Genomic DNA, 57,671 nt, shown 5'->3' on the forward strand with positions numbered 1-57,671 from the left:
GAAGTAGCCACACAGGCAAGTAAAAAGCTCTCAAAATTGATTAAAAGTCAACTCCAACAATGGATCGCCGGTTTGCCCAGTTATCTTAAGGCTTACTTGCCCATTTCAAGCTGCGAAGTTTGAGTTCATTATACTTGAACTACATTAAAGCCAGATGAAATTTAACTACCGAAATTAATAAAATTTGTTAGTAGTGCTGGATTATCATAAATAGCTCCTTCTTCCACTACCATGCCCCCGTTATCATTTCTGGTCACTCTTATCGATGGGGACAATTATCTCTTCTTCTGGCGAGTTCATTGCGATAAGACTCTTCGTCAGAATCAAGGTTCTATTATCCTTCCAAAACTTAATATAGTAATCATATTTATCTTCAGGTTTTTGCTCGATTACTATTGTTTTCTGACCCGTAAGCAAATCAAGGACAACGACATCGGAACAATTGTCGCTTTCTAACGTAAGGTCATACTTGGCTTTATTGTGTTTGTCAGTTATTTCTATCCCTACTATCTTGGTACCGTCAGGTGAGAACTTTAACCGTGCATAATTGTGCATATCGTACTTCTTCATGCCGACTTTATCCCAAACAAGGATGGTACTAGTACGAGAAGGTGACGTTCCTGTGTCGATGTAGAGTTTCTGGGCGTCTGATGACCAAGCGAGTTGACCTACCATATCGTACTCCATGAAGGTCTCTTCTTTAGAAGTTACCCCATTTAGGATCGTCACGCCTTGGTTGTTCTTATAGTAAGCTAATTTTAGACCGTTGCTTGAGATAGCGTATACGTCACTCTGAGTATTGATAATCCTCATGCGATCATCTATGGTTTCCTGCGCATTTTCTTTTATGTTTAGGATGTAATCCTTCGTTACTGGCTTTCCAAGGTTTACATTCTCCCCATCTTTATAATTAGGTTGGTAGAGTTTTAACGAATCTTCTTCAACGAGAATATCGTACTCTAAGGATGCTACTTCTCCAGTGTCCGAAGTTATTGAAAGAGGGATGCTGTATGAGTAGTAAGGCTTCCCCCCTATGATCGGGTGTGGAGCATCAACGGCTAATTTGGGGGTGCCCATCTTAAAGTGAGCATCTTTGAGCTTTTCTTGGGCTAACTTAGTAAACTGTTCGAGCAAAGACTTCCTGACTTCTAACTCGGGCTTGGACATTTTAATGTCAGTAGACTTAAAGCCGGGAGTTACAAAAGTTGCAGAAGTTGCAGGAGTCGCAGACGGTTCAGGATTTGGAGAAGGAGTACCATCAAGCTTAGAGCTTGATGGGGACTGTGTGACTATCGGAGTCAGCTGAACCGTTGGAACAGCAGGTTTCGACTCACAAGCCGCTAAAGCAAATAAGGACATACATACTAGCAGCTTTTTCAAAGTGAACTCTCCCCCTCAGTTTTCAATAAATATATTTAAGTCCCATAAATCACATTCATTCTCAATACGTTGCCAAACACTTTTAATTTAACTATCTATGAGGAGCAATTATCTAAATATCTTTGAGCTTGACGGAAAAATTCTAAACTTTCTCCCTCACTACCAAATGATCTCTTTGGTATGATATACGCCATAATCGAATCAACAAAAATAAAAATATACTTCTCATCTTGTTCTACACTTCTGACTCCGCTCCATTTATAACTGCTTTGGCTTACTGAATTTAGTTGATGTATGCCTATTTCGTTTATTTCAACTGTACGCTCTCCTAGTATTCCTTCTTTACTATCTGGATAGCTCATCACTCTTTTTTTCATATTTAAATAGGAGAATACACATGCAAGCCCTCCTCCAAAGATCCCCCAGCATAAAGAGAAAACGAATGGAAGTTTAAATAACAACAATAGAATAGTTAGGACGACTGGTACCGATATATTGCTTATCATAAATCTGTTTCTTAGTTTAGGTATATTGAATAAAGCGTACTTGTTATAATCCCAGTAATCAGACCTCGTAATGTTTGTTGTAATCTTCATTTGACCTTGTCCTCCTACTATTTTCGTTACTTCAATTAAAAGTTATTCTTTGACTTAACCACAAATGGATTTATATAATTTGGTACATTATACCATTAAATTCAAATAAAAACTCCAGACAAAAAAACCGAAACCCCAGGGAGTCCCGGTCTTTTCATTATCTACGTTAGAATCAAACAATCATTTCTTCGAATACCACTCGTTCACCGCATCCATCGCGGCCTTGCCGCCCTTAGCATCAAACTCCTGTGTGAATTTGTCGAACTCAGACAAATCTCGTTTACCCATAATAAATTTCATCGAGGTTTCTTCAACGTAATTACGTAATTCCGCGAACTTGGAACCGTACGCTTCAATGGATGGCGCGAAATTCGTTTCCTCACGCGATTTTTTGAATGCCAGATGAGGCTCGTAATAAGGCAACAAACTTTTGGCTTTAAGTCTTGCATTAATACCAAAATCGGTATCGCCTAAACCATACATCGAACGCCAGCTAATTTTATCGCTCTGCTCCTTGGTCTGCGTATATGCCCCATTCACTTCTGTGTAATCTTCGCCCTTAATGCCATAGTTGATCAGAATATCGGTTTCTGGCTTGTACAAAAAGTTCAGATATTGGGCTGCACCCAGCTTGTTTTTAGCTTGCTTGGGAATAATTACGTATTTCGTTGAAATCGAAGCATCCTGAATCCCCGATTGCCCATTTTTCCCAACAGGTGGCGCGATAAACTGCACATTACCGCCATTTTTCTTTTCCTGCAAAGCCTTATCAACGTCAATCGGTGCAGAACTGCTGGTTAGATTTTATCCTGGTTGCCTTCCCAGGTAACACGTGTTTCTTGAGCTTTCAAGGCGCAACCTGCTCCACACGGAGCGTGCTAGTTTTCGTCGACAAATCGATCATACCGAGGCGCTCCTTTTTTGACAAAGGCTATTTCTTAGCCCTAACAGCATATTTAGCTGAATGAACAAAAAAGAGATGCGCGAGGCAAACTCCTTCACTATCGTTTTCTTTTATACTAACGCATAGATAATCGATGCATAGAGATTCAACGCCTGAAGAATTGCTCTAAAATTATATAACTAATTGGATAATAATGAATTATTTGTAATTGCCAGTGACAGTTGATAACGAAAATCGGCCCATTCGCATGTTTACGAATGAACCGAATATTCAAATTCAACGGGATGAAAACTCGGTTATCATAGCGATTGATACAGATTTCCATCCACTGTATTTAATTACCTTTTTGAGTATTTTCTTTATCTACAGGTGCAGATATTTCCTTGATGTTAGTTTTATCAACATTAAAAATTGAAGCTTTTAAATCATTTTTTTCTATTGTGTATTCTTCTGTTGATACTAAAATTTCTTTACCACCAACAACTTCGAACATCTCTTTTTTAATAGGAAGATCGGTGTTAGCATCAATACTAACTTTAGTAATTTTACTTCCTTCTACAGATTTAATCTTTTTAGTATTTTGATCATTAATAAATTGGCCACTATCATCAATCCATTTTTTAAATGATAGTTCAGCTTTTATCTCTTTAAGTAATGATTTGCTGATTAATTCTTTGTTCTCATTTGCTATGTTCTCTGGAAGTAACCATGTGAACGATTCTAATTTCCCATTATTATTTCCAATCGATATGACTCTTTTTCCTGATTCAGTTACGATTACTTTGTTTTCTAATGTACCATCAGGCTTATAATTTTCAGACTTTTCTTCTAAATTAACCGTATCCCTATAGAAGTGTGCAACTTTATTATTCTCAGAGGTTATTTTAACATGTTCAATACCTACACCAAGAACTGCATTTGATGCATTTACAGAATCCCTAGCAATTTCATTAGCATTTGCTTTGGCTGAAGGCAGGGTTTGCCAAGTAATTGCCCCTAATATTAAAGCACTCAAAGGAATCAAAATTAATTTTTTATTCATCATTTCACCCTCCTGATAATTTCCTAGTATGAATTTAAATGCCATCCGTTAAGTGGGTACCCGTACGAAGCGTCATACGGATGCTCCGGGTCTCCCATACGCCATGCATTAACGTTACACATTTGCGCTTCAACACCACCATCTGAAATCCAATCTGCACGGTCTCCTGGAATGCTAGTTCCATTTGGCCAATGTGCTTGATTTGGCCCTGAAAATGATGGGCAGGTACTGCTATATGCTCTTGGTGTACCACCACTCTTTTGGACGACTCCCCCGAAAGCATGGTTTAAATAACTAACCATCGAGCCACTCGTACCATCAGCTTCAGCAATCCACCCAACTGCGCTTGTTGAATATTGTCCTATGCTTGAAACTGGATAGTAGGCCTTCAACATGTCGTATCGTGGACTGTTCTGAGTAACTCTACAATCTGCTGGGGACCCATAGTTACAATACTCAATTACATCAGCTCCTTTACTTATGGTAGCAATTGTAGAATAAGTAGTTCCAGGGCCTATTCTAACGCTTAGACTATTAGCTGTTACATCATAAACCGATAATGTGGTACTACTTGCTAATGCAGCACTGGGTATGAATGTAACTAGTAAAACAAATAAAACAGATAGAGTACAAATGAATTTTTTATACATTTTTTACCTTCAATGAGAATATTTTATTTAAATATAAAACAATATAACATTTTACTTTATTTGTAAATATTTTTTGTAACCATCTTTTAAAGTGTATATACTCATTAGACGAAGGAAATAGTAAAAAGTTTCCATTTTATTCTGTAATTTGTTGTCTGTGATGGCTAATTTCTTAGCTACTCTTTTTAGTCTTCCATCTTAAATTAAAATCGAAATTCATTGGTAGCCCTGGAAGAATTGGGGTTTCAGGTGTATTCAGGCACCAAAGCGGGGCAAAAACCTTTACCGCCGGGAAGAACTTCTCAAGCTCTATCTTTACTGTTATATGAACGGCATCCGTTCATCTCGCAAGATGGAAACCGAGACGAAAAGAAATAATGAACTGATGTGGTTAATTGGTAGGCTTCAGCCGGACCACGGCACTTTGTCTGCTTTCATGAAGAGTAACCACACGGCCATAAAATAGCTTTTTAAAGAATCTGTCGTATAGATAAGCAGCATTCTGTTGCTCGCATCCAGCGGCTGGTCATCCAGTGATGCCACTGACATTGTTCCTTTCGGCAGACTTGCACTCATCGTAACAGGCCCAAGCTCATAGCTGTTGTTATTCAAAGTCCCTGTTGCAGCCACCACTTAGGGTGTGTTAATAAAATACGTATTCAAATTAAGGTCAAAGAGGAGTTCTTCCGTGTCGGAAACCAATTTATTCTCATTCAAATTCGCAAGCATACTGGTTTTCAGGCCGCTATCATCGATGGCATTGATAAACGTCTCCGCCACTTGCTTCAACTTCATACTGTTCGTATTTTTTATTGGCAGCAGGGATATCCCCGCTTGCAATCTGCGCATCTGTGAGGTCCGGTGTAATCTTATAGATGGCGTAAGGCTCTCCCGGCTTATCAGCATAGACCGTTACCATCTTGAACAAATGCGCGATGTACGTGCGATTTTGCCTTACGGATTACGCTTGATTTCCCAACTGCAATCACCTTAAAGCGCTCTTAAAAATGTCGCCACCTATGTGGACTACACATCACTCCCTGCATCCAAATGAATAGCTGCATGTAAAGGCATTCTTACTTCCTACTGAACCTTTACGCTATTTCAGCCTAATATACGGGATCCCCTACGGAAGCAGCAATGATATTATGTCTTATATTTTCGTGATTTTATAAACAGGCTGAGGCAAGCCCAAGCCCCTAACGAACTCTATACCTTTTATTCGATCAAAATCGCTCATTCTGAAAATCTATTGAACTTCAGATGCGCTATTTCAAGTAAATGATCACCATTCGACCAATAAAGTGCCGGATAGCGCCAACTCCGTTCATTAAATCTCCAAAGTAGCCATTTTCCGGTCTATAAGCATCATACCGTTCATTAGCTGCCCTTTGAGACCGAAAACCGCCGTAGCAAAGAAAGCTGCGGTGGACGCCAATAAGGGGTAAGCTTCGCTCACCCAAATAGTTTCCTCCTTTCACACGAGGCAGCTAAAGTAAAAAGACCTAGCCTGCTGCCGCGGCTAGGTTCTCTACAATTGTGTGCTGGGAGATACATAAGCAAGCTAAATAAGCTTATTTCCGCCCACTTTCAGCAGATATCTTCTTAAACACCTCATAGCTGCGTTTGGCGCAATCCGAAATAGCTATGGGATGGAATCCTCTCACTTCTGCGTATAGTTTATCATTAAGCGGCTCGACCCATTGAGCCGGAAGCTTATCTGCACCTAGCTTCGCCCCCATTATCGATCCAACCGTAGCTCCGTTGCAATCTGTATCCCAACCGCCTAAAACCGCTGTCGTAACAGCCAGCTCAAAATCGTCCTTCGCAAAGATGAGCGAAGCCGCAACTAATGCTGCGTTATTGTTCGTATGGACAGAATGATATTGCTTGAACGCTTCCCATATACGATCAACAAGATCCAATTGATCTACAGCATCGCGTGCAATTTCTACAGCTTTTCGAATATCGTGAGCCAGTCGGCTGTCTCTAGGGATTTCACTAAGCCCGATTTCCACAATACGTTCATTATCGGTTTCATTAAAAGCAGCTGCAATCATTGCTGCCACAAACATTTCCCCATAAATACCGTTCTTTACATGCGAAAAGGAAGCATCCCGCCAAGCTAATTCTGCCGCCAGCTCTGGATTCCCCGCTGCGCCGTAAGCAAAGCTATCCGCTCTGATTTGTGCGCCAATCCACTCGCGATACGGGTTAAACCATGTTCGCACCCATTCAATCTTCTGCGCCCAGTCCTCCGGTTTGCTATCATTCATATGTGATGTCACCTGAGCAAAATTCAAATATGATTGTGTTTCTGCTGTACATACTTGCTGGTAGCTGAGGTGCATATGCCACAATTTGCCAATATCCCAAGAATCAAAATCCAATCCTTTTTCCTCTAAAAGAATCAAGCCTAACACGGTATAACGTATATCATCGTCTGATTCCATAAACTGAATGTTTTCCTTGAAGCTTTTATGACACCAGTGACTTAGTTCCAATCCATACTCAGCAGACGCCCGTGAACTCCCTGGGGTATATCCACTAATTGGCCAAGCATCTGCTCCTTTAAACCACAGCTCAATATTCTTCCAGCCAGCTCTCCCGCCGCTTCCCCCCATAAATTGTCCCTGCTCAAGCGGTTTACCCAATGCACATCCAATACTTCGGCCGAGCCACGCACCCTGAAATTGATTTAGCCATTCTGCCTCTGACTTGTCCACAGTTATTCTTCTAGGTCCTTCCGGGCGCATAGCAAGAATACCAGGCAAATCAGATGGCTCAATAAACTTAAAATCCGCACCAATCTCAAGTTCCATCAACTGCTGATAAACGGCCATCAACTTCGCTTCGTCATCTCCAGCCTTAATCCACTTCGCTTGAAATCCACTTACATCACAGCCTTCTTCTCCCCTTTGAACGATTTCTAAATTGACAAGTTCCTTTAATTTTTCCCAGCCAGCCATCGTGATTCCACCTTTTTTGAAAGAATTTAAGCTCATTATAATGGTTTGGCCTCTTCCAATCCTCTCAATTTCCTTCCGACTTCTCAAAATAATTGATTAACGCCAAATTGTTTGCGATATTCTTGAGGCGACATTCCGACGACCAAACTAAATGCTCGATAGAAGGACGCCAAGCTCTGAAACCCGCTGGAAAAACTAATGTCCGCGATACTATCAAGGTTAGTGACAAGTTGTTTCCTGGCTTCGCTAATGCGCAGCTGTGTCATATAATTCAAAAAGCTGCTCCCTGTATGCTCCTTGAACAAGCGGCTTGTCCGCGCACTGCTCCAGCCTAGATGAGCGGCAACATCTGTAAGCTGTAGGGGCTCCAGATACTTTTCTTTGACAAATAGCATCATCTCTTTGATCTCACGCTGGGATTTGGACATTTTTAGCCATTGCTCTTTGCTGAAAGTATTCCTGTAATGGCGAAGCAGTGTAACACCCAGCTCCAGCAATTTGCAGCGAGAAATCGTAAGATAACCCTCATCTTTCGTGTTTAGCTCCTCATAAATCTGCTGAATTAATGCTCCTATCTTCTGTGCAAGCGCTGTCCCAGCTGCTATATGATTCTCAAATCTCTCAGACCGATAAGCAAATGGCAGCAATAATCTTTCATCTTCTTCCAGGAAGAGACTAGGGTCGAAATTAACAAAAATATATCGGCTTGGATCATGCTGAGCGGATTGTGCTATATGCAGTTCCGTATTATTGACAATAAATACATCACCTTTGCTAACCTCATACTGCTTATTTTCAAAAACAAATTGCCCTTTGCCTTCCAAGCAATAGCCCATTTCCAAACTTGAATGAAAATGAAGAGGCTGCAGATACGGTTTAGGACACCAAAGATAAGCATTAATTGGAATGAGATTGTCATATTCTATCTTCATCTTCATTTCGTTTCAGTCCACCTTCGAAATTATGATAGCTATATTTTACCATCAGCAAAAAAGTAATGAAATTGAAAAGTGAGTATAAAACAGCAAAAACCCCTGTTAAAGCAATAGCTTCAACAGGGGCTCATTTCATTCTTAGTGAGCTCATAACCGATTACTACAAATAACACTAACACCAAGAAAACAAGATTCACGCCAATTTCTTGATACTCTTTACGCTTGGCATGGAATACGGCTCCCAGAAGTACAATTGTGGCCAGCCCGATTGCGGCAATCGGCGTCAGAGCAGGTGAAATATTCGTCGCTTGAGGCAAAATTAATCCAAGCACCCCGAGCAATTCGGCTATTCCAATAAAGAAAACCAACCCTCGCGAAACTTCCTTCGCCCATGGCCAGGACGCTTGTGCTTTCTCATACTGGAACGCCTTCATCCATCCAGAAAAAATAAATACGATTGCTAAAATCCCTTGCACAATCCATAACGCGATGTTTATGAAACGTTTGCCCCCTGTTTGTGCATCTTCAACGCCTAGGTATATAATATTTTGCAGGGTAACTACTTGGGAAGTAGGCACTTAAAATAAACATAGTATATAAAAATAAACCTTAGGAAGTTAAAGGAACGGGGGCGAATTTAATGACTACTTATTGTAAATTTGAAACAGCGCTAGATATCCTTGTTGGGAAATGGAAGCCTGTTATCCTGCTTCGCCTTTTTTCAAATGGCACAATGAGATTTAGCGAACTGCAAAAAGCGATCCCGGACATCACAAAAAAAATGCTCACTCAACAATTAAGAGAATTAGAGTATCACGATATTATACATCGCGAGGTCTATCAGCAAATCCCCCCCAAAGTTGAATATTCCATTACGGCCTACGGCCAACAAATGGCCCCTTTATTGCAGGCTATGAATGATTGGGGAGTGGCTCATATGGCTCATTTGGACGAGCTATATGGGGAAGACAAGCCAGCGGAACCCTTGGAACGCAAATGATCGTGGTAAACGGCTACCACGTATAAAAAACCGACTCCCCCCCTTAGGAGATGAGCCTTTTCCAAGCGACAAAGCCTAGCAAGGGAACTCAAGTACGCTAATTAGGCAAATAGCAGGGATGCGAGGGTCATAGCGGAACTACAGGGCCTTATTTCCACCAAATGCGCTGAATTTCCCAGGAAACGGCGAAATAGCGAACTGTAGTTCCCTTTCGCTCGCGATAATGCCACTTTTTTCTAGAATAACGCACTGTAGTTCCCTCCCGCACGAGTCGGCGGAACCCTTGGAACGCAAACGATCGTGGTAACGGCTACCACGTACAAAAAGACCCCAATCGGGGTCTATTTTTCACTTTGTAGGCTCGAGAATAAGCCCCAATTCCTCATCAAGTCCCAACATGATGTTCATGCATTGAATTGCTGCTCCAGAGGAACCCTTTCCGAGATTATCCAGTCTGCAAGCGACAAGAACTTGTTCGTCATTCCCTAGGACAAGAATCTCAGAATTATTGGTTCCGTTGCTCAGTGTCGGATCAAGAGCATACTGGGAAATTTCCTTGGTATCATCAAGCGGGATGACGCTTACGAACCTTTCTTCTTGATAATAATTTGTGAGGGCAGCATGAATTTCCTGGAGGCTAGGTTGATTAATAAGCAAACGAGTAGCCAAAGGAACCGTCACCACCATACCATTGTAATAATCGCAAACAGTCGGAAGAAATGCAGGCTGGAACTCAAGATCTGTAAATTTCTTCATTTCAGGCAAATGCTTATGGTCCAGCGTTAAACTATAGTGCTGTGGATGACTTCGATTATCGCTTATGTCACTAAAACGACCTGTCTCATATTGTTCAATGAATGCCTTGCCCCCACCACTATAACCCGTTAATGAGTGGCAACTAACCGGATAATCACGTGGAAGGATTCCCCTTTGGACAAGTGGATTAATCGCCAGCACAAAGGCAGTAGCATGGCAACCTGGCACTGACACACGAGCTGCATTGGCAATCTTGCCTCTTTGTAAAGCCGATAATTCTGGCAAGCCATAGGTCCACGCATCATGGGTACGAAAAGCACTGCTGCTATCAATAACCCGGGTATTAGGATTAATAATTAGTTTTAGGGCCTCACGAGCAGCCTGGTCTGGCAGGCACAAGAATACAATATCCGCTTCATTCATTAACTTTATTCGGATCTCTGAATCCTTCTTTTGCTCCTCTGGAATCGATAGAACTTCCACGTCGTTTCGTTGGTTAAGTCTTTCGTGTATTTTTAGTCCCGTCGTCCCGTACTGGCCATCTACAAATACTTTCATCGCAACTACCTCCGCACAGATAATGAATAATTATACGTTTAAAAGAATTTATATGCAATCCATTTATTATCAATAACGGAAACTTTCTATGCTCAAAAGCCTGATTTGCGGCTGTGTTCTCTTTCATATTGAGCTCGAAGATAAATAGGCTCACTTGAAGTGCTTATTGCTGTTAAATTTGCGATTTTTCATAAGAAAAGACCACCAAACGGGCTTATTCGCTGAAATCCCTTGTCTTCCAGACGTATGTACGACCAATAAGCACTCCTGCCTTGCTTATGCCTCCCTCACAGCAGCCATTCAACAAATAAGCACTTACGGTTACCTTTTCTTCTATAAAAAAGCCACTCCCCGGTTAGGAGTTACTTTATTTTTATGCACTAATATAAATTTAGCGGTTAAGCTTTTAAAGTACATTTTGTTAATTCTACAGATGCTATCATCGGCGTCGCCTTCTTACTGATATGACCAGCAAGATAAACAAAGTTAGAGAGATTACAAGAAATAGAACGATCATGACAGACCGATTATCTGCTTGAGGGATTGTTATGTTAGAGGGTTCATATCCTCCTCCTAATGCTTTAAGTTCTTCATCTGCAGATGCAAGAGTCATAGTTCCTTCACATAGTCCTGTTTCAAGTCGCTCTGGATCACCGGAAGCAAAAACGATATACTCTTCATTTACTTCGAATCCCTCATATCCACAACTTGCCGAACTCAATGCTGTGTAAACAGTCGTTTGAGAACTTAATTCTCCTTTCCATACCGTTTTCACTTCGAATTGAGCTTTTACAGGATCTGCGGAAGACCAAATCTTCCCTATAACAGGTTTGGTTAAACTCAATACTTTGCCCTTAAAAATTGCGGTTTTTTGATTCAACTGATCTTTTATGTTTGGCGGTTCAGCGCAAGAGCATGCATGGACAGTCAAAGGCTCAACCACGAACCATGTACCGAACACGAACAAATAAATCAGTATGACCCTTCTTGCTCTTGTCCACATGTTTATCACCTCATCGGAATGGAAGAAATCCCCACATCATTAGACGAAATTAGCCAAATAATGTTGCGAAATCCTGCCCGTTCGTAACGACAAAAAGAGCAGCTGCCGCGGCAATCTGCTCCCTGATTTAAACTAATGACCGTTTAGTTGTTGATATAACGTTCGAATATGTATCCAAAATCCTTAATCTTCAACTCAGAATGCTTGCCCTTCAACCAATTGTAGACTGATTCGTTAATGGCATCGAATTGGGCTACTGGGGAAGTAGTTTGCGTTGTGATTCGACCTGTCGCTTCCTTCGCAATAACTACGCTTTGCTTCGCGTAATCATACAAGTGCTCATTATGTGCTACCGTCTCGGAAATATTAATTAAGGCTTTATACAAGTCTTTGATTTGCTCAATTTGTTTCTTGTCCACATCGATCGAGAAGTTGACTTCACCGATTATGAACTTGATCTCGACGTCAAGATCGATCGTTCCAGCCGTTTCCATATACACTTTGGAAATTGCATTTGTGTGGTAACTGAAACGCTTAAGCACACGCTTGCTGCTAATAGCACTATCTCCATCAAGGTGGATGAGGGCAAGGTTGGTAAAGCAGTATTCGTCCTTCTTCGACTTGATAATGAAGAAAATTTTCTCGCCATCCTCATGCATGACATAATCATCTGAATCTACCTTATCAAAATCACTAGGGCTAATTACTTTCCCGATATCACTTAAACCTAATGCATCTGCCGCAAACTTCTTGAACAATGGAATCATCCTCTCAATTGGGGTGCTCTGAAAAACCAATCCTTGGTTTAACCCTATTATACATGACTCGAAGAATCACCGATCGAAAGATTTCCCTTGACTTTCAACAATTCTTAAATTAAGATTTCAACTCATATAACTCCAATTGTTCAAGCTCCTACACACGAGGTGAAATCAGCATGGCGAATGTGACATTTATGAATGTGAACAAAACGTTTGTGTCCAAGGAAAGCACTGTCCAAGCACTGCGCAATGTGAATTTGGAATTACAACAGGATGAGTTTGTAGCCATCATTGGTCCAAGCGGCTGTGGCAAAAGCACTATGTTGAAAATTGCCGCTGGACTGGACGTCAAATATGAAGGCTCTGTCCTCCTAGACGGTCAACCCGTCACCAAGCCAAGCATCGAAAAAGGATTCATCTTCCAAGAACACCGGCTGTTCCCCTGGTTAACGGTTGAGAAAAATATAGCAGCCAATTTATCTTTAAAAGATCCTGCCGTCCGGCAGCAAGTAAATAAAGTCATTGAATTAGTCAAGTTGACCGGCTTCGAGAAGGCTTTCCCCAAACAGCTTTCAGGCGGAATGTCCCAACGGGTGGCGATCGCGCGCGCACTCATGCATCAGCCCCAGCTTCTTCTACTGGATGAGCCCTTTGGAGCTCTCGATGCCTTTACCCGAAACCATATGCAGGAAGCTCTGCTGGACATTTGGCGCGAGCACCGGATGACGATGCTGCTCGTCACTCACGATATCGATGAAGCCATCTTTTTGGCTGATCGCATTGTCGTCATGGAAGCCAAACCTGGAACCATTAAGGAAATTATTCCGATTGAGCTCCAGCATCCTCGTACTCGCGTGTCCACCTCTTTCATGGACTATCGCAAACGCGTGCTGTATGCACTAGGCGGACATGAAGAGATGGAACCCGCTTACTCCATTTAAGACCCTACCGATTCGCCCTTGAGGCGGATCTTTTTTTATTTTTCGAGCGAATGGATTTCGGTTAATAAATATTTCAAAAATACTTGGTGCGTTCGCGGGAAATTCTGCTTCTTGGATCGCGCGCAGCCAAAAGTTACGATATTGCTCTCATCACTCACTAGAGGAATGGCTACAATCTCACCACTTGTTATAAGCGGATCCTTCTTAATACTAAATTCAATAAAAATGCCTATGGCTGCCCCCTCGGCGATCGTTCGCTTCAGCACCTCTTGATTGTTGGATGTGAAAATAATGTTGACCGGGCCATATTTCTCTTTGAATTGCTCCATGTAACGCTTTGAAAAGCTGCCGTTTATGCTAACAAACGGTTGTGTAATCAAATCTTTTCGGGTAACGCTGCTTTTGGAAGCGAGCCATGAATGTTTGCTTACGCATACGACAACCCTCGATTCGAACATCTTCGTCAACCACAGATCTTCCGTAACTTTAGGCTCGTGATTCAAATAAATCAAACCCATGTCCGTTTTGTTTTGCTTAATGTCCTCGATAATATCTATGGAATCTTTCTCCGTTATTTCTAAGCGAACATAGGGATAGTAATTTTTGAAAGAAACGATAGACTTCGGTAATACCGCCATGAAATTCGGGCTCACAGACAGACGGACTTCACCATCGATGTGATCATTCTGCATAAGCACGGCATCCCTGACATCTTGGATTTTCAGCAGAGCCTCATTCGCTTTCTCAATGATGATTCTCCCTCGGTCAGTAGGAATCGTTCCTATTCGCGTGCGTTCAAATAGCTCAAAACCAATTTCGCTCTCCAGCCTTGCTAAGGATTTACTAATCCCAGCCTGAGATACATGCATGATTTCAGCGGTTGCAGATATCGAGCCTGTCCTTGCAATATTAACAATATATTCTAGTTGCTCAATATTCATATCTAAACCCCTTTTAGCTATAACCTGAAGTTATACCATCATAACACATAGTTAATATACTTGTTTACTCGGATATAGTAAGCTTTAACTACTTCAAGATTAGAAAGGGAGATTCCTTATGAAATTATCAAAAATTACCGTTCCTGCTTTGACACTAAGTTTATTACTTGTTTTGTCCGCATGCGGCAGCAAGACAAGCCCTGCTGCATCCAGCAGCTCTGCGCCAAGCCCTAGTAGTTCAAGCTCACCTGCTTCGCAAAAAGAAGTTGTCGTGAACATCGGTGTTCAGCACGCCGTGGCCCCGCTAGTTCTAGCACAGCAAAAGAAATGGTTCGAAGAGGAGTTTGCCAAACATAACGCCAAAGTGAACTGGCTCGAGGTGCAAGGCGGACCGCCCCAATTTGATGCCATCCTTACGAATCGCCTTGATTTGGCTGTAACGGGCAATACGCCTGTTATTACTGCGCAAATGGCAGACATCCCATTCAAAGAAATCGCCGTTGCCAGCACAGGTTCCAAAAATAATGCCTTGCTCGTTCAAAAAGGCAGCCCGATTAAAAGCGTTGAACAATTAAAAGGCAAAAAAATTGCCGTTGCCAAAGCAACCAGCGGCTACGATATGTTGTTCCGATTGATCAATAAAGCGGGCTTGAAGCCTGGAGATATTCAAACCATTCAGCTTACTGCCGACGATGCGAAAGCGGCTTTCATCAGCGGTTCCGTTGATGCTTGGGCCATTGGAGAGCCTTACCTGTCTACTTCCGTGGTCAACGACGGCGCGACTGTACTTGCTGACGGCTCTAACATTAACTACATTAGCCCAGCTTTCCATGTGGCCCGCACCAAATTCGCTGAAGAGCATCCCGACCTAGTTACAGCCTACTTAAAAGTACTTGAGAAAACGTTGCAGTGGCAAAATAAGAACTTCGATGAAGCTGTGAAAATTTACTCCGAAGGCACTAAGCTTAATGCAGACGTTGTGAAATCTGTCATCAAAAATGTCAGCTTCGCGACTCTACCGGTTTCTGATGATTTCGTAAAAGGCCAGCAAGAACTCGCCCAATTCCTGCTCAATGAAAAAGCGATCAACAAACTGGTCGACCCATCCAAAGTCGTTGATAACACTTATATGAAACAAGCATTGGAAGATATCAAAAACAACAAATAATCCATAAGGCAGGGTGACCCTACATCATGAATACCGTAACTCTTCCTATTCAGGAGCTGAGAGAGCTTGGCAGACAAGTCCTCCTTAAACACGGAGCCACGAAGCGTGAAGCTGAAATCGTAACTGAGGATTATTTGGAAGCCCATCTAAGAGGCCGCTCCTCTCATGGCATTACCTTCTTCAGAAATGCCGTCGAGTCCTTCGAGGACAAAGGCACTTATCAAGTTGGTCCTTTCGATGGAGCTTACATGCATATCATCGGTAATCGGGACATTGGGCATATTGTTGCTCGCGAAGCCATTGATCTGGCTATCCCCTTCCTAACAGACCGTAAAATGATTACGATTGGGCTAACCGATATTACCCGCTTTAATTGTTCAGGTACGATTGCCAGGTATGGCGCCGAACAGGGTGCGATTACACTCGTATTCGCTTATGGCGGAACAAGCGTGATGACTCCCCCGGGAGGAACAGCAGCTGCCGTGAACAACACCCCAATTGGCATAGCTTTCCCGCATACGGATCCCTTATTTGTTCTGGATATGGCCACTTCCGAGCGTGCTTGGGGTCATGTGACTTTAGCCAAATACAATGAGGAGTCCATCCCTGACACATGGGGTGTCGATCAACAAGGGTTGCCCACCACCAACCCTGCTGAGGTTAAATATTTGTCTCCTTTTGGCGGCTACAAAGGCTTTGGACTTGCGTTGGCATTTGAAATGCTAAGCGGCGCACTTGTTAATGTCCCTATTGGCTCCAAAGGCACCGGAAAAGGCAGAGGCGCGTTAATCCAGCTCATCGATCCTACCGCCTTCGGTCACACCGTGGAATCTTTCCGGGAACAAATCACTGGATTTTTGGGCGAGATTAACAACATCCCGACACTCGATCCAGACAAGTCCATCACTTATCCTGGCCAAGCCTCCGAGCAGCGCTATCGTGAGAGTCTGGCGTCTGGCGTTATTACCGTCCATCAAACCGTTATTGAATATCTTAACAAACAACTTCGAGATGAATAATAGTAGACTACTACTTCAGAGGACCATCTTATGAAAACTCGCGAGAATTATAAGAAATATGTGTATGGCCTCATTTTGCCTGTCATCATTGTAACCGTCTGGCAATTGGTTGGATCGCTGCACCTGGTGCCCCCCCAATTGCTTCCTACTCCCATCGCAATTATCAAAGCCTTCATCGGCTTAACGAGAGATGGTATTTTATTCGATAACCTTTCTGTCAGTATGTATCGCGCCGTTATAGGCTTTGTCATTGGCGGCGGTCTGGGTCTGCTGTCAGGCTTGCTTGTAGGTTTTTTCCGAAAAACGGAGTACACCTTGGACCCAACTTTACAAATGATTAGAACTGTTCCGCATTTGGCTATCATGCCTCTATTCATTCTATGGTTCGGATTCGGCGAGTTTTCGAAAGTTTTATTAATTGCAAAAGGCGCCTTTTTCCCTCTCTATCTGAACACCTTTCTAGGTATACGAGGCATTGATTCCAAGCTGTTCGAGGTTACCCGTGTACTGGAATTCAGCCGATTCAAGCAGATTACCAAGCTGATCTTGCCTTCAGCGATGCCCAACATTCTGCTTGGTCTACGACTTTCGCTTGGTATGGCTTGGCTGAGCCTCATTGTCGCTGAATTGATGGGAGCTAACTCCGGCGTAGGCTACATGATCTCGGATGCGAGACAATTCGCCCAAACCGATGTTGTCTTCGTCGGGATCGTCATATTTGCGCTAGTGGGCAAGCTGACAGATTCCCTTGTTCGCAAGCTCGAGGATCGGCTGCTTCGCTGGAGAGATAACTATGTTGGCGTGGATAGTAAATAGGGCATGAAGAGTTTTAGCTGTGGATTAGGCAGATTGCTCCTTATGGGAGCGATCTGCCTTTTCTCTTGCCCCCCTCCCAAACACGGTAACACTGGAGTTATTCCAGTGGGATTTGGGTTTGGGACCTCTAGGGGGGCGGTTTCTACAGATTTGATTGGATTTGTCCAACCCAATCAAGGAATTGGCTGCTTGTAGAGGCAAAACAGTGGATTTATCCAATGGCCGCTCAAAGCAGCTAATTCATAACATTTACTTTGTTTGACTACTTGGCAGTGCAGTTCCAACTTTCCCTTTTCGAACATCTTCCTGAATTTGATATAATACAGCTTGACTGGGACGATTATTTGTCTAAACGATGCGCAGAACGGTCTAGTATATACTTAATACCTGATATAACAAGAACTACAAAGCCAATACCTGAAATTACCAGACATGTAAAAAACGGAGCTGGACTATGAGGTTCAATAGCTTCTTCGAATGTTGGGTGGAATGGTATAGAGGTTATCTGAATGTATAAGCCTGTTACTGCACTAAATATCCAAACAACAGCCCCAATAGCCGCTATTATAAGTGACTTCGGTCTTCCTCGCTTCATAGCTCCTCCCCCTAAGATAATAATTCTATATTTCCCGTTAATCACTCTTACTTATAATTGCTAAACATCCCTTTTCTTCAAATAACTCAAAGACAACAAACCTTTAACGAAACAGACCATACTAATAATCCACATAACACCTATCACGGCTATAGTTAAAGAGTTAAATACTGAACTTGAAAAAGCCCTAGTTTCAAGTATTCTTATCCATGTTAATGCACCAATAGTAAACAATAGTAAATGACTTAAAAACCACCCATAGCCATGCTTCCTAAATTTAATCATTAATCTAATCACTAACACTACAACAGGAACCATTACAACTAGTAAGCCTACTCTCAGAAATCCAATGATTTCTTCTTCCATGAGCATATAAAACCACTCACCTCCCCTTTACTAACAAATAATCCCAAATAATTAGACGCTTTACATACATTTATAGTTGCGTATGACTTTAAAACAAGCTACCACCATGCTCTTCTGCCCCTTTAGTTGAGAAAAGGCTGCCGATTTGCCCGGCAGCCCATCAGCAGCTATCTTTCCCACAGCAAGGGCTGGCGGATCGCGATGTTGCGACGAACTTCCATGTCCGAAAGGTCCGAATCAAGGCTGTTCCACAGCTCCATATACGCCTTACTGTCAAGCGCCAGCCCGGCAAATAACAGGGATGAAACCTTAGCCGGCCAGCCTTCGAAATGCTCTACGTCTGGAGGATAGGGCCAAGTGGACTTATCCTGCAAATATGGGAACAGATAGGATAGGCCTTTGCGGATTCCACGACCATCAGGCAACTCGAAGTTCCACAAATTATGTTCCGGCGTCGAAAGAATGTGGCACAGCGTCACCATATTATCCAGCACGAAAATCGCGTAGCCATAAGGTTTCGTGCGCGCTAACTCACGCGGGAAGCTGCCGTCTGGGGCCATTTGGTCAGGGAGCAGCGATTCTTTGTACCTTTGCCTGCAAAAGCGAAGCATTTCTTCGTTATTCGTAAACCAGGCAAAAGCGGCCGCCTGCACAAACCAGCAAACCCCATGGTTATTAGGCGCATTCATCTCTTCGATGCCATTCTCGTGTGTGCTCATCCATGTTAAATAATCGCCAAACCACCTCTGAAGTCCCTGATACATGTCGGCGGTCATGGAAGATGACGATTTCAGAGTTTCAATAGCAAACGGCACATCGATCAAATGCAGGGTATCAATAATACCGATGCCTCTGCCGGCGCAAATACCGGGTATGGCTTGCGCATAGAGGAGATGCGGATTCATCTTCGTCGCTTCATCCAGGAAAAACACCCTTAAGAACTTTACTGCTTTCTCTGCGTAAGCCTCGTTTCTGGTCACCGAATACCCAGCGGCCAAGTTCGCCACATGGGTTCTCATGCTTCGCAATAACAGCCGATGGCTGTCAAAATTATCAGGATTGCTTTCGCCATCCAGGCGTATATAAGGCAGTCCGTCTGCGGTATCGGGATTTGGCCACCAGTAGTCACCGTTTGAATAATAATCGTGCAGGCCGCCTTCGCTTTTGGCAGCTCTGACATCCGCAATCGGAATGGGGCTTTCCTTCATCGATGCTTGGGCTTGCTTGATAATCCACTTCGTATCAAATAAGGAGAGGCGTTCGTTCTGCTCGCTTGCTTTTGCTAGATTCATCATGGTCTATACCCGCTCCTTGCACTGTTTAAAATATATCATTGTCCCAGCCCATCAGCTTAGCCATCGCTTCCAAGTAGTAATAATCACCGTAAATCAGTGATACGTTGACATCCTTATTGACCGGCTTGTTGCCTGTAGCTTCAAGCAAAATACCTTCGAATTCAGGCTGGTCCAGCGTGCTGTAATTTTGCGACAACGAGTGCATGATGGATTCTGCGGCCTTACGGTACACCTTTCCTTCTTCCGAAGGCAGCTGCTCTGCGATTGCCAGAAGACCGGATGCCCCAATGCTTGCCGCTGACGTATCTCTTGGCTCTACGGTTACATCCGGCACACGGAAATCCCAATAGGCGACGTAATCATCCGGAAGACAGCTAAGATAATAATTCGCCGTACGCTTTGCGGCGTCCAAATATTTGCTGTCCCCCGTATATTTGTACGTATTGGCCATGCCATACAAAGCCCAAGCCTGCCCCCGGCTCCAAGAAGAGGTCGGCGAATATCCTTGTCCCCCCAAGTAGTCCATCACATCACCCGTATTCGCATCGAACACGGTAATGTGATGCGAAGAACCGTCTTCGCGAAGCGTATGCCGCAGCACCGTATCCGCGTGTGCACGCGCGATATGAGCAAATCTCGGATCGCCCGACTCTTGCGATGCCCAAAACAAGATCGACAAGTTCATCATCGTATCGATGATCGAACCTCCGGGGCGGTCTGCCTGATTTTGTGCCCGCAAGAATCCTCCAGCCAAGTTAAAGCGGCCAGCTAATAGGTTCGCAGCCTGCAGCCCTCTGCGTCTGGCGTCAGCGTCACCCGTCAGCTTATATTTAATCACAGCCGTGCTTAAAAATTGAAACCCTACATCATGATGAAACCGATTCTCACGCAAAAAGCACTGTTCGATCCGCTCATCCCATGACCATGCAACCTGGCGATACGATTCTTTGCCCGTCATATCATATAAGATCCACATCATGCCTGGCCAAAAACCGGAAGTCCACCAGTCTAGGATCACATCGTCATAAACACCAGACACGGACGCATGCGGGCATTTATCCCCCATTTGTTCCATCATCCGATCCACTTTCGTTTGAAGCTGACTCCACCAGCCAGACCATGGTTCTTCCTGCATTCCTGTAAAGTTAGCCATCGATCTTCGATCCCTCGTCATACGTTCGTTTCACAATCAATCATGACATGAATCGTGTCGCCTTTATGCTCATTACGCAGCTTAAACGCTTCGGCAATGTTGCTTAAGTGGACCACATGCGTGATCATTTCCTCCGTATTGACGAGTCCATCCAGCACCAACTGCAAACCTTTGTCGAAATAATGGCGATTATCGATATCCCGCTTCGGTTCCGTTGAGAAAATGTCGAGCCTCTTCTTATGAATTTTGAAAAAATCGACCGGCTTATGGCAAGTCCCAATGCACCCGTACATGACGATTCGCCCATTCTGGGAAGCCGCATCGATCGCATCAACCATCCCGTCACCCTCCAGCAAGCAGGGAATGACCACATCGAAGCCATCCGGGAAATCTTTGCCCACAATGTCCATCGTATTCGCATCTGGCGACGGCATCTTATAGGTATGGGTCGCGCCGTACTTACGGGCCAGCTCCAGCTTTTCATCGAACAAATCCGTTACCACAAGGTTCCGCGGACTATACAAGCTAACTACTTGTGTCATCACCAAGCCGCTGACGCCTTGTCCGGTGATCAGCACATTTTTGTGAGGGGAAATATCGCCAAGCTCTGCCGCATGAATAATGCCCGGGAGCACCTCAATCAGCGAACCTTCAATGAGAGGAAGCGCCTGTGGAAGAACTTTAACAGAAAAAGGCGTACAGCAAACATATTCAGCGAAGGCCCCCCAAATATAGCGAAGTGCTACAGGATCTCCCACTTTAAGACCGATGACATTGGGTCCTACTTTATCAATAACACCAGCCACTTCATGGCCAAGCCGTGTCGGATACGAGACAAACTCGGGCTCGCGAGCCCCGCGAAACACTTCCACATCACTGCCGCATATGCCAACCCATTTCACCTTTACCCTTACTTCGCCTTCAGCAGGCTCGGGTATTAGCGCCCTTTTTAACGTGATAGTCCCAATTTCCTCCACAACCGCGCATAACTGTGTACCCTCGCCATCATAATCGACCAACTGCATGGGTGGAACAGACATTTTTCTAACCATTCTATTTAGCTCCTATCCATTTATCCAGTATATGTTTTGCCATCATTTTATTGCCTTCCGTATTCGGATGCAGGTGGTCTGGCAGCATGCCAATATAGGCTTCTCCAAGAATTTCCAGACCATCGATATATGTAAGATTGGAATCCCCGTAAGAAGTTAAAATAGTCACCGCTTCGTGGATTTCTTGCCTCATTGTAACCAAGTTCATCCCTACTAAGTTTTCGTCCGTTTCCCTGTGAGGGCAATAAATAGGCGAAAATATAAATAAGGGCGTGTTGCGATGCTTTTCCCGAATGATCGATACCATGCCGATAATGGCCGAACGAAATGTCCGGATATTTAAACTATTGCCTCCCATCACATTAATGCCGAGGCACATGGAAATCATGTCTGCGGGAAGGTCGCGGATGACGCGAGCAACCATCGGTTCCAAATGGCATTGTCCCGCAAATCCCAAACAGGTCAGGTCCCAACCTTTGCTGCGTGCTACGATTGCTGGCCAAGTCAGAGCTGGACTTGCAGCTGAGCTGCACTGCGTAATGGAACTGCCGTAGGCAACCCACCGGGGCTGATTGTTTGGCAAGGGAGCGGCCGATGCCCCTTCATCTACTTTCAGTGCTTTCACAATGACGGCAGCTTCTTGTGACAAATAAATGTCAATCCGCTTCATGCTGCCTGGCAAATTTGTAAATAAACAAATTCCTTCTCTTGCAAGGAGAGTCTTTGTTTCGACTAATTCATCTTCAATCACGATGGCCAAACGTATATCTTTATCCATTCTAGCGACATGCAGCTCCACTGAAGTAGAATCGCTTATAAAAGCAACTCTAACTCCCGCTGTTTCCCCTGCCTTCTCCACCAATTTAGAGGCAAATAGGCTGAGCTGATCATGAGGCAATCGCCATGGCCGGAGCCCAGTATCCGTCGTTTCTATGGAAACGGCCCCCCGAAACCATTCTTTATTTAGTTCAATCGTTTGCATGTTTCCATTCACCTCTTCATAAAATAGGCAAACTAGAAATTCCTATTCTGCCAATGTGGGACATTTTGTAATATGCACGTTCAGCTGCCTTATTCTCTCTATAAAGGGAACTGTGGGACGCTATTTAGGCAAAAAGCAGAGATGCTAGAGGGTTAGCGGAACTACAGGGCTTTATTTCCACCAAAAGCGCTGAATTTCCCACCAACCAGCAAAATAGCGTACTATAGTTCCCTCAACCTCGCAATATCGACACTTTTGACTGGAATAGCGCCCTGTAGTTCCCTCTCGCGCGAGACGGATGGGTTGCTCTGTGCAAGGCAGCTAGTTCCCTCTCGCGCAAGGCAGCTGGGTTGCTCTGCGCAAGGCAGCTAGTTCCCTCTCGCGCAAGGCAACTGGGCAGCTTTACGCAATGCTGCCGAATAGCTCCGCGTGAGACAGCCGGGGAACTCCTCTCCCACTCCAAATGCAGTATGAAAACAAAAAGTCGCGATTTCCGCGACTTTTTATGCATTCTGACCTCCGCTCAAGCCAAGGATTTTACAGGAATCACCGGCTTATCCTGCATGATATCGCCGCTGGCTTGCATCCAGGAAGCCAACTCGGAAGCAAGCCGCTCGATGATCCCGGCATTTGCCGGCGCTGCCGACAAATCTTGCATTTCCCAAGGATCCCTTCGCAGATCGAACAACTGGATTCGTTCTGTTCCTGTGTTCGTTTCTGGCGAGCGATAATAACGGATCAGCTTCCATCTTCCGTCTGTGACCATCCGCTGGACATCTCGATAAACCGAGCCGACGATAGCGCGAACGCCATCAATTTCCCCTGCAAAAATGGGGCATAGGCTTATGCCTTCCGTTTCCTCCGGCAGGTCGACGCCGCATAACCCGGCAACGGTAGGAAAAATATCGATATTGCTGGCCAGCGCAAGCTCCTGCTTGCCCACCGGCACGCCTGGCCCCCGGAAGATTAGCGGTATGCGCACGCTGTGCTCGTAAAGGTTTTGTTTGCCCATGAGTCCGTGCTGCCCGACGGCCAAGCCATGATCAGCGGTATATACGATAAGCGTATCGTCATAGAGGCCCTTAGCCTTCAGCGCTTCGATGACTCTACCGATTTGCGCGTCCAAATGGCTTATCATCGCATAGTAATCGGCCATATGCCCACGAATTTCGTCTTCGTCCCTCGGCCATCCAGCAAGCTTCTCGTCCCTAACCGTCATATCGCCGGTATCGAATGGATGCTCCCGCACAAAGTTCGGAGGCAGCGGAATGCCGGATTTGTCGTACATGCTTGCATACGGCTCTGGCGCGGTTCGGGGGTCATGCGGTGCGGTATAAGCTACATACAGGAAAAACGGCCGATCCTCCTGATAGTCCTCAATAAAGTTGATAGCAGCGTCCGTAAACAACTCGGTTGAGAAGGTGTGTTCGATATATTCCTCCTCCTTCGGATAAGCCCCGGTCACGTCATAGTCGTGTACAGGAACCTTCGTGTGCTCGCTCATTCCGCGAAAAGCCAGCTTATCCCCTCCCTCGAAACTTCGAGCGAAGCTTGCCTTGTCGTTATGCCATTTGCCGATCGCATGTGTCAGGTATCCAGCCTCTTTCATCGTTTGCGGCATGATCCGAACATCCGGACGAATAACGCTCGAATGCTCGCGGTTCGTCATGTCTTTGCCGATCGTCGCCCGGAAGATCGGGATGCCCGTATGGACGCACGCTCTGCTCGGCGCGCAAACCGCTCCGCTTAGGCCGCCGAATATATGCGTGTTACGACAAGATGTCCCGCTGGCAGCCAGCGAATCCAATACTGGCGTCTGCACCGTTTCATCGCCGAACGCGCCAATGGCTTCACCACGATGATCGTCCGCAATGAGAAACACCACATTAGGTTTACTGGGGGAAGGCTTACTGGGTAAAGGTTTACCGGGTGAAGGTTTACCAGATAAAGGTTTACCGGGCGAAGGCTTACTAGGTAAAGGTTTACCAGGCGAAGGTCTTCCGGGTAAAGGTCTTCCGGTTAAAAGCTTCTTCATATTCTCTTCTTTCATCCTCTACCTCACTCTCACGAGACAGAATTACGCTTTCGATGCGGCTACTTTTTCGATTTATACTGGGTATAGGCTTGTTGATAAATTTCCAGGTAGCGTTTAATGTTCATTTTGTCCAGAGTGCTCAAGTAGTTGTTCCACTCCTTGTCAATGTCCAGCGATCCTGTAACCGTCTTCGCAAAAAATTCAGTGCGGTAGTCCGTAAGCGTCTTCTCAAGCGTAGAAAGCTCCTCCGATTGTTCGTTTGTGAAGAACAACGGCGGCACAATTTTGCTTGGATCGGTTGCGTATGGCTCGTATTTTTTAGTTTCATTATACAAAATAAGTTCAAGTGAATTTTTCGGATCCGCTACCACGCTTAATCGCAAATCGTTGGTCCGCAGCGAAGGTCCCGCCTGTGCCCAGTGGATGTTCTGCAGCTTGCCAAACGTGGCAATCGGTTTCCATTTCGCTTGCTTGCCGTTCACGCCTAGCTCACCTTGCGCTGGACGCACCCACTCCTGATCCGGGCGGCCCTGCGTGCTGCGCAGCGTCGCTTCTTCTGAAAGCAGCAAGTCAGCCATACGGAAAGCGGCAGCGGGATTTTTGGCCTTATTGGTAACGACATATTGACCTGTAGATACCGCATATGGATTATACGCAGTTGAGCGTATGCCAGACGGTCCTTTGAGTGGCGGCACGGATACATAGTCTTTGAATCTCGGGTTATCCGCATCGACAAAGACCGTTTGGTTTTGGGAGGCGATCGCTCCCGCGATCGGGATTTCCGGGTTCATGCCCATTTGCTTCAACTGGTTCCTATCCTGTGTAAATGATTGTGGAGATACCAAACCTTCAGCAAACAGTTTATGAATATACTTCAAAGCTTCCTTCCACTCCGGTTGATTATAGGCAACTTGAATCTTCCCGTCCTTAACAAATTTCAAGTTGAAATCCTTCTCTACAAAAGCGCTGGTCAGAAACAAGTCCAGTGTCGAGGAAGGGCCGTTGGTAGCGCCGACTAGCGGGATCTCATCTGCCTTGCCGTTTCCGTTCGGATCTTTTTCTTTGAAAGCTTTGAGTACTTGATAGAACTCGTCTGTCGTTTCTGGCATTTTTAATCCGAGCTTGTCTAGCCATGTTTGATTAATCCACATCTTTTGACCGAGTGAACAGTGGTAGCAATCATTCACCTGAGGGACCGAATAAATTTTGCCGTCAGGCATCGTAATCAAATCTTTGACATAGGAAACCTGCTCGAACATCTTTTTCATTTCCACGCCATATTTATCAATATACGGGTTCAGCGGAATAAACACGCCATCCTTACCGTAAATCGACTGCTGAACCGGTGATACGTTCAAATTAAGCAGCACGTCCGGATAATCGCCGCTTGCGAGTGAAACGTTTAGCTTCTCTGCAAATGTCTTTTCTGGAGCGACTTCCCAATCGATGTGAATGTTCGTTTTCTCCTCCAGCCACTTGGTGAATTCGTTCGTTGCGAAGTTTTCGACAATGCTGGAGCCTTTGACCATAACCCTTAGCGTCGTCTTTTCTTTCGTGATCGGGAATACCCCTGCTGCTGTTACTTGATCGTCACTGCCTGCTTCCTTCTTTGGATCTGCACCCTTTTGTCCACTGTCCGCACATGCGCTTAGAAGCGCTAGAGAAGCGGTAACTGCCACTAAAGCTGTTAACCCTTTTTTCATGTAAAAACCCCCTTTAGCCTTTGAGTGATCCAATCATCATGCCTTTGACAAAATGCCTTTGTATGAATGGATAGATGATGAGCACGGGCAGCGTAGACACGACGATAAGGGAAAATTTCAAAAGCTCCCGCAGGCCATCCCTTGCTGCTTGATCGGCAACGTCGGTGATCATCGACGCGTCGACCTCGTTTTGCACCAAAATATCCCTTAATACCAGTTGAATCGGGTACAACTCCTGATGTTTTAAATAAAGCAGCGCGTTAAAATATTGGTTCCAATGTCCGACTGCGTAAAATAAGGAGATGACCGCTATGATCGGACCTGACAAAGGAAGCACGATTTTCCGCACAAATGTAAAATCACTGCATCCATCCATTTGAGCCGCTTCAAGCAATTCATCCGGAATGGTCGTTTGAAAATACGTGCGGGCAATAATCATATTCATAACGGCAAGAGCTCCCGGAATAATTAAAGACCACCTTGTGTCAATCATACCGAGCTCTTTCACAACCAGATAAGACGGGATCAATCCGCCAGAAAACATCATGGTGAATACAAACAAAGCCATAATGCTATTGCGTGGCATAAAATCTTTTCTGGACATCGGATAAGCCGCAATGAGTGTAAAGAGCACATTGATCGTCGTTCCCACTACGGTATAAAAGACTGAATTCAAAAAGCTCGACATAATTAAACGATGCTTGAATACCGCTTCATAACCCGCTAGCGTCGGCTCGACCGGATACAACCAGACTCTGCCGGAAATAACCGCTGTGGATGAACTGAAGGAAGCGCTGACAATGTAAACCAACGGATATAGTATCGTAATCGTAAAAATGAATAGGATGATGTAATTCACAATTGTAAAAAGCCTGTCATCTGCACTTTCTTTAATGCTTCCCATCATAAACGTGCCTCCTTATTACCACAGACTGGTTTGCCCCAACTTTCTGGCTATCCGGTTGACGAGAACCAGCAGGACCAGATTAATGACTGATTTGAACAATCCAATGGCAGACGAGTAGGAATAGTTGATGGCTGTTGATGCCAAACCAACTTTATAGACGAAAGTATCAATGACCTCAGATGAGCTCATATTCAGCGGATTCTGCATCAGCAATACCTTTTCAAAGCCGATGTCCAGCACATGGCCGGTGTTCATGATCAGCAAGATAACAGCAACCGGCATAATACCCGGTAAGTCGACGTGCCACATTCGCTGTACTTTATTGGCCCCATCCACAACAGCTGCCTCGTGCAGCGAAGGATCGACAGCTGCAAGCGCTGCCAAATAGATGATGCAGGAAAAACCAACGTTTTGCCAAATACCAGACCAGACAAAAACGTGTGAAAACCATTCAGGTATGCCCATGAAATTAATTGCCGGCAAGCCGAAATATTTCATAATCGTTTGAATCAGGCCAACCCGCGGGTCCATCATTTGTAGAATAATACCTACCATCACGACGACAGAAATAAAATGCGGTGCGTAAGTAATCATTTGCACGGTTTTCTTAAAGAAACGAGCGTTTACGTAATTCAAGGAAAGCGCAAGAATGATTGGGAACGGAAACCCCGCAAATAAACTATAGATGCTGAGAAGGATCGTATTTTTCATAATTCGCACAAACTCATACGAATGGAAAAAACGATCAAAATGCTTCAGACCAACCCATTCACTGCCCCATACCCCTTTAGTAGGAATATAATTTTTAAAAGCAATCAAAGCCCCATACATCGGCACATACTTGAATATGAGCAAATAAATAATCGGCAGCAGCATAAGAACGTAGAGCTGCCAATGACTGGATGCGTTCTTCTTCAGTCTAGACAAGTAACTTTCCTTTTTAACGACAGATGCAGACAATATCCCCCTCTTGCTAGCCGAAACTTCCATAAATCCCTCCCTCTCTCGATGTCCATGACTCGGTATGTTTGATGTCTTTCCTATATGTAGCATACAAAACTAGGGACAGCCGGGCATTGTGCTGTTTTACACCGGCATGACTTTTTTTGCGCTGGACGACGGCATGCGAATCGTAACCTTCGTACCTACACCCAGGTCGCTTTGTATCGAAAGTCCATACTGTTCTCCGAACACCATCTGAATCCGATTATGCACATTGAGCAGCCCGATGCTGCCCTCGAATGTGGGTTGTGTATCCAACAGACTTTCCTCCCGGCTGTTCTGGAAACGCGTATTTATTTGAAGAAGCGTCTCCGCTTCAATGCCGCATCCATTATCTTCTACAATGACATAAAAATCCGCTTCATCCTTCCAGGCGTCAATAATAATCGTGTGCGTATCCTCGATCCCATAGGGAAACGCATGCTTAAACACATTCTCGACCAAGGGCTGCAGCGTTAAGCGAACCATGCTGTCCAGCAAGTAATCCGTACTGATGCGAACATCAATTTCAAATTCCCGCTGATTGCGATATTTCATAATAGACATAAAATACAGAATGTGTTTAAGCTCGTTAGCTACCGTAATTTCTTCCAAATCTGTGCGTATGGAATAGCGCAGCATATACGACAGAGAACGAACGATGTCTTTAATTTCGCTTGATTTCTGGATAACAGCGTAACAAATAATAATTTCTAACGTGTTGTACAAGAAGTGCGGATTAATCTGTAATTGCAGCGCTTGAAATTCGGCCAGCTGCCGTTTCATTAAGTTGTCCTGATTGCGCAGCTCGGTCTCATAAACCCGATCGACAAGCTCTTCCAGCCGGGTGACCATCGTATTGTAGCTGGTAATAAGCTGATCCATTTCATCACGGCTTCCAGTCAGAGGTACGCGGGTCCACTGACCTTTGGCCGTCTGACGCATCCCATTTTCCAAAAGTCGAACTGGACGAACGATAGATTGACCGAAACGATAAGCTAGAAATAAAGCCAAAATCAAGGTAAAGATACCTACGAGCAGCGTTGTTTGCCGCAAGTCTGAAATCGGCTTGCTCTGTTCAGCAACCGACATGCTGGCCACCAGTGTCCATCCGGAGTAGTCGGACTTGCGACTAAAGAAAACCCGTCCCGGTTCTCCAGGCAATTCAAATATTTGGTCTTTGTTAGCTTCAACCGTATTGAAATGCATGCCGTCAAGCTGCTTGCCGATCCGGCTCGCATCCGGATGGTATAAGATTCTCCCATGATCGTTAACGATGAAGAAATACCCGGATTTCCCGAGTTTTATCCCCTTCCAGAGCGTGTTCAACTCCCCTATCTTGAGTTCGAAGCCCATGATGCCTTTGAATGATTTCGACGAGGTTCGGTCGGCCAATTTGCGAATCAGTGTGAGATGTCCGTCCAGAAATCCGGATTCCTGAATCGTCAGCTTTCCGTTTATATCATCGTCCTCCTTCATCTGTTCGATATATTCTTCAAAGCCTTTATAATTAAAAGGAACAATATGGACATTGAAATCCGTTGCCTGGAACCCGTTATAACCGACAATGTACGTCATGGATATTTCCGGGTTATTGATGAGAACCGGTTGAAAGACCCCCTTCATAGCCAATTCAGATGTATAGAAGCCAGAAGTCGAATGGTTTGGAAGATCCAGCGCCTCCTTCACGACAGGAGAGATTAGAATGGAAACCGTTGCCCGCTCATAGCTTTTCAGGAATAAATCGGTTTCATGCAAGACAATATCCACGATTTGAGTCAGCAGCGCTTCATACTGATTCTCCAATTCGTTGGACGACCGCCAATAACCGGTAACCCCCACCGTCACCAAGGTCAGCGCGATAATAATGACAAAGTAAAGGTAAACCTTGCGTACTAAGCTGTTTTTCATTACTTAATCCCAAGCAGCGCGCGATATTCGGTAGGGGAATAGCCCGTTGCCTTTTTGAAGACTCTGGAGAAATGGGGGTAGCTTTCGTAACCGACTTCGGCTCCAATATCAATGATTTTGTAGTGCGGAACGGCAAGCAGTTGTTTGGCTTTGTCAATTCGTTTGCGCATCCGGTATTGCACGAAGGTCTCATTCGTATTTTTCTTAAAATAATGACTGAAATAGGTCGGTGTTACGCCTAGCTTCCCAGCAACCATGTCCAGTGAAAGCTCATCCTGGAAAAGATGCTCTTCGATGTACTGAATAGCCGCCTCCAAAACATTGATTCTTTCATGCTTGCGATACTCGCTCAGTCGCTGGATCCATAGGCCGATTTCGGCCTGAAACCATTCATACGTAATTGTGGTGACCGTATTTCCCTCCAAAAGCGGCTTCACCTCCATCTTGTACGCCCCTCTGGCATTCAGTTTCTTGAGCAGCAGCCTGACAGCGTCGCATACCCGCTGGTACTGCTGCATGTCCGTATCACTGGGGAACAACTCCCTCTTTCCCACCTCAAGCAGTTCATTGGCCCGGACCGTATCCAACATCCACACCGCTTCCTCCAATTGATCGATCCACTGTTCAAAAAGGGTGAAGGAAATAAGCGCCGCATCCCGCATGGCGAGCACTTTATCCAGCACTGGAAAAAGTTCGATTTCTGTAATAGGTTTCAGCAAATATTCCTGCACGCCGTAAGACATGCATTTTTGTGCATAAGCAAAATCCCCGTATCCCGATAGCACAACGACTTTGGTGAAGAGCTTGAGCTGCTGCTGAATATTTCGACAGAGCTCCAGACCGTCCATACGCGGCATCCGAATATCTGTCAACACAACGTCAGGAGGGTTAGCGATGATGTTCAACAACGCGGACTCACCGTCCGTAAACGTATCGATCTCACTAAACCGTTGATATTCCCAAATTAACGTTTTGAGGCCAATCCCGATGATAGGTTCATCGTCAACAATAACAATTCTGGCCATTCGCTTGCCCCCCTGTTTATAACGTTAACCACCTTTATTATCTCCCGATTCCCGTTAACCTGGATACCCCTTAAAACCTGAACAGCGTCATCAAAATCGAAAAAACCCTTAGTTAATAATCCGAATGGGCATGCAAAATGAAGACAGACCGTTCGGCAAGCCTGCCGAGCGGTCTGTATATGGGCATGTGGCTGAGTAATCACAGCCATATTGCAAAAAGCCACGCCTTTTAATGCATCGGCAGGCCATAAAGACGCCAAGGCTTGCGTCCTCCAAAATATCCGCACATATGGCTCTCCGCCGGTACAGGCTGAATTTCCCATGAACGTGCTGCGGCGTGGTCGGCATTGTAAAGCACAGCTTCTTCGCCCTGCGGCAGCTCAAGTTCATAAACGCCTCCGCCCAGAGAGCGAAGCTGCACCTCCGAGCTTGCGGACATCCGAATGTCGCCCATCATGTCAGTCTTAATGCGGCATGGCAGTCCGGCCAAGCTTTTGACCCTGATCCATGCCGTAGCTCCTTCCGAACGAGTCGCGCTGATCACAAATGCGCCCTCGGCTCGTAAATCATGGAACACAGCTTCCTTCCATTCGGAAGGAACAGCTGGGAATACCCTGATCTCTTCTCCCCAGCTTTGCAGCAGCATATCGTGGATCGCTTCAGCGCCTGCGAGCGGCGACTCGAGGACGGGACCCGCTTCCTTGTACATCGTGTTCGGTTTCAGAAGATGCATCAACGTCTTCAAGTACTTGAGCGCTTCGTCTCCTTCCCCCACTGCGGCAGCTATGGAAGCCGCACCGGTAAACGTGAAACCGCGCAAGTCTCCCTCACGGGATAGCCAATGACGAAGCGAGCGCACGATGAGCTCTCGTTCCTCCGGCGCATCGCCGCTCACCAGATGCAGCGGGAAGACAGCCATCAAGTGGCTGAAATGCCGATGACCGAATTCCAACTTCTGGCCCCTGCCGACCATGAAGCCAGTCTCGTCGACTGGCAGCGGCGTTAATTGCGCCAAAGTCTCTTCCCAGCGGGCGCGGCCAGGGTCCTCTAAGCCAAGGATGCTGCAAATACGCAGCAAAGTTTGGCAGCCCCAGCGCAGCAATGCCAAGTCATAATGGGTATCCGGTACGGCTAACTGCAGGAACGAGCCGTATTCGGGCGAGATCATCGGGGGCAGATGCCATTTCCCGTCATCGCCTTCCTCCAGCAGATGCAAATAGTACTGCACACTTCGCTTCAACAGCGGAAATAGCAGTTCCTTGAGCATAGGCGTGTCCATCGCATGGCGGTAATGCCTCCATAAGTTATGGCACACCCACGTCAAGTTGCCTACTTCGGCGCCGACAGGGCCGACCAAGTCATAGCTCATACTGCGACCCAGCCCTGCCGAATCTTCACGGTACTGCTCTGGTACGTTGCAGATTAACTGCTCCATATTGTCGCGAAAAGCACGAACGAGCGATTCGCCGAGCTCCAGACGGCCTGATGTATAGACAGGTGAATAGCTCATTTGGACATTCATATTAAACCAGACACCAGCCCATGGTGTCGTCGTGAGCCATGGTCCTTGATTGTCCATGATCATCCCACCCGCACGGGTTGCGGAAGCCAGCTTGTACATTTGCACCCAATAAAAGCCTTCCAGCATCGTATCCGGGATGGAAACAAAGCTTTGGCGATAGTAATCATGCCACCAACTCCGGTGCGCTTCCACCCAAGCCGCCCACGGCTGCGTTGCCGCTTCTCGAACGTTCGTTTCCGTATTATGCTGTGCCTGATCACTGAAACCGTTCCCGATCGAAAGCCATAGCTGGCGCAGGTTTGCCCCCTCCTCTGCCTGCGCTTCCAGCCATGCCGTCGTACAACCTCCATCATGTTGGAACCTCTGCACGCCAACCGTCAACCCATCCTCCTTGGCCTGCCTGGTAACTTCTGCCTGTGGGATATACTGATTCAGGTTGCTGCCATCGGCGTTCTTGAGCACCGGGTCCACTTCACTGTAAGCGTACCACTCCATACTAGCGTCTTTCTCGCCTTCACTAGTTTCCAGTTCCACAGCCAGCACCTTATCCTGGCTGTGGACGAAAGCGCGGACCTTCACCGTGCCAACCGTCGTTGTAATGTCCGCCCGCATCTCCGCATTCCACAAATCAACCCGAATGCTTGACGGTTGATAATACCAGCCAACCAGTTCAAGGTGCAGCTCGCCAACCGGCACACGAGGCGGGAATCCGCCTCCAGGCTTATGCGCCGTGACGTCTGTGCATCCGAGCACCAAACGCAGCACATTGCGTTTATCGCGATGTTCCTCACTATATATCATGGCCCCGATCACTCCGTTGCCGATAAAAGCCCCCTCGTCCCACGAAATCGGCTTAACGGACCAAGTCATGTCATGTCTTGCCATAAATGATGGCCAGTCCACCTTCGTCTTCATCAACAAAACCCACACCCTTTCCTATTGCTCACACCTCGCTCCATTTAAATATACCTCCGTACATGGGAGGTATCATTGCGTTTATTTGCTGCACTATGACCTTTTTTGTTTTTTGCGTGAAAAGGAACTATGATCCGCTAATTGGCGGGAACCGGGGTAAAAGCAGTATGGAAGGGAACTGAGGTGCGCTATTTAAGCGGAACATGCTGATTCCGACCGGGAAATGGTGAAATAGCGGATCGTAGTTCCCTTTGGCGTGGAATTAGGTGGTTTTCAGCTTTATAGCGGATTCTAGTTCCCTTGGGCTTTACAATAACACAGTGCGCAATGTGAAAAGGAACTACGATCCGCTAATTGGCGGGAACCGAGGAAAAAGCAGTATGGAAGGGAACTGAGGTACGCTATTTAAGCGGAACATGCTGGTTCCGACCAGGAAATGGTGAAATAACGGATCGTAGTTCCCTTTGACGTGGAATTTGGCGGTTTTCAGCTTTATAGCGGATCGTAGTTCCCTTTGGGCTTTGCGATGACAGAGAGCGCAATGTGAAAGGAACTATGATCCGCTAATTGACGGGAACCGGGGGAGAAGCAGTATGGAAGGGAACTGAGGAGGCTGTCGATTCATTGTGGACAGTTTTCAAAATTACCTGTGGAAGGCTCTCAGATCAATTTAAATTTTATCTGTGTAATGCTTATTCAAAAAAGTCGCTCTAAAGGCCTAATTTCAGCACATTTCGAGCACTGTTCCAAGTTGCTCACAATGAATCGACAGCCTCCTGAGGTGCGCTATTTAAGCGGAACATGCTGATTCCGATCGGGAAATGGTGAAATAGCGGATTCTAGTTCCCTTGGGCTTTACGATAACAGCAGTAGACGCCAAACACAAAGAAACTAAGCAGATACAGCCGCTTAGCTCCTTTTTCTATCCCGTACTTGTAGGATGGCCTCTTGTGCCGGGTTATAGAGTATCTGATTGGTTTGCAAGGCTCCAAGCTCGCAGCACTTTCGTGACCCACCCTTGTATTCGACAATCACCTCAAAACGCCTCTCCTTAGCTTCCTTCCCCCAGCTGAGTCCAGTCAAAAAGAACTCCCATCGCTGAACTTCGATTGTTAACGAGCAATTCGTACGCCTGCAGCGCTTCCAGTGGGGAAAAGCGATGAGTGATTAGCGGATTGACATCCATTCTTCCTTGCAATATGTAGTGTAAGAACAGATCGGCCATTTCAGGATGATGCCATCCTTTATAATTCATTTGGGCATGAATACCGAGTATGGATACCGAGTTGGAAACCACATTGCGACCCATCCCCTGTACGGATGGCGTAGCTGTGTCCCCCAGTAGAATCACTCGGCCCAAAGGCTTAACTAGCTGAGTAGCCTGTGCCAATACTGCGGGATGTCCGGTGATATCGAAGACAACATCCAGCATCTTGCCCTTGGTCTGCTCGGCGATCTGCTCTTTCGCCTTCCCCGCATCCATCGCCAACCGATGAATACCCGGTTTATCCCACACAAGCTGGACTCGGCTCTCCGCAGGATCCATCGCATAAATTTCTTTGGCGCCAGAAAGATACAAATATTGCGTCACCAGCTGACCAAGAAGTCCCAGTCCTATGACACCAACCGTTTCCCCGAGAAACAGCTCGGCTCTTCTCACTCCAAGCTGCGTCGTTTTGGACAGATTAATCCAAACGCCTTGCTCGGCGCTGACTTCCTTCGGCAGAAGTACAGCATGCTCCGCCTCCGTCTTAAAAAACTGGGTGTGTGCATTTTCCACAAACACACGGTCGCCTTTTTGTATCTGCTGAACGGCTGTCCCCACTTCAAGCACTTCAGCCACCATTGAATAGCCGGGATGAAACGGATACTGCACCCAGCTTGACCAATTGGTATCGGGATCGAAGACGCCTCTTAGGCATTGAAGCTCTGTCCCTGTGCTAATCAGCGAACGGATCGCCGCACATAAAATTTCCGTAGGACCCAGATTAGCGTCAAAAGAGTGCTTTCTCACCTCCACCTTCTGCTTTTCTGCAAAAACGATGCTGACTGTTTCCATTGACTTTACCTCCTTATGCGGGAATCTTTTCCCATGAGATAAGTGTAGTGGGGGCAGCATTGGGAAAACAGAGCAAACGTTTGCTGAAGTTTAACACTTATACAGGTTATCCAACAACGTTTTAAATCGTTCTTATAAACAATTCTTTGTATTGCCGAGGGGAAATGCCCGTATATTTTTTGAAAAGCCTGGTAAAGGTTTGGATATCGTTAAAACCAAGCAATTCGCTGATTTCCGTCACATTCATTTCACGTATTTCGAGAAGCGATTTGGCTTTTGCGATTTTGATTTCCCGGTGCAGCAGAATGGGGGATTTGCCGAATATAGCTTTGAAATGATTGCTGACATAAGTCGGATTCATGTGCAGTTCGGCTGCCAAATCGGCGAGTGAAAGCGTCGCTTCAGGTTGATTAACAATTTTCAGCAGGATCGATAAAAAACTGTGTGATGGTTGGCTCTCTGTTGCGGTTTTGACGCTTCCCAAGGCATTATCCAGCAGCAAATAGAGTAATTCAAGCGATTTCGCCTTTTGTAAAATGATATTGGGCAAATGCCCTTTTCTGGACATGGAAAGCATGAGCTCATCAAACACTTCCTCAAATCTTTTGTGGTTTTTGAGAGAATACATATAGGGTATCTGCAGAAAAGGCAGAACATCAACCACATGTTGAATGGTGTACGTGAAGTGCCACCACAGGAATTCCGTTTCCTCGTCGCTATCTTTGTATTGATCATGCTTGAGGTGGGGAGGGATAAAGATAACCGTGCCCGGGTGCAGATTATATACCTTATCCTCTACTTTCAACTTGGCTGAACCTTTTCTTATATATGTCATCATATAGTGCTCATTTAAAGTTCGATTGCGGTAGTTCATTTCATTCCGATTATGAATATCGAATTTTAGAATTTTCAAATCGGCCGTTTCCAAGAGTGCGGAGATCACATCCATTTGCACCAGCGCCACTTCCTTCTGTCGGAGTTATCTTTGGATCACGACGCTATACTATCACTACAGCAGCCCAACTTTCAACTATTCTTTCTCGTTAGCAGGCCTTAGAGCGGAGTTGACTGTGATACCTTTTTCGCTGTGAACCGCCGTGCGATCAGCACGCACAGTACGACTGCTATATTCACTGCAAGGATAGGCCAACCGATGGTTTCATGCAAAACGAGATACGCAAGCAGCAAGCCAAGGAATGGCTGGAGCAGTTGCAAGCGGCAGAAGCCCAATGAACATAATGGCATGCGCGGATGTGACATACTGAAGCGCCAAGGCTGTCAGAAGCGGGAAACCTACTACCACGCCTAGTGCTACCACCAATAGCGGAGCGATGTCACTTCGAACTGGCTTTTGCTGCCGCAAAATGAGGAGAAGCACTCCTGCAAGCAGTCCGGTAATTACAGCACGGCATACGGTGAGGAACAACGGATCAAAATCCACCACAGCCACGCGTGTTGCGGCCTGTTCCGTCAACGCACGTTTCAGCTCGATCAAATTGATGCAGTCACGAAAAGAAAGAACAGCGGCTCGGGATTTTTTGTTGGGTTGTGGTTCTGCATGTCAATGAATCTTGAAGCAAACCCTCTTACGAACTCAATACCCTCTATTCGTTCAAAATCGCTCCTTCTGAAAATCTAATGCTTCCCAGAAGCTCTATTACAAGCAAACAATCACTTTACCGCCTAAAATCTGCTCGATAACGCCAATCCAGTTCATTAAATCTCCAAAGTAGCCATTTTCTCGTCGATAAACATCGTACAGTTCGTTAAATGCATTTGGACACCGAAGACTGCCACAGCAAAGAAGTCTGCGTTGGACGCCAATGAGAAAAACCTAGCCTGCGCCCTGGGGCTAGGTCACCATGTCAATGAATTTCGAGGTATATATATGGAAAAAATAGTATATTCATCTATGGAAGACAACTATTATTTTATCAGAGAGGAATAGTTTGTGAAAAGCAAAAATTGGTATGGTATATCTGCTGAAATCGTGCCGGTCAAGGATATTGGAGAACAAATAGGTGAGACAAGTAAAGAGGCTGCCGTTTGTGCCGGCAGCCTCTTTGATATTTGTTTAATATATGAAACTCGAACTACTTTCTATTTAAAACTTAAATAGATTTATGAACCTTAGCGATTCAACATGCGCATAACTACCGTGACAGCTTCCGCTCTCGTCGCCACGTCAAACGGTTTAAAAGCATGATTCTCCCGTCCATCAACTAACCCAAGTGAGTTAGCCCGCGCAACTAAAGGCAATGCCCATGAGGGAATCTTAGAACTGTCGCTAAACGAAGCTGCATCAGACGTTCCCTCGCTTTGTGGAAGTGCCCTTACTAACATGGCAACCATTTCGATTCGATTTATTGCCGCATTAGGGCGCAGAGACTGGTCTTCATAGCCCTGGATTATGCCTGCTTTCAGCGCAGCGCTTAATTCTCCCGCCGCCCATGTCGGAATACTCGCCACATCCGTGAAATCCGGCTTCGTTGGTTCCGGCTTCAAGCCCAGAGCGCGAACTAGCATGGCAGCGAATTGAAGCCTCGTCATCGGTTCGTCAGGCTTAAAGCTGCCATCTGAGTAGCCGTTCACAATGCCCTTGGCAGCAGCCTTGCTGATCGCTTCCGAAGCCCAATGTTTCGGCACATCTCCAAAAGTCTCAGGCCGTGGTGCAGATGTTGAGGGCTCCGTCGGTTTGGAAGGCTGTGGGACCGTAGGTTCAGGAACCGGCTTAGGCAAAGGCGCTGGATTATACCCAGATGAAGAATCCGATGAAGACGAATTGTTGATCTGCGGCCGTTTTATCAACATGGTATACGTTTTATGAATACCGGACGGCATGGACACATCGATCAGAATAACACTACCGCTTTCTGCAATGGCCAGCGGTCCACTATCGCTGCCGCTTCTTACGGACTGCGTCGAAGCGCCGTCTACGCTCACCTGAATAACAGCCTTCTGACTCAAGGAAACCGGCGTAATGGTCAAGTTGCCGATTCCGGACGGAGCCATCATTGTATAATAGGTAATATCCGAGCGAAAAGCTGGCGTGAGTGTCAGAGTCGAGCTGATTTGAAGGCTGCTTAACTCTGGCTTGCCCTCTTCCCGTGGCATGTTCCTGCCTGCAGTTGGCCCGACATCGGCAGCCGTAAGCGGCTTAAGTGTAGGCACGGTTGCCGGGTCGTACTCATCTGCACCAGCGTCGGGCGTATGCGCACGCCTTTGACCATCCATATCGTCCAAAGGAACATATGGACCTTGGGCGCTATCAATCGCAGGACTTAGCGGCGACAAGCGAATCAGACCATCGCTGCCACGGACCAGCTTCAGATCACCTTTGTAAGTGGCGCTAACGACCGTTGCATTCGTTGCCACAGCGGCGAGACCATCGGCCATATTGCCAACATAAGACGGTCTGCCTGCAGGTGTGATATCTTTCGTTTCATTGAATATCGTCCCTGCGTTGCTGAAAATAACATTATTATAAATCTGCGTTCCCGTCGGTTGGAACGTACGTTGGGCAACTTTGAGGGCCGATGCTTTATTGTTTAAGTTTACGATTGTATTATTGAAAATTTGCACATTATATTGCCGCCAGTGCCCGCGCAGCAATTCCTGCTGCCTTTCTGCGGAAAGGCTCCTAAGATCAGCGAAATCGTTCGGCCCTGTGCCCCAACGTATACTTGGGTTCGTGCCTCCCTCCGGCCCCGCATCTTCCGTTCCGCCATCAAGCTGAACGGCATCATCCGTAAGTCCTTCCATGTAATTATTATAAATCTTGTGATCATTCCCATAGAGCCGGAAACCGCTCGTTCCAGGTTTCTTGCCGTCCGCAATAATGAAATTGCCATAGAAGCTGTTGCGATGACCGTGCCGAGCTACCATGCCGCCATAGGAATTCAAGACAGTGTTGTAGCGGATCGTATTATCGCTGCTCTTCACCGAAACGATCTCATCCTCACCATTCAATCCGTCGAACAAATTGTATTGAATCGTAACATGTCCAGGGGCCAAAGATAGCCCGGAAAGCCCCAGGCGGATCGCTTCCAATCCGTTGCTTACCCGTGGACCGATATCATGGAAGTGATTATATTCAATCACATCGTACTGTGAAACCGAGTCCTTGCCATCATACGTCATCACGGCGCCGAAGCCGGTTTTCGGACCGATGTCATTGTATGCGATCCGATTGTGGCTGCTGGTGCCTTCCACCCGAATATAATGCCGGTCGGTTCCACCGTCCGTAAGCAGCGACGAGTTCGGGGAATGCGACGTTTCTCCCGTATAAACGGCTCCGTTCGGATCATAAGTGGCGCCATAACGGCAGCTATTTTCAACGCCGATCACACACCAACTTGGCTTATTGACGCTGTTCTCAACTTTCGTAAACCGATATTTCTGACCCGTTTCATCCAAGGCAAAGGTATTTCGCACAAGGGAGACATTGCTGGAATCATACAATTCCACACCAGGGTGCAGTCCCTTCAATGATGCAATCCTGTCTTCCGGGACCGCTCGGCTCCGCAGCGTATCCTCACCAAGATCCGATCCGCCACCGGAGTGGAACGTAAGTCCCTCAACCTCAATATAATTTGCATTTTCCATATGCATGTAGCTGTCGCCAGCGATAACGGCCTTCCCTAGTTCAGCAGCGACAATACGAATCGGAAGCGCAGCCGTACCTGCCTTATCTTTGATAACGAATGGGCCGTTTTGTTGATACGTACCATTTTGCAATTCAATTGTCGTCCCTTTAGCGGCTTGATCCAGCGCATTCTGCAGTTCTTGCGCGGAATTAACCTTCACCCAGCGTACCGGAGGGAGGGGCTCTACGGGTTTATCGCCTGCTTGCGGAGGGCCGCTTGGCTCTGTAGGTTCATCCACTTTGGGTGCTGTACCCGTATAAAGTTCAACTTCGGTAATACTATTCCAACTGCCTGAGCTGCCCGAGGCCGTATTTCCATATCCGACCAGCCGCAGATAACGCACTTCTGCTGGAGTCGTCAGCACATAAGGCTGCATACTATCATCTTCGGCTTTAAGTACTCTGCTTTTTCGTTTAGGCAGCAACACGGTCGGATTCTGAAAATCCGCTTGATTGGAGCCTATAATTTCGAAATTGGTTTGACGGTCGATCGCGCTCAGGAAAGCGATATTCAAATAGGTAACTTTCTCAGGCTGCCCCATATCGAACTGCAGCCACTCCCCTTGTCCAGAAGCCGACCAACGGACATCATTATTCCAAACACCGTCCACGACATTCGCGGGAATATTCGTCGTGTTCGGCTGATAGGAACTAGCGGTAACCGTACTTGCGTTCATCTTCACTTGGCCATTCGTTCCTTTGGCCGATAGCCGATAGGCTTGCAGTGTATATGTATTCATAGCATCGCCGTTGGATAATCGGATTGTGAGCTTATTATTGCCCGGCGCGAGATGAACCCTGGCAACATCGCTTATTGGCTGATTCACTCCTTCAAGATTCGTCAGAGTCACCGCGGTTGTAATACCCCCACTGACTTGCATGGCTAACCGGATGGAATCGGCTGCCTGTGGAACGATGACCTCATACCCGTCCATCTTGGAAGACACGAAGGGAATATTCATCCCGATCTTTTGGCTGCCGTCCCAAACATCTAGTGCGGATAATTGGATCGCTGGCATTTTCTCCACAAAGGTGAACAAGGATCCGTCAACCAGCTCCGTGTCCGCAGCATAGTAAGCTTCGCCATGCACCTCCACAGGCGTTAGTGACAATGGAACCGCGTGGCTGAAATCGCTGCTTCCGCTCGTCAGCAGCAAGCCGCCTAGCGGAAGCATTGCCGCTGGAAAGGCAACTTGTACGGTCCCGACATTGCCCGTATTGCGGACCTTCCACGTCCGCGTTGATTGCTTGAAGTCCGCACCATAGGGCACAGAAGGAGCCAAACTTCCGTTATCGCCCCAGAGCAGGTACTGCTTGTCCGCCAAAGCTTGTTTAGCGGTAATGATGACCTGCGAAGACGCTATACCTTCGCTGCTCCGGCTTGTTGCTTGAGCCAATGCTCCTTGCTGATCGCGGGCGATACCTGCAACGTTATTGCCATAAGCCATATTGGAATCCTTAGGCCAAACGACCATCGGCGAAGGGCCTGCCGATACATAATCCTTTCCCTTCAACGGCGTTCCGAACTTAAGGGCCATGTACGTTTGCACTTGGTTCTGCTGATCTTCCGTAAGCGTATCGCCAAACACGATCATCTCGCCAATTTGCCCATCATAGCCTGATCCTCCACCGACTGCTGAACCAAGAGACATGGGGTTGCTTCCGTTTCCAACCATTGCGAGGCGGGCTTGTGTTGATTTGGCTATCGTTTGCCCATCCAGCGTAATCGCTTGATAAACAGCACTGGAAACTGCTGGATGCGAATCATAATGAAACCCCCAACTGTTGTATTGAAGAGGAGGAATTGAATAGCCTGTCGTGAGCCGTGGATTGCCAGATACGGTAGCTCCCGAATCCCACAAAACTTGCGAAGTGCTGGAATAAAAGGGGATATACGCTCCAAACTTTCCGTTTCCTTGCAAATTTTCATAAAAAATTTGCGACGTCTGATTCGATAACGTTATCCCGCCAGCAACCATATATACACTGGCATGTTCAACAGACTCATTCTGGTTGAATAATCCATTCTTGTCCAACAAAAGACTTCCATTGCCTGAACGAATAAATTGCACCGATGGCTGGAAATTCAGCGCAGGATTGGACGGAGTATACTTCGGCTTTACCCTCGGACTCTTATCCCCAACCGTCCCGTCATTGATGAAATCATTGCCTTGCGGACTGCTGTCCTTCCATACCGTTATATCGCCATTCCCACTACGGGTCACGCTGTCGGGATCCGCCTTCAGCCACAATTTCAGCAAGTTGGCATCCACACCGCCTGGTGTTCCTGTCACTGCGCTATCTGCCTGTACTTTGGATAACCCTAGCGGCAACCACGTGAATGTTAAAGCTGCTGCGAGCAGCAAGCTGACTCCCCGTTTCGAACGCACTCTGAATTCTTTGGACATCTTGCTCAAATTCTCATCACCTCTTCTGTATTGTGAAGCTTTTAGGCAACATTGCTGAAAACCGTAAAAGCAGCTAAATTCATCATAAGAAAAACGGTCTCGCCACCCTGAGAGATCAGCCTCTTGTTAGCGACCAAACCTATTGAGGGAACTCTGGGACGCTATTTAGGCAAATAGCAGGGATGCGAGGGTCATAGCGGAACTACAGGGTCTTATTTCCACGAAAAGCGCTGAATTTCCCAGAAAAAGCCAAAATAGCGTACTGCAGTTCTCTCAACCTCGCTATAATGCCACTTTTGGCTAGAATAGCGCCCTGTAGTTCCCATACCTCTGCGCGAGACAGCGGGAGCAACTCCACGTTCACCCCAAAACATATAAACTCTAATATTTCTAAAAAGGGAGAACCCCTTAAATACACCCAAAAGCTTATACTTTCTATGATTTTGAGAAAGCCCTTACAGGTCCTACGTCATCTACCGTGAGCGGTCTCATAGCTCGAACATGACTTGAATCGTATTCCTCAGCGCCAATGACTATACATTGCCCGCTTGCCGCTGCCTGCTGTGCAGCACTTGTTTCATAGATCACCGTTCCAGCTTGGCTGACAATCAAATTGTTGTACACCTTCGTACCCACGGGTTGATAGGTTTTTCCGCCAAGAGCAAGGAAATGGGCATCAGCCCCTGGATTCACCAGCGTATTATTGAACACCTGGACATGATACTGCCGCCAATGCCCACGCAGAAGCGCTGTTCGCTCCTCTTGCGAAAGCTCTTCCAGAACCGCAGACTTTTCCTCATCTCCACTCATCCACTTTACAGTGGGATTTAAGCTTCCATCTGCTCCTCCATCATGTGATCCGCCATCAAGTCTAATCACCTGATCCGTCAAGCCTTCCATATAGTTGTCATAAATTTTGTGATCGTTGCCATAGATGCGAAAGCCGCTCATCCCCGGCTTTTCCCCGTCACCGAAGAAGAAGTTGCCGTAAAAGCTATTGCGATTCCCGTGTCGAGCGACGAATCCCCCGTACGAATTGCGAGACGTATTGTAGCGGATGATGTTGTCGCTGCACTTCACAGAAATAATCTCATCCTCGCCATCAAAACCGTCAAACAAATTATACTGGATCGTTACGTACCCAGGAGCTAATGAAAGACTGGATAATCCGAGCCTGATCGCCTCCAATCCGTTCGTAACACGCGGGCCGATCCCATGGAAATGATTATATTCAATCACATCATGCTGCGAGATCGTTCGTCCGCCATGCCCCTCACCATCATAAATAAGAACGGCGCCAAAGCCTCTCTTGGGCCCAATTTCATTGTAAGCGATCCGGTTGTAGCTGCTCACTCCCTCCACTCGGATATAATGGCGGTGCGTTCCATTGTCGGTGATCAGTTTAGCATCTTCATAAGGGGTCGGACCGCTATAAACGGCTCCATTCAGATCATAGCTGCTGCCATAACGGCAGCTGCCTTCAATGCCATACAACCCCCATACTGGACCCTTATTCGTGAGGAAACGATATGGCTGCCCGAGCTCATTCAAGGCAAACGTATTGCGAAGAATCGAAATTCGGCTAGAGCTCTGCAGTTGAATTCCTGGATGTACACCTTGCAAAATACGGTGAGATAGACCTCTATCTCTAAGCGACTGTTCGCTGGAGGTAGAGCCAATCCCACTATACATCATAAGCCCCGATACTTCGATATAGCTTGAATCCTCTATGTGCAAATAGCTGTCACCTGAGATAATAGCCATTCCCAAGCTAGCAGCCTCAATTCGAATCGGCATGCCGTCCGAACCCTGCTTATCCTTTACAACGAATGGGCCGCTTTGTTCATATATCCCGTTTTGCAGCTCAATGACGCTTCCTGCAACCGCTTCATCCAATGCCATCTGCAATTCTGCAGCCGTGCTAACCTTTATGTATGTCAGTATCGGCCGTACTTCCATATGTTCCCCCATATCCTAACCCCTCCATCATTCTCTATCATTCACTTGCATGCTTAGAACACACGATGCTTCCAGCCTTGCAGCTTGGCAAGAGCTTCAACATAATAGTAGTCGCCATAAATCAACGATACATTCACATTCGTCTCCGCCGGTTTATGCCCCGTTCCCCCACGGAGAATGCCTTCATGCTGCGGCTCATCGAAGGCGGTATATCGCTCCGATAAGGATTTCAAGATGCGCTCAGCAGCCGAGCGGTACTTATTGGCGTCCTCCGCTTGAACGACTTCGGCAAGTTCAAGCAAACCCGACGCCGCAATGCTTGCAGCGGACGTATCTCGTGGCGCCTCGCTTGCATTCGGTACCCGGAAGTCCCACGGAGGCACCATTTCTTCTGGCAGCGAGCTAAGGAAATGATGAGCTACCTGCTGAGCTGCATGCAGGTACTTCTCCTTCTTGGTATAACGATATGTGTTTGCCATACCATATAACGCCCAAGCATTCCCCCTGGACCAGCAGGAATCCTGTCCAAAGCCTTGCCCACCCATGTGCTCCAGCAATTCCCCCGTTATCGGATCGAATACAGCAATATGACAAGTCGATCCATCGCCACGGATCATATGCTTGATAACTGTATCGGCATGAGCACAGGCGATTTGAGAAAATCGCGGGTCCTGCAGCTCTTCGGAAGCCCAGAATAAGATGGACAAGTTCATCATACAGTCGATGATGGCCCACCCAGTCATATCACGATTCCAAGCCCTAAGAAACTGCCCAGCCAGATTGAATCGGCCTGCAAGGAAATTGGCTGCCGCAAGTCCCCTGCGTCGTCCGTCCATGTCTCCGGTCAGTTTGTACTTGAGGACAGAGGTCGGCAAATATTGGAACCCCACATCATGATGAAAATGGTTGTCTTCCAGCAGATGACGTTCCATCCGTATATCCCACTCCCAGGCAGCAAGCTTGTAGCGTTCTTCGGCGGTTAAATCATAAAGAATCCACAGCATCCCCGGCCAGAATCCGGAGATCCACTGATCCAGCTTTAAGCCATCATATGCCCCTGACCGGGCTGAATGCGGCGCTAGTTCAATCCCTCGGCTCAGCATGACATCAACCTTGTTCTGTACTCCTTTCCACCAAAAATCGATAGATGCTGGATCAATTATTGTTTGCTTTTCTATTATTGTTTGCTTTTCTATTATTGTTGGCTTTTCCATTGTTTGCTTTTCAATGATTGTTTGCTTTTCCATGAATGTGATCTTCTCCTTTTTATCCTTTGATAGCCCCGATTAAAGCGCCTTTCACAAAATATTTCTGCAGGAAGGGGTAGACCATAAGAATCGGCAATGTGGCCACGATAATGGTAGCATGCTTCAAGGTTTCCCCTATGATCGCCACATCCGCACCGCTGGATCCGCTCGCCATTGAGCCTGCTTCGTTCATCAGCAGAAGCTCTCTGAGTACAAGCTGCAGCGGGTACAGCGATCGGTCTTGCAAAAAGATTAGCGCGTTAAACCAAGCGTTCCAGTGACTCACCCCGTAGTAGAGCAGCATAACGGCGACAACAGGCATACAGAGAGGGAACATAATTCGAAACAGAATAACAAACTCATTGGCCCCATCTATTTTGGCCGATTCTTCCAGACTATCCGGTATCGCTTCAAATGCTGTTTTCATCAGAATAAGATTAAATGCTGAAATCGCTTGCGGAATAATTAAGGCCCACAATGTATTCGCCAAGCCCAGCCCTTTGACAGTAAAATAAAAGGGAATCATACCACCGCTGAAAAACATCGTAAAAACGATGTACAGCATGAGGGGCTTTCGATAGCCCAAGCATTTCCTCGACAACGCATACGCGCCCAGGGACGTGAGAAAAATGTTAAGCGTTAATCCCACGACAACAATGATCATCGTGTTGATATAGCCGTTCATGATTGTTCCATTTTGGAACACAAGCTGATAGGCATGAAGATTAAACTGAAGCGGTTTCCAGAGAATTCCGCTATGCTGCATATAGAGAGTAGGATCGCTTAGAGATGCAAACAAGACGTACACAATAGGATACACAGTAGCTACAGCGAGCAGTGACAATAACGCATAGTTTCCGATATCGAAAGTCCACTCACCGACTGATTTGCGATGCATATTCATCCCCCCTCTACCACAGGCTGGTATCGTTCAGCTTGCGGCTCAACCAGTTGGACCCAACAACAAGGGTGAAGTTAATAGCCGAATTGAATAAACCAACGGCCGAGCTGAAGCTGTAATTGAATTCCTGAAGCCCCACTCGATAGACATAGGAGCTAATAACATCAGCGGTATCATAGATGGTCGGATTATAAAGCAAAATAATTTTTTCTGTCCCCACACTCAGCATCCGGCCCATCTCAAGAATCAACAAAATGACAATCGTAGGCATGATTCCTGGCAGCGTGACATGGCGCATTTGCTTCCATCGTCCTGCGCCATCGATCTTCGCAGCCTCATACTGCTCGGTATCTATGCCCGCCAATGCCGCTAAATAAATAATCGTGCCCCAACCAATATGCTGCCACACACCCGACGAGACATATATCGTACGGAAAAACTGGGATTCAAGCAGCAAGGAGAGTCTCTCCCCGCCCAAAAAAGCGATAAAATCATTGATTAATCCCCCGCTTACGGTGAATTCCTTGATCATTCCGCATACGACGACGAGTGAGACGAAATGCGGCATATAGGTAATCGTTTGGATAGATCGCTTGAAGATCGTCTTCTTCACTTCGTTAAGCAGCAGAGCCAGGATAATCGGCGCAGGAAATCCAAAAACGAGATCATACAAGCTGATAAGAACCGTATTTTTAAGCGTGCGCCAGAAATAAATACCTTCGAAAAAGACATTAAAATGCTCGAATCCAGCCCACGGGCTTCCTATAATGCCAAGTCTTGGAGAGAAATCCTTAAAGGCAATAATTGCGCCATACATGGGAATATAGTGAAAAAGCGAAAAGAATAAAATCACAGGAGCCAGCATGAGATAGAGCAGCTTATTTTTGCGAATGTCATTCAACATTCCCCAACCTGGGAATGAATTTAATTTCACTGAGCTACCACCCTTCTATCTCTTGTTATAGCGATCAAGCGAATTCTGATAAATGACTACGGCGCGATCAATGCCCAGCTTTTTAATTTGTTCCACATATTTGCCATAATTCTCAAGCGGTTCCTTGCCCATAATAAACTTCGCAAACATTTCTTCCTTATAATTGCTTACATCGTTAATAATTTTGCCGAGCTCTTTGCTTTCTTCTGCGGTTGGCGTAAGAAATGCTGGAATTGTATGTTTAGCCGCATCGGTATTTGACCATACTTTGACCGCCTCATCTTGCTGAGGAAACGTATTCCAGTTTCGACGTTCATCTGCTTCATAAGGACCGTTTGGCTTTGTAAACTGAGCGACCATTTGCTGCAAGCTGTACTTCTCATTTTTCACGATCTGATCTGTATACGCAGGATTTCCGTCTTTCATGACATAGCTTTCGCCCTCGACGCCAAAATTAAACAATAGACTGCCTTTTGTGCTGTAAGCATAATCCAGCCAGCGAACAGCCAGCTCCGGATTTTTCGTAGTTGCCGAAACTGCTTTGCTAGGACCTGGATTATACTTAAAATCTCTCTGTCCTGTAAAAGGCTTCTCTCCCTTTTGAAGGACTGGATAGGGTGAGCCTACCAAATTGAATTTCGGATCCTTCGTTTTCATGGCATCCATCCATTTGCCCATTCCTCCGCTCAGCAAGGAAACGGTTGCGCCTGTTTGACCGCCAAGCATTTTCGTATCCAGCACTTTCCCGTCCGTCAGTGCAAAATCTTTATCAAACAAGCCTTCTGCATACCATTTACGGAACAAGGTTAGAAAGTCCTTATATTGGGGGTCGACAGGTCCATACTTGACTTTACCTGCGTCATCGAGATAGAAGCTGTTTGAAGTATGATAAGCACCGATAAAGGCATCGCGAATCTCAAAATTCCCATTGACGTAGGTCACACTAAGCGGGGCTTTTGCTCCCTTTTTGTCACGGAAGGCAATTAACGTTTTTTCCCAGTCATCAATCGTCTCAGGTAAGGGCAATTTAAGCTCATCCAACCAGTCTTTACGAATGATCGGCCCGCGGAATACAAGTCCGGATGGGTTGCGGATCATCGGAAATACGTAGTATTTGCCACTATCCGTTTTAATCATTTTGTCGAGCTCTTTGTCTTCCTGCAGCTTCTTCTTCAAGTTTGGCGCGTATTTATCAATCAAATCATTCAATTCCAGAATGACTTTATCGTTGATGGCCTTCTCAGGTCCGCCAGGGTAAGACCCCGAGCTTCGCCCCGTCCAATCGTATTCAATGACATCTGGCAGTTTCTCAGAGACAATCATGAGATTGAATTGCTCTTTCAGTTGTTGATCGTTCGGATGGATATACTTGACGTCAACACCCGTTTCTTTGACGAGCTGCTTGCCAAAAGGAGTTTCAGCCAAGTTTTGATAAAAGGTGATGGCATTGTTATTGAGGCCTTCCCATGATGTTAGCGTTTCCTTCGTAGTTATAGGATAGGTTGCTGTAGACTTGGTTGGATCAGCATTGGGCGTATTTACGCCGCCTTTGCCAGCGCTTCCCGTTTCCGAGCAGGCGGCAAGGACAATACTTGTTAACATGAGGATACTTAACCCCGCAGTGCCATATTTGCGATGCTTTCCTTGCGATCTTAGGCTTTCCATATTGGTTCCCCCATTCAATAGTTAACGGTTTGTATGTATCATTTTGCTTAAAAGAATAGAAAAAGTATATATTCAAAAACGAAACCCGTACGTTAAAACCGGAAATACGAGGTTTTGAGTACGGGTTTCGTTTTTACATTATGGGCTGTCAGGCCCTACATTCGAAGCATCAAGCGGTGAACGGACAATGGAAGTAGAAGAGCTATAATATTCATCTGCCCCAATATCGTTCGTTGAACGCGTTTGACCATCCATATCCTCTGTAACGTAAGGGTAGCTGCCGACAGCGGCATTAACGGCTGCGCTTCCAGAGGTTAACTTCTGCAGACCATTTATCGTTGTGAACGAAGGCGTTATGTTAAGAATTTCCGATGATGATCTTGAACGATTATTTACTGTACTGCCAAAGCCAATATTCCCTTCAAACACAGCGTTCGAAGTTTTCACTTCCTCATAAAGCGTCCCTGTGCTATTGCGAACGATGTTGTTGGCGATCCGACTGTCTACGGGTGCTGAGGTATAGCTTCTGCCGATGATGATGCCGAATGTGCTGTTAACGATCGTGTTGTTCGCAACTTGTGCGCGATACACTCGCCAATGCTTGCTTAAATCCCCACTGCCGTAGTTCGTGGAATTCGGTCCACCATCCCAATCTCCGCCATCCACGTTAATAGCGTCCGTAGTCAGACCTTCGAAGTAGTTATTATAAATGCGATGATCTGTGCCATAAATTCGGAACCCGCCAACTCCGGCTTTAGTTCCATTGCCCAGAAAGAAGTTGCCATAAAATTGATTGTTATTCCCATGTCTTGCCGTTATTTGTCCCTGCGAGTTGCGGATGGTATTGTACCTAATCGTGTTATTGCTGCTTTTCACCGAAATCACTTCCGGGTCCCCATCGCTGTTCTCAAATAAATTGTTTTCAACTGTCGAATTCCCGTTTAATAAGGATACACCGGATAAGCCAAGACGAATGCTCTCTTTCCCGTTGGTAATCCTCGGCGCGCTGTCATAGAAATAGTTGCGGTCAATAATCGTAAATCGCGACATATAGGTGCTTCCGTTTCCATCTACGGCGATGATAGGTCCGGGATCAGCTTTGGATCTGAATTCATTCCGATCAATCCGGTTATTGTCGCTGTTGATACCTCTGATATTCACCCAGTTGTTCGAAGCTCCGGTCTCATTCAGATTGAATACGTTGCGTGTCAAGCGGATATGGTTGGATTCATCCATTTTCACTGCATTGTTGCTTGCGCTGGTCGTAGTTGTAAATTTCAAGCCCGAAATCGTTACATAAGACGACTGATACAGATAGAAATAGGCGCCGCCAGCCAGAATGGCTTGCCCGCGATTAACGGCTTTTATTGTAATTTCATTGCCATCCGTACCGTTAATCCCATTAATATTGATAGGGCCTGTTTGGGAATAGGTGCCGTTCTCCAAATAAATGACCCTGCCTGGAATGGCTTGGTTAATCGCCGTCTGCAGCTGTCCTGGGGTGGAAACCGTTACTGAATCTTCAACAGGAGTTGCACCTCCATTCCCATAAATCTCTACCTCCGTATAGCTATTCCAGGCGTTCAGCGAATTGCCGTGTCCGACGATGCGCACATACCTAACAGAGGCAACATCAGTAAAATTAAAAGTTTGCAGGCCCTCGACTAAGCTGCTTGTTACATTTGCTTGAATAGTCGTAAAGGTCGTGTTGTCCGGAGAAGTCTGAATATCAAAAGTTGAAGTGCGTGTCGAACCATTCAAGAAAGCTATTTTGACATAAGCTACTGTTGCACTAGAACCTAAATCAAATTTAATCCATTCCCCATCACCGGTGGCTGACCAGCGGGTTCCAGTATTTCCATCTACCGTATTAGCAGGAACATTCCCATCACTGGAACTTGCCGTTACATTAGACCCCGAAATTGTAAATTTGGTGTCTGCAGCAGCAGCAAATCCTGGAATCAAGCTCATGAACAAGAATGCGCATAACAGTAACAGTGAAGCCTTCTTAAGTGATATCCTCATATAACTAACACCTTCCTTTTCATCTAATCTGATTGATTACCGCGACATGAAAGTGCTTACAAAAATCTTGTCTTGCAAAGTGTTGCTGAACACCACATCCTTTCCTCATTTTCCAGTTTATCTCGTGTTACCTCGTTATTGAACCTCATTTGGCTTCATTTGTTTATAGGCAAAAACAAGTATGATACGTAAAAAGCAAACTGAATCGTTTGTTTTTTGTAAACATGTAAGTGAAATAATAAAAATATCACCGCTGAACGAAAAAAAGAGCCCCTTTCGGACTCTTTACCAAAGTTAGATCTTCTGATACTTGCCAGGAGTCATCCCTTCAAATCGTTTGAATATCCGCAAAAACGTGCTTACATCGGCATAGCCAACACGCCCGGCAATTTCATTTACGGTTAATTTTTGCTCGGAAAGAAGTGCCTTGGCCGCTGTCAATCGCGTTTGGTTGATGAGATCGAGCAGAGTTTCACCTGTATGTTCTTTGAATATTTTGGACACGTAGGATGGCGTTAACGAAAAGGATTCTCCGATCATCGAAATATTCAAATTCACATCTCGAAAATGCATCTCAATATAGGCTCGTATATCATTAATCAAATACGCGCGATGATTTTTCTTTTCGGTTTGAATCCATTCACAAACCTGCATCAGTACCCGATTCATATGCGTCATCATTTCCTGAATCGTTTCACAGTTCAACAAACATTCCACGTCTTTGACATGAGCCTCAAAATTCCGCCTGCTGATCGTGCTCACCTCATCCAGCGTCTTAAGCATGGTACTTGCCAGATTAAACAAAAGGCATTTGGCAAGAGCAACCGAAACAGGATGGGCCTTGAAATTCGCCTCATAAATCTCTCCTAACAACATCTGCGCTTTGGGCAAGTTGCCCGTCTTTACATAGTAAATGAGCTGTTGTTCAACGCTTAAAGGATAATAATAATTCCGCTGAGATTGCGCAGACTCCCTACTTTTATCCTTGTACTGAATCAGTTGTCCACTCCCAAGTACGATTCGATACTCCAGTGCTTCCAGCGCTTCATGATACGATTGTGAAATTCCATAAACATCACTGTGAACTCCGCTCACAGCAATCGTCATTTCGGCATGAATTTGTTCCTTCATGAAATCTTGCGTTTGGGAGGCCATTCGATTTAATTCCTTACCTTCCTCTTCTTCACTTAGAAATGGCTTCAAATTAATGATACACGCTATCAGTTCGTTCACTTCCGTTGAATAAACCGTTGCGTTCTTGCCAGCCAACTCCTCAATCACATTGCTTAAAATGAAGTGGAGCATCAGCGTCTTCTGCCCGCAAGAGTCCTGCCCTTCGTCATCCTGTAGCTTGCCATAAGCATCCACACTGAAAAGCAGCACTGCAAACCGATCGGAATGGAATTGAACGTTGTGGGTGATGAAAGATTCCTCAAGCGGAAATTTCCGCTCCAATTGCCCCTTCAATAAACGTGTCAAGAAATGAGTTCTAATCGTATTATTATGTAGTTTCAATCGGTCACTGATAGCATCTTTTTCCACAAATGTATGATGAAGCGCGTTCTGTAGAAATGAATATTCATTTGATTTGCCATCAAAACGAAACCCTGATTTTTGCGTCATGTTCTGCAGCAGCACCTGAATCGGCATATAATTTTTTCGCAAAAAAATAATAGTGACAATAATGCCAATCAACAAACCTAAAGCAATACTCAATCTAGTTATATTCTTCAAGTATTCCATTTTTTCATTAAAAATGTTTGCCGGCAAAACCGATACATATTTCCAACCCGTTAGCTCAGATGTCAGGTAAGACAATGCCGCTTTGTCTTGATTCATTTCTACATAAACCAAACCCTTTTTCCCAAGCAAGCGCTCATAAGGCAGCTGATCTTGAAGCTTCTCTTTATCTTTGGACGATGCAATGAAGTGATTATCTTTATCCAGAATCAAAACCCTTGAATCATTATATTGCGGGAGACTTTCCAGCAGCTTATTCACGTTAATCAGGAAAATGAGAATAGGATGGGGCTGAATCGGATTATTAAAGATGAGCGAGCGGGCAAGCATCACCGTAGACGTGGGCTTTCCTTCGTTCCAATACAACATGGGGGAATACTTGTTGACATATTTACCAGCAAATAACTGAGTCCATTCCTCAAAGCTAGTCTCATCGCGCTGCCTCATGATGGCATGAAGACCGCGGGAATCAATGTGGTTAAACGTAGATATGACGGTATCACTATTCCCGTACATCACATAGATTTGCTCCATATAATCATTCGCATTCTGATACGTTCGTAAATTCTCAGCGATATTGAACAGTTGAAAATAATGATCATCGGATAATGGCTTTTCTACATTCGTGAAAGAGACTATATTTTTGTTCAAAGCAACTTCCAAACTTAATTGTTCCAAGCCTTTTAACTTACTGTCAATGGATAATTCGATTTGCGTGAGCAGCAGCTCATTGGCCCGATTAATTTCTTTCTCCACCAAACTGTGCGTAGCAGAGTAAAGAATTAAACTAATCACAATAGGGACTAACAATACAGATAAGTAAGAGAATATCCATGTTACAATTACACTCCTATTATAATTTCGGAGCTGCAGCCGCATACGAATGACCTCCTGACCATATTTCTGTAATCATTATACATGGCTTATGAGAGCGATTACAAACGATGTTTCATTTGATATTTTGTCAAATCGAATAAATCACAATTTATAATAAGGATAATCCATTAATTTTTGAATTTCTTGTGCAGATTCACTATTTGTTATTGTTTCTATAAAAAATAAACCAAGATCGATTGAAGCTGTGATCCCACCGCCGGTAAATACATCACCATCACGCATGGCTCGTACTTTTACGACATCTTTGCAATAAGGCTTTAGCAAGTCTAAGGCCAAGGGGTTAGTGGTAATCGTCTTCCCCTTAGTAAAGCCTGCAGCACCTAACAAAAGAGCTCCCGTGCACACTGAAACTTTATATTTTACATTTTGTGCTGTTTTAATCCAAGTCATAAATTCTATGTCATGTATTAAAGACCTTGTCGCTATCCCGCCGGGTATAAAGATTAAGTCATACTCAGATAAATCTTGAAATACACGATCTACTTTAATTACCATCCCACGGTCATCCTTGACTTCTTGTTTATTTGAACAAGTTTCCCAAGTTAAATCATCTAGGATATTACGCTTTTTTAGCCATGTCACTGCATTATGAAATCCAGAAAAATCCAACGTTGTCATGTCATCAAATAATATAAATGCCATCTTCATCTTAAATCGCTCCTCAAAATTAGTATTTGTAAAAACATATTACAAATTTTATAATAATCCTGACCCTTTAATAAGGAACAGTTTACATACATATTTAGGGGTCAGTTAGGAGGGGAATAGCATCGAAATTATCCTTTCATTTAATGCTGTTGGGCCACAATATTTGCAATTGTATACCTATATCCGTTCTCTAATCCAGGATGGTGCCATAAAAGATGGTGAGAAGTTACCATCTATTCGTTCTCTTAAGGGACAACTAAACATTAGCAAAACGACAATAGAAACTGCCTATCATATGTTGTTGGAAGAGGGTTATGTTTTCAGTAAGCAGAGATCGGGATTAATTGTAGTTAACCCGCTTCTTCCGCAACCAGCGAATCGATCTGCTTCTCTCAATGAACCGACAGGCTCGGATCTATCACGAACACAAGTGGACAATAAAGATCATATTGATTTCAATCTTCTAACCGTTGACGGTGAATCGTTCCCCATTCGTATATGGAAATCAATCATTGGGGAATCTCTGTCAAATCATTGTCAATTCATTCACCAATATGGTGAATCCCATGGTGAATATTCATTGCGAGAAAGTATTTCAACCTATCTTCGGAATTCACGCGGCGTCACGTGTTCACCTGAACAAATTGTAATTGGTAGTGGTATTTCTTATAGTGTTCAGCTACTCTCTAGATTGATTGGAGAGCGTTCTTTCATTGGCATTGAGAAGCATGGGATAGCTCAAGTCAGACAAGTTTTTAGTCAAAATAATTTCCATCTCATTCCGATCTCGATGCATGATGATCAACATTTTGAGAACGTATTAACAAAGAATAAAATAAACATCTTATACGTAACTCCGTCACATCGTCCCACGGGTAGTCCTTTGCCGTTTGGTAAAAGGCAGGAAATGCTTCAATGGGCCTATAAAAATAATGGTTATATTATAGAAGACGATTATGATGGCGAACTCCGGCTTTCCGGCAAACCCGTCCCTTCACTTCAAGGGCTGGACAAAAATGGGGTCGTTATCTATATTGGAACATTCTCAAAGGTTTTCACCCCTGCTTTACGTTTAAACTATATGATTTTACCCCCTAGTCTACTTGAAAAACTTCAAAACTTAGACTATATCTTGTCTGGACCTTCTCGAATTGATCAATGGGCCATGCAACTGTTCATTTCCCGTGGGCATTGGTACAGGCATTTAAGACGCATGCGGAAATTATATCGAATAAAACATGATTTCTTAGTTCAATTACTGCATAGACATCTGCCTGCATCTGTCCGGGTTGAATTCAGTGGATCTGGGTTACACATCGAATTATCTATCACTACTAAAATAAGCACTGAAAAATTAATTGAATTAGCACGAAACGAGGGTGTGCTTGTGTATGGAGGCCAGGATGCACAAACACATTCTGATCAAAACGAAGCCAAAATCTATCTAGGATTCGGAGGAATAAAAGAAAAAGACATGGAACGCGGAGTACTCTTGTTAAAAAAAGCCTGGTCTGAAGTCCTGAACATAGAAGTATGAGTCTTAGCTCTTGTTATTAAGATTATTCGTATTTAGACAAAGACTTCCAATATTCCCATGCTTCTAAGTAATCCTCTAAATCATGTGGGTGGAATCGTATACATATTCCAATTCGACAATAAAGTTGAAAGATTACTTCTTCAATTAGCCTTGATCTCTCAATAGGTTCATGATTGAGCAAAGAAAATGTTGCCATTAAAGTTTCCAGGTTCAAATCGTCTGGAGAAGAGCAAAAAGCATATGTAAAATCATAAAGCAAAGGACCAATCATTGGTGATGGGTCGATAACTCCAATCAGTGAAAGTTCATGAAAAACAAAATTATGTACACCCGTATCTCCATGCAGCAAATATCTAGATCCATACTCTGCACTCTTCGATATGTTTTCAACAATTGATTTCACTCTATCATAATCCTCAACTGACAAAAGGCTGCCCCAATCATTTCTTGTATCCTCCAAACTCCGATAATTCCATTCACTCCAAGTTTGAATTGGTCTTTGCAACCTTCCCCAGCTGTCCGTTTGTTGAGACTTTTCGTAATGATTGAATAACTCCTTAACTACAACTTTCATCCAATTCATTTTTAAACCACGATTTTCATGAGTTGTACCAGTCATATAGGGATACACAATAAAAGTCATTCCAGGATCCGTATAAACAATTTCAGGTAGAATACGAATGTGCCGATATGTAGTGAGAAAGTGTTCGGCTAAGGTAATTTGTTGCTGATGATCTATCTTTAACACATATTTTGCTTCGTTGTGCTCTGAAAGAATATAAACAAGCCCATCGGTAGTTCCTTTCATATTATTCACCGTAATTTCAATGGTATCAATCACACCCTTTTCATGGAGATTATTAATGATTCTATTCATATCTACTTTATCTAACATAATATTTTCCCCTTTTGTTGAAAATCCATATTTTAGAAAATCCATTCTATCTGATCATAGGTTGGTTTTGGAGGGGGATCAAGATAAAGTTTCGGTTTATTCAACTATGCTGCTCGTTAGCACAACGCGACCCCAAATATAAACCATGGTAATGATACTATCAACAAAAACACTCCGAAAACATACGGTAAAAAATCTTGCAAACTATATGATTCACCTGAAGTGTACTG

The 57,671-nt window shown here is 45.3% G+C and carries 48 protein-coding genes and 1 pseudogene; 8 read left to right on the forward strand and 41 right to left on the reverse strand.

Annotated features, from left to right (window positions below):
• Positions 1 to 243: 243 nt before the first annotated feature.
• The 5 genes from IEY34_RS26630 to IEY34_RS26650 all read right to left on the reverse strand — a co-directional run bounded on the left by IEY34_RS26630 (position 244) and on the right by IEY34_RS26650 (position 4,178).
• Entirely contained in the window at positions 244 to 1,380 is a 1,137-nt protein-coding gene (locus IEY34_RS26630; RefSeq protein ID WP_189017511.1) for a hypothetical protein, read from the reverse strand.
• A gap of 95 nt (positions 1,381 to 1,475) precedes the next feature.
• Entirely contained in the window at positions 1,476 to 1,976 is a 501-nt protein-coding gene (locus IEY34_RS26635; RefSeq protein WP_189017514.1) for a YcxB family protein, read from the reverse strand.
• 180 nt (positions 1,977 to 2,156) lie between these two features.
• Positions 2,157 to 2,738, reverse strand: coding sequence for a type 2 periplasmic-binding domain-containing protein (locus IEY34_RS26640; protein WP_189017517.1), 582 nt, complete (start codon positions 2,736 to 2,738; stop codon positions 2,157 to 2,159).
• Between the two features lie 476 nt (positions 2,739 to 3,214).
• Complete coding sequence (locus IEY34_RS26645; protein WP_189017520.1) at positions 3,215 to 3,925, reverse strand: hypothetical protein; 711 nt, start codon at positions 3,923 to 3,925, stop codon at positions 3,215 to 3,217.
• Between the two features lie 31 nt (positions 3,926 to 3,956).
• Entirely contained in the window at positions 3,957 to 4,178 is a 222-nt protein-coding gene (locus IEY34_RS26650; protein WP_189017524.1) for a hypothetical protein, read from the reverse strand.
• Between the two features lie 647 nt (positions 4,179 to 4,825).
• Here IEY34_RS26650 and IEY34_RS26655 point away from each other — a divergent pair.
• Positions 4,826 to 5,038 carry a transposase gene (locus IEY34_RS26655; RefSeq protein ID WP_505816941.1) on the forward strand — a complete coding sequence of 71 codons (213 nt, stop codon included), beginning with the start codon at positions 4,826 to 4,828 and terminating at the stop codon, positions 5,036 to 5,038.
• Here the strand turns inward: IEY34_RS26655 and IEY34_RS26660 are convergent.
• The 6 genes from IEY34_RS26660 to IEY34_RS26680 all read right to left on the reverse strand — a co-directional run bounded on the left by IEY34_RS26660 (position 4,978) and on the right by IEY34_RS26680 (position 9,054).
• Positions 4,978 to 5,184 carry a hypothetical protein gene (locus IEY34_RS26660; protein WP_189017527.1) on the reverse strand — a complete coding sequence of 69 codons (207 nt, stop codon included), beginning with the start codon at positions 5,182 to 5,184 and terminating at the stop codon, positions 4,978 to 4,980. The genes IEY34_RS26655 and IEY34_RS26660 overlap by 61 nt on opposite strands.
• A gap of 21 nt (positions 5,185 to 5,205) precedes the next feature.
• Entirely contained in the window at positions 5,206 to 5,478 is a 273-nt protein-coding gene (locus IEY34_RS26665; RefSeq protein WP_189017530.1) for a hypothetical protein, read from the reverse strand.
• Positions 5,479 to 5,902: 424 nt separating this feature from the next.
• Complete coding sequence (locus IEY34_RS37380) at positions 5,903 to 6,031, reverse strand: hypothetical protein (protein WP_268240184.1); 129 nt, start codon at positions 6,029 to 6,031, stop codon at positions 5,903 to 5,905.
• A gap of 115 nt (positions 6,032 to 6,146) precedes the next feature.
• Positions 6,147 to 7,541, reverse strand: a complete 1,395-nt coding sequence (locus IEY34_RS26670; protein ID WP_189017533.1) for an ADP-ribosylglycohydrolase family protein — start codon at positions 7,539 to 7,541, stop codon at positions 6,147 to 6,149.
• Between the two features lie 83 nt (positions 7,542 to 7,624).
• Positions 7,625 to 8,479, reverse strand: a complete 855-nt coding sequence (locus IEY34_RS26675; RefSeq protein ID WP_189017536.1) for an AraC family transcriptional regulator — start codon at positions 8,477 to 8,479, stop codon at positions 7,625 to 7,627.
• A 113-nt stretch (positions 8,480 to 8,592) separates the two neighbouring features.
• Complete coding sequence (locus IEY34_RS26680) at positions 8,593 to 9,054, reverse strand: DoxX family protein (protein ID WP_229757854.1); 462 nt, start codon at positions 9,052 to 9,054, stop codon at positions 8,593 to 8,595.
• Positions 9,055 to 9,116: 62 nt separating this feature from the next.
• On the opposite strand from IEY34_RS26680, the gene IEY34_RS26685 reads away from it, so the two are divergent.
• Complete coding sequence (locus tag IEY34_RS26685; protein ID WP_189017539.1) at positions 9,117 to 9,476, forward strand: winged helix-turn-helix transcriptional regulator; 360 nt, start codon at positions 9,117 to 9,119, stop codon at positions 9,474 to 9,476.
• 348 nt (positions 9,477 to 9,824) lie between these two features.
• Here IEY34_RS26685 and argC read toward each other — a convergent pair whose 3' ends face one another.
• From argC to IEY34_RS26700, 3 genes are all read right to left on the reverse strand, one after another.
• On the reverse strand, positions 9,825 to 10,790 hold the full coding sequence (gene argC / locus IEY34_RS26690; protein WP_189017542.1) for an N-acetyl-gamma-glutamyl-phosphate reductase: 966 nt from the start codon (positions 10,788 to 10,790) through the stop codon (positions 9,825 to 9,827).
• Positions 10,791 to 11,229: 439 nt separating this feature from the next.
• The gene (locus tag IEY34_RS26695; protein WP_189017545.1) at positions 11,230 to 11,793 is read right to left on the reverse strand and encodes a hypothetical protein; all 564 of its coding nucleotides are present in this window, start codon (positions 11,791 to 11,793) and stop codon (positions 11,230 to 11,232) included.
• A gap of 143 nt (positions 11,794 to 11,936) precedes the next feature.
• Positions 11,937 to 12,551, reverse strand: coding sequence for a PH domain-containing protein (locus IEY34_RS26700; protein WP_189017549.1), 615 nt, complete (start codon positions 12,549 to 12,551; stop codon positions 11,937 to 11,939).
• Between the two features lie 179 nt (positions 12,552 to 12,730).
• On the opposite strand from IEY34_RS26700, the gene IEY34_RS26705 reads away from it, so the two are divergent.
• Entirely contained in the window at positions 12,731 to 13,495 is a 765-nt protein-coding gene (locus IEY34_RS26705) for an ABC transporter ATP-binding protein (RefSeq protein WP_189017552.1), read from the forward strand.
• Positions 13,496 to 13,530: 35 nt separating this feature from the next.
• On the opposite strand, the gene IEY34_RS26710 is transcribed toward IEY34_RS26705, so the two are convergent.
• Entirely contained in the window at positions 13,531 to 14,436 is a 906-nt protein-coding gene (locus IEY34_RS26710; protein WP_189017555.1) for a LysR family transcriptional regulator, read from the reverse strand.
• A 118-nt stretch (positions 14,437 to 14,554) separates the two neighbouring features.
• On the opposite strand from IEY34_RS26710, the gene IEY34_RS26715 reads away from it, so the two are divergent.
• The 3 genes from IEY34_RS26715 to IEY34_RS26725 are packed head-to-tail and all read left to right on the forward strand — an operon-like array spanning position 14,555 to position 17,439.
• Positions 14,555 to 15,604 carry an aliphatic sulfonate ABC transporter substrate-binding protein gene (locus IEY34_RS26715; RefSeq protein WP_189017557.1) on the forward strand — a complete coding sequence of 350 codons (1,050 nt, stop codon included), beginning with the start codon at positions 14,555 to 14,557 and terminating at the stop codon, positions 15,602 to 15,604.
• A gap of 26 nt (positions 15,605 to 15,630) precedes the next feature.
• Positions 15,631 to 16,623 (forward strand): Ldh family oxidoreductase, encoded by a 993-nt coding sequence (locus IEY34_RS26720; RefSeq protein WP_189017561.1) that lies wholly within the window; start codon positions 15,631 to 15,633, stop codon positions 16,621 to 16,623.
• A 30-nt stretch (positions 16,624 to 16,653) separates the two neighbouring features.
• Positions 16,654 to 17,439 carry an ABC transporter permease gene (locus tag IEY34_RS26725; protein WP_189017564.1) on the forward strand — a complete coding sequence of 262 codons (786 nt, stop codon included), beginning with the start codon at positions 16,654 to 16,656 and terminating at the stop codon, positions 17,437 to 17,439.
• Between the two features lie 340 nt (positions 17,440 to 17,779).
• Here the strand turns inward: IEY34_RS26725 and IEY34_RS26730 are convergent, their stop codons facing one another.
• From IEY34_RS26730 to IEY34_RS37925, 16 genes and pseudogenes are all read right to left on the reverse strand, one after another.
• Entirely contained in the window at positions 17,780 to 18,034 is a 255-nt protein-coding gene (locus IEY34_RS26730; RefSeq protein WP_189017567.1) for a disulfide oxidoreductase, read from the reverse strand.
• A 60-nt stretch (positions 18,035 to 18,094) separates the two neighbouring features.
• Positions 18,095 to 18,406, reverse strand: coding sequence for a hypothetical protein (locus IEY34_RS26735; RefSeq protein ID WP_189017570.1), 312 nt, complete (start codon positions 18,404 to 18,406; stop codon positions 18,095 to 18,097).
• Between the two features lie 161 nt (positions 18,407 to 18,567).
• Positions 18,568 to 19,695, reverse strand: a complete 1,128-nt coding sequence (locus tag IEY34_RS26740; protein ID WP_229757855.1) for an alginate lyase family protein — start codon at positions 19,693 to 19,695, stop codon at positions 18,568 to 18,570.
• A 25-nt stretch (positions 19,696 to 19,720) separates the two neighbouring features.
• Complete coding sequence (locus IEY34_RS26745) at positions 19,721 to 20,848, reverse strand: glycoside hydrolase family 88 protein (RefSeq protein ID WP_189017572.1); 1,128 nt, start codon at positions 20,846 to 20,848, stop codon at positions 19,721 to 19,723.
• A 17-nt stretch (positions 20,849 to 20,865) separates the two neighbouring features.
• Positions 20,866 to 21,900 (reverse strand): zinc-dependent alcohol dehydrogenase, encoded by a 1,035-nt coding sequence (locus tag IEY34_RS26750; RefSeq protein ID WP_189017576.1) that lies wholly within the window; start codon positions 21,898 to 21,900, stop codon positions 20,866 to 20,868.
• Position 21,901: 1 nt separating this feature from the next.
• Complete coding sequence (locus IEY34_RS26755) at positions 21,902 to 22,882, reverse strand: SGNH/GDSL hydrolase family protein (RefSeq protein WP_189017579.1); 981 nt, start codon at positions 22,880 to 22,882, stop codon at positions 21,902 to 21,904.
• 523 nt (positions 22,883 to 23,405) lie between these two features.
• The gene (locus tag IEY34_RS26760) at positions 23,406 to 24,932 is read right to left on the reverse strand and encodes a sulfatase family protein (RefSeq protein ID WP_229757856.1); all 1,527 of its coding nucleotides are present in this window, start codon (positions 24,930 to 24,932) and stop codon (positions 23,406 to 23,408) included.
• A gap of 44 nt (positions 24,933 to 24,976) precedes the next feature.
• On the reverse strand, positions 24,977 to 26,620 hold the full coding sequence (locus tag IEY34_RS26765; RefSeq protein ID WP_189017582.1) for an ABC transporter substrate-binding protein: 1,644 nt from the start codon (positions 26,618 to 26,620) through the stop codon (positions 24,977 to 24,979).
• Positions 26,621 to 26,633: 13 nt separating this feature from the next.
• Positions 26,634 to 27,524, reverse strand: coding sequence for a carbohydrate ABC transporter permease (locus tag IEY34_RS26770; RefSeq protein ID WP_373291347.1), 891 nt, complete (start codon positions 27,522 to 27,524; stop codon positions 26,634 to 26,636).
• Between the two features lie 18 nt (positions 27,525 to 27,542).
• Positions 27,543 to 28,517, reverse strand: coding sequence for an ABC transporter permease (locus IEY34_RS26775; protein WP_189017588.1), 975 nt, complete (start codon positions 28,515 to 28,517; stop codon positions 27,543 to 27,545).
• Positions 28,518 to 28,613: 96 nt separating this feature from the next.
• The gene (locus IEY34_RS26780) at positions 28,614 to 30,419 is read right to left on the reverse strand and encodes a cache domain-containing sensor histidine kinase (RefSeq protein ID WP_189017591.1); all 1,806 of its coding nucleotides are present in this window, start codon (positions 30,417 to 30,419) and stop codon (positions 28,614 to 28,616) included.
• The gene (locus IEY34_RS26785; protein ID WP_189017594.1) at positions 30,419 to 31,444 is read right to left on the reverse strand and encodes a response regulator; all 1,026 of its coding nucleotides are present in this window, start codon (positions 31,442 to 31,444) and stop codon (positions 30,419 to 30,421) included. Before IEY34_RS26785 ends, IEY34_RS26780 begins: the two co-directional genes overlap by 1 nt.
• Before the next feature lie 229 nt (positions 31,445 to 31,673).
• Complete coding sequence (locus tag IEY34_RS26790; protein WP_189017677.1) at positions 31,674 to 33,881, reverse strand: glycosyl hydrolase family 95 catalytic domain-containing protein; 2,208 nt, start codon at positions 33,879 to 33,881, stop codon at positions 31,674 to 31,676.
• A 1,051-nt stretch (positions 33,882 to 34,932) separates the two neighbouring features.
• Complete coding sequence (locus IEY34_RS26795; protein ID WP_189017596.1) at positions 34,933 to 35,940, reverse strand: zinc-dependent alcohol dehydrogenase; 1,008 nt, start codon at positions 35,938 to 35,940, stop codon at positions 34,933 to 34,935.
• A gap of 121 nt (positions 35,941 to 36,061) precedes the next feature.
• The gene (locus IEY34_RS26800; RefSeq protein ID WP_229757857.1) at positions 36,062 to 36,889 is read right to left on the reverse strand and encodes an AraC family transcriptional regulator; all 828 of its coding nucleotides are present in this window, start codon (positions 36,887 to 36,889) and stop codon (positions 36,062 to 36,064) included.
• A gap of 255 nt (positions 36,890 to 37,144) precedes the next feature.
• Positions 37,145 to 37,399 (reverse strand): annotated as a pseudogene (locus IEY34_RS37925) (EamA family transporter); the annotation flags it as partial.
• Between the two features lie 492 nt (positions 37,400 to 37,891).
• On the opposite strand from IEY34_RS37925, the gene IEY34_RS26810 reads away from it, so the two are divergent.
• Entirely contained in the window at positions 37,892 to 38,059 is a 168-nt protein-coding gene (locus IEY34_RS26810; protein WP_189017602.1) for a hypothetical protein, read from the forward strand.
• Positions 38,060 to 38,070: 11 nt separating this feature from the next.
• On the opposite strand, the gene IEY34_RS26815 is transcribed toward IEY34_RS26810, so the two are convergent.
• The 9 genes from IEY34_RS26815 to IEY34_RS26855 form a co-directional block, all read right to left on the reverse strand.
• Positions 38,071 to 42,993, reverse strand: a complete 4,923-nt coding sequence (locus tag IEY34_RS26815; protein ID WP_229757858.1) for an S-layer homology domain-containing protein — start codon at positions 42,991 to 42,993, stop codon at positions 38,071 to 38,073.
• Positions 42,994 to 43,428: 435 nt separating this feature from the next.
• Entirely contained in the window at positions 43,429 to 44,964 is a 1,536-nt protein-coding gene (locus IEY34_RS26820) for a polysaccharide lyase 6 family protein (RefSeq protein ID WP_189017608.1), read from the reverse strand.
• A 41-nt stretch (positions 44,965 to 45,005) separates the two neighbouring features.
• Positions 45,006 to 46,055 carry a glycoside hydrolase family 88 protein gene (locus IEY34_RS26825; protein ID WP_229757859.1) on the reverse strand — a complete coding sequence of 350 codons (1,050 nt, stop codon included), beginning with the start codon at positions 46,053 to 46,055 and terminating at the stop codon, positions 45,006 to 45,008.
• A gap of 163 nt (positions 46,056 to 46,218) precedes the next feature.
• Positions 46,219 to 47,097 (reverse strand): carbohydrate ABC transporter permease, encoded by an 879-nt coding sequence (locus tag IEY34_RS26830; protein ID WP_189017611.1) that lies wholly within the window; start codon positions 47,095 to 47,097, stop codon positions 46,219 to 46,221.
• 13 nt (positions 47,098 to 47,110) lie between these two features.
• Positions 47,111 to 48,004, reverse strand: coding sequence for an ABC transporter permease (locus IEY34_RS26835; protein ID WP_189017683.1), 894 nt, complete (start codon positions 48,002 to 48,004; stop codon positions 47,111 to 47,113).
• 45 nt (positions 48,005 to 48,049) lie between these two features.
• A complete protein-coding gene (locus tag IEY34_RS26840; RefSeq protein WP_189017614.1) occupies positions 48,050 to 49,699 on the reverse strand; it encodes a type 2 periplasmic-binding domain-containing protein in 1,650 nt (549 codons plus the stop codon).
• 138 nt (positions 49,700 to 49,837) lie between these two features.
• Positions 49,838 to 51,724 (reverse strand): chondroitinase-B domain-containing protein, encoded by a 1,887-nt coding sequence (locus tag IEY34_RS26845; protein WP_189017617.1) that lies wholly within the window; start codon positions 51,722 to 51,724, stop codon positions 49,838 to 49,840.
• Positions 51,725 to 52,018: 294 nt separating this feature from the next.
• Positions 52,019 to 54,343, reverse strand: coding sequence for a helix-turn-helix domain-containing protein (locus IEY34_RS26850; RefSeq protein ID WP_189017620.1), 2,325 nt, complete (start codon positions 54,341 to 54,343; stop codon positions 52,019 to 52,021).
• 99 nt (positions 54,344 to 54,442) lie between these two features.
• Complete coding sequence (locus tag IEY34_RS26855) at positions 54,443 to 55,009, reverse strand: DJ-1/PfpI family protein (protein WP_189017623.1); 567 nt, start codon at positions 55,007 to 55,009, stop codon at positions 54,443 to 54,445.
• Between the two features lie 163 nt (positions 55,010 to 55,172).
• Between IEY34_RS26855 and pdxR the strand changes: the two genes are divergently transcribed.
• Positions 55,173 to 56,546, forward strand: coding sequence for a MocR-like pyridoxine biosynthesis transcription factor PdxR (pdxR, locus tag IEY34_RS26860; RefSeq protein ID WP_189017626.1), 1,374 nt, complete (start codon positions 55,173 to 55,175; stop codon positions 56,544 to 56,546).
• Between the two features lie 22 nt (positions 56,547 to 56,568).
• On the opposite strand, the gene IEY34_RS26865 is transcribed toward pdxR, so the two are convergent.
• On the reverse strand, positions 56,569 to 57,441 hold the full coding sequence (locus tag IEY34_RS26865) for a phosphotransferase (RefSeq protein ID WP_189017629.1): 873 nt from the start codon (positions 57,439 to 57,441) through the stop codon (positions 56,569 to 56,571).
• Positions 57,442 to 57,671 lie beyond the last annotated feature (230 nt).

This window comes from Paenibacillus marchantiophytorum (assembly GCF_014640555.1).
GTDB classification, from domain to species: Bacteria; Bacillota; Bacilli; order Paenibacillales; family NBRC-103111; genus Paenibacillus_E; species Paenibacillus_E marchantiophytorum.

Coding starts and splice junctions, on each gene's coding strand:
- IEY34_RS26665 (WP_189017530.1), bottom strand. CDS start 5,478: ATGCTGATAAGCCGGGAGAGCCTTACGCCATCTATAAGATTACACCGG.
- IEY34_RS26695 (WP_189017545.1), bottom strand. CDS start 11,793: ATGTGGACAAGAGCAAGAAGGGTCATACTGATTTATTTGTTCGTGTTC.
- IEY34_RS26685 (WP_189017539.1), top strand. CDS start 9,117: ATGACTACTTATTGTAAATTTGAAACAGCGCTAGATATCCTTGTTGGG.
- IEY34_RS26835 (WP_189017683.1), bottom strand. CDS start 48,004: ATGTTGAATGACATTCGCAAAAATAAGCTGCTCTATCTCATGCTGGCT.
- IEY34_RS26825 (WP_229757859.1), bottom strand. CDS start 46,055: ATGCTGAGCCGAGGGATTGAACTAGCGCCGCATTCAGCCCGGTCAGGG.
- IEY34_RS26795 (WP_189017596.1), bottom strand. CDS start 35,940: ATGGAAACAGTCAGCATCGTTTTTGCAGAAAAGCAGAAGGTGGAGGTG.
- IEY34_RS26760 (WP_229757856.1), bottom strand. CDS start 24,932: ATGAAAGAAGAGAATATGAAGAAGCTTTTAACCGGAAGACCTTTACCC.
- IEY34_RS26845 (WP_189017617.1), bottom strand. CDS start 51,724: ATGAGGATATCACTTAAGAAGGCTTCACTGTTACTGTTATGCGCATTC.
- IEY34_RS26715 (WP_189017557.1), top strand. CDS start 14,555: ATGAAATTATCAAAAATTACCGTTCCTGCTTTGACACTAAGTTTATTA.
- IEY34_RS26785 (WP_189017594.1), bottom strand. CDS start 31,444: ATGGCCAGAATTGTTATTGTTGACGATGAACCTATCATCGGGATTGGC.
- IEY34_RS26670 (WP_189017533.1), bottom strand. CDS start 7,541: ATGGCTGGCTGGGAAAAATTAAAGGAACTTGTCAATTTAGAAATCGTT.
- IEY34_RS26735 (WP_189017570.1), bottom strand. CDS start 18,406: ATGCTCATGGAAGAAGAAATCATTGGATTTCTGAGAGTAGGCTTACTA.
- IEY34_RS26750 (WP_189017576.1), bottom strand. CDS start 21,900: ATGGTTAGAAAAATGTCTGTTCCACCCATGCAGTTGGTCGATTATGAT.
- argC (WP_189017542.1), bottom strand. CDS start 10,790: ATGAAAGTATTTGTAGATGGCCAGTACGGGACGACGGGACTAAAAATA.
- IEY34_RS26705 (WP_189017552.1), top strand. CDS start 12,731: ATGGCGAATGTGACATTTATGAATGTGAACAAAACGTTTGTGTCCAAG.
- IEY34_RS26725 (WP_189017564.1), top strand. CDS start 16,654: ATGAAAACTCGCGAGAATTATAAGAAATATGTGTATGGCCTCATTTTG.
- IEY34_RS26710 (WP_189017555.1), bottom strand. CDS start 14,436: ATGAATATTGAGCAACTAGAATATATTGTTAATATTGCAAGGACAGGC.
- IEY34_RS26815 (WP_229757858.1), bottom strand. CDS start 42,993: ATGTCCAAAGAATTCAGAGTGCGTTCGAAACGGGGAGTCAGCTTGCTG.
- IEY34_RS26830 (WP_189017611.1), bottom strand. CDS start 47,097: ATGCATCGCAAATCAGTCGGTGAGTGGACTTTCGATATCGGAAACTAT.
- IEY34_RS26720 (WP_189017561.1), top strand. CDS start 15,631: ATGAATACCGTAACTCTTCCTATTCAGGAGCTGAGAGAGCTTGGCAGA.
- IEY34_RS26635 (WP_189017514.1), bottom strand. CDS start 1,976: ATGAAGATTACAACAAACATTACGAGGTCTGATTACTGGGATTATAAC.
- IEY34_RS26675 (WP_189017536.1), bottom strand. CDS start 8,479: ATGAAGATGAAGATAGAATATGACAATCTCATTCCAATTAATGCTTAT.
- IEY34_RS26865 (WP_189017629.1), bottom strand. CDS start 57,441: ATGTTAGATAAAGTAGATATGAATAGAATCATTAATAATCTCCATGAA.
- IEY34_RS26780 (WP_189017591.1), bottom strand. CDS start 30,419: ATGAAAAACAGCTTAGTACGCAAGGTTTACCTTTACTTTGTCATTATT.
- IEY34_RS26855 (WP_189017623.1), bottom strand. CDS start 55,009: ATGAAGATGGCATTTATATTATTTGATGACATGACAACGTTGGATTTT.
- IEY34_RS26645 (WP_189017520.1), bottom strand. CDS start 3,925: ATGATGAATAAAAAATTAATTTTGATTCCTTTGAGTGCTTTAATATTA.
- IEY34_RS26730 (WP_189017567.1), bottom strand. CDS start 18,034: ATGAAGCGAGGAAGACCGAAGTCACTTATAATAGCGGCTATTGGGGCT.
- IEY34_RS26775 (WP_189017588.1), bottom strand. CDS start 28,517: ATGGAAGTTTCGGCTAGCAAGAGGGGGATATTGTCTGCATCTGTCGTT.
- IEY34_RS26755 (WP_189017579.1), bottom strand. CDS start 22,882: ATGCAAACGATTGAACTAAATAAAGAATGGTTTCGGGGGGCCGTTTCC.
- IEY34_RS26740 (WP_229757855.1), bottom strand. CDS start 19,695: ATGATGAATCTAGCAAAAGCAAGCGAGCAGAACGAACGCCTCTCCTTA.
- IEY34_RS26790 (WP_189017677.1), bottom strand. CDS start 33,881: ATGAAGACGAAGGTGGACTGGCCATCATTTATGGCAAGACATGACATG.
- IEY34_RS26850 (WP_189017620.1), bottom strand. CDS start 54,343: ATGCGGCTGCAGCTCCGAAATTATAATAGGAGTGTAATTGTAACATGG.
- IEY34_RS26745 (WP_189017572.1), bottom strand. CDS start 20,848: ATGGCTAACTTTACAGGAATGCAGGAAGAACCATGGTCTGGCTGGTGG.
- IEY34_RS26800 (WP_229757857.1), bottom strand. CDS start 36,889: ATGGATGTGATCTCCGCACTCTTGGAAACGGCCGATTTGAAAATTCTA.
- IEY34_RS26765 (WP_189017582.1), bottom strand. CDS start 26,620: ATGAAAAAAGGGTTAACAGCTTTAGTGGCAGTTACCGCTTCTCTAGCG.
- IEY34_RS26840 (WP_189017614.1), bottom strand. CDS start 49,699: ATGGAAAGCCTAAGATCGCAAGGAAAGCATCGCAAATATGGCACTGCG.
- IEY34_RS26820 (WP_189017608.1), bottom strand. CDS start 44,964: ATGGGGGAACATATGGAAGTACGGCCGATACTGACATACATAAAGGTT.
- IEY34_RS26770 (WP_373291347.1), bottom strand. CDS start 27,524: ATGGGAAGCATTAAAGAAAGTGCAGATGACAGGCTTTTTACAATTGTG.